The sequence below is a fragment of the Mucilaginibacter terrigena genome (assembly GCF_004168255.1).
Taxonomy (GTDB): Bacteria; Bacteroidota; Bacteroidia; order Sphingobacteriales; family Sphingobacteriaceae; genus Mucilaginibacter; species Mucilaginibacter terrigena.
In genome coordinates this window covers 288018-344895 of sequence record NZ_SEWG01000004.1, presented here as the reverse complement: position 1 = coordinate 344895, position 56878 = coordinate 288018, and the positions used below count along the sequence as shown (strand labels likewise).

General features: G+C 44.3%; 61 protein-coding genes and 1 tRNA gene (2 of these 62 only partly in view). 33 read left to right on the top strand and 29 right to left on the bottom strand.

The window, feature by feature from the left end; all coding sequences use genetic code 11:
* Window positions 1-620, top strand: the 3' end of a protein-coding gene (gene dnaE, locus EWM62_RS11720) for a DNA polymerase III subunit alpha (RefSeq protein WP_129876855.1). It extends 2971 nt beyond the left edge of the window; 620 of the gene's 3591 nt are visible here — the last part of the coding sequence; its start codon lies beyond the left edge, outside the window; the stop codon is at window positions 618-620.
* A 13-nt stretch (window positions 621-633) separates the two neighbouring features.
* On the opposite strand, the gene EWM62_RS11715 is transcribed toward dnaE, so the two are convergent.
* Window positions 634-930 (bottom strand): hypothetical protein, encoded by a 297-nt coding sequence (locus EWM62_RS11715; RefSeq protein WP_129876854.1) that lies wholly within the window; start codon window positions 928-930, stop codon window positions 634-636.
* Between the two features lie 217 nt (window positions 931-1147).
* Between EWM62_RS11715 and EWM62_RS11710 the strand changes: the two genes are divergently transcribed.
* From EWM62_RS11710 to trxA, 3 genes are all read left to right on the top strand, one after another.
* A complete protein-coding gene (locus tag EWM62_RS11710) occupies window positions 1148-1384 on the top strand; it encodes an addiction module protein (protein ID WP_129876853.1) in 237 nt (78 codons plus the stop codon).
* Window positions 1385-1386: 2 nt separating this feature from the next.
* Window positions 1387-1698 (top strand): type II toxin-antitoxin system RelE/ParE family toxin, encoded by a 312-nt coding sequence (locus EWM62_RS11705; protein WP_162499832.1) that lies wholly within the window; start codon window positions 1387-1389, stop codon window positions 1696-1698.
* Window positions 1699-1861: 163 nt separating this feature from the next.
* Window positions 1862-2182, top strand: coding sequence for a thioredoxin (gene trxA / locus EWM62_RS11700; RefSeq protein WP_129876852.1), 321 nt, complete (start codon window positions 1862-1864; stop codon window positions 2180-2182).
* Between the two features lie 103 nt (window positions 2183-2285).
* On the opposite strand, the gene EWM62_RS11695 is transcribed toward trxA, so the two are convergent.
* From EWM62_RS11695 to EWM62_RS11685, 3 genes are all read right to left on the bottom strand, one after another.
* Window positions 2286-2981 (bottom strand): head GIN domain-containing protein, encoded by a 696-nt coding sequence (locus EWM62_RS11695; RefSeq protein WP_129876851.1) that lies wholly within the window; start codon window positions 2979-2981, stop codon window positions 2286-2288.
* A 173-nt stretch (window positions 2982-3154) separates the two neighbouring features.
* Window positions 3155-4804 (bottom strand): M1 family metallopeptidase, encoded by a 1650-nt coding sequence (locus tag EWM62_RS11690; RefSeq protein ID WP_129876850.1) that lies wholly within the window; start codon window positions 4802-4804, stop codon window positions 3155-3157.
* 201 nt (window positions 4805-5005) lie between these two features.
* Window positions 5006-6871: a CocE/NonD family hydrolase gene (locus EWM62_RS11685; protein ID WP_129876849.1), complete on the bottom strand. Its 1866-nt coding sequence runs from the start codon at window positions 6869-6871 to the stop codon at window positions 5006-5008.
* A gap of 232 nt (window positions 6872-7103) precedes the next feature.
* Between EWM62_RS11685 and lpdA the strand changes: the two genes are divergently transcribed.
* The 3 genes from lpdA to EWM62_RS11670 are packed head-to-tail and all read left to right on the top strand — an operon-like array spanning window position 7104 to window position 9406.
* Complete coding sequence (gene lpdA / locus EWM62_RS11680; RefSeq protein ID WP_129876848.1) at window positions 7104-8507, top strand: dihydrolipoyl dehydrogenase; 1404 nt, start codon at window positions 7104-7106, stop codon at window positions 8505-8507.
* 39 nt (window positions 8508-8546) lie between these two features.
* Entirely contained in the window at window positions 8547-8933 is a 387-nt protein-coding gene (locus tag EWM62_RS11675; RefSeq protein ID WP_129876847.1) for a four helix bundle protein, read from the top strand.
* A 26-nt stretch (window positions 8934-8959) separates the two neighbouring features.
* Window positions 8960-9406, top strand: a complete 447-nt coding sequence (locus EWM62_RS11670) for a sterol desaturase family protein (RefSeq protein ID WP_129876846.1) — start codon at window positions 8960-8962, stop codon at window positions 9404-9406.
* Window positions 9407-9408: 2 nt separating this feature from the next.
* Here EWM62_RS11670 and EWM62_RS11665 read toward each other — a convergent pair whose 3' ends face one another.
* Together EWM62_RS11665 and EWM62_RS11660 are read right to left on the bottom strand one after the other, a co-directional pair.
* Complete coding sequence (locus EWM62_RS11665; RefSeq protein ID WP_129876845.1) at window positions 9409-9984, bottom strand: hypothetical protein; 576 nt, start codon at window positions 9982-9984, stop codon at window positions 9409-9411.
* 50 nt (window positions 9985-10034) lie between these two features.
* The gene (locus EWM62_RS11660) at window positions 10035-10934 is read right to left on the bottom strand and encodes a tetratricopeptide repeat protein (protein WP_129876844.1); all 900 of its coding nucleotides are present in this window, start codon (window positions 10932-10934) and stop codon (window positions 10035-10037) included.
* Between the two features lie 100 nt (window positions 10935-11034).
* Here EWM62_RS11660 and murB point away from each other — a divergent pair, with 100 nt between their 5' ends.
* Window positions 11035-12054, top strand: a complete 1020-nt coding sequence (gene murB / locus EWM62_RS11655; RefSeq protein WP_129876843.1) for a UDP-N-acetylmuramate dehydrogenase — start codon at window positions 11035-11037, stop codon at window positions 12052-12054.
* A 272-nt stretch (window positions 12055-12326) separates the two neighbouring features.
* Window positions 12327-12863, top strand: a complete 537-nt coding sequence (locus EWM62_RS11650) for an RNA polymerase sigma factor (RefSeq protein ID WP_129876842.1) — start codon at window positions 12327-12329, stop codon at window positions 12861-12863.
* A 213-nt stretch (window positions 12864-13076) separates the two neighbouring features.
* On the opposite strand, the gene EWM62_RS11645 is transcribed toward EWM62_RS11650, so the two are convergent.
* From EWM62_RS11645 to EWM62_RS11630, 4 genes are read right to left on the bottom strand one after another with little or no spacing between them, the layout of a single operon-like run.
* Window positions 13077-13316, bottom strand: a complete 240-nt coding sequence (locus tag EWM62_RS11645) for a cytochrome b5 domain-containing protein (protein ID WP_129876841.1) — start codon at window positions 13314-13316, stop codon at window positions 13077-13079.
* Window positions 13313-13993, bottom strand: coding sequence for a lycopene cyclase domain-containing protein (locus tag EWM62_RS11640; RefSeq protein WP_129876840.1), 681 nt, complete (start codon window positions 13991-13993; stop codon window positions 13313-13315). Before EWM62_RS11640 ends, EWM62_RS11645 begins: the two co-directional genes overlap by 4 nt.
* Window positions 13993-14562: a hypothetical protein gene (locus EWM62_RS11635; RefSeq protein WP_129876839.1), complete on the bottom strand. Its 570-nt coding sequence runs from the start codon at window positions 14560-14562 to the stop codon at window positions 13993-13995. The genes EWM62_RS11640 and EWM62_RS11635 overlap by 1 nt, the downstream gene beginning before the upstream one ends.
* 22 nt (window positions 14563-14584) lie before the next feature.
* The gene (locus EWM62_RS11630) at window positions 14585-15418 is read right to left on the bottom strand and encodes a phytoene/squalene synthase family protein (protein WP_129876838.1); all 834 of its coding nucleotides are present in this window, start codon (window positions 15416-15418) and stop codon (window positions 14585-14587) included.
* Window positions 15419-15550: 132 nt separating this feature from the next.
* Between EWM62_RS11630 and EWM62_RS11625 the strand changes: the two genes are divergently transcribed.
* On the top strand, window positions 15551-17035 hold the full coding sequence (locus EWM62_RS11625; RefSeq protein WP_129876837.1) for a phytoene desaturase family protein: 1485 nt from the start codon (window positions 15551-15553) through the stop codon (window positions 17033-17035).
* 409 nt (window positions 17036-17444) lie between these two features.
* On the opposite strand, the gene ilvA is transcribed toward EWM62_RS11625, so the two are convergent.
* From ilvA to ilvD, 12 genes are all read right to left on the bottom strand, one after another.
* The gene (ilvA, locus tag EWM62_RS11620) at window positions 17445-18695 is read right to left on the bottom strand and encodes a threonine ammonia-lyase IlvA (RefSeq protein WP_129876836.1); all 1251 of its coding nucleotides are present in this window, start codon (window positions 18693-18695) and stop codon (window positions 17445-17447) included.
* A gap of 3 nt (window positions 18696-18698) precedes the next feature.
* Window positions 18699-19865, bottom strand: coding sequence for a 2-isopropylmalate synthase (locus EWM62_RS11615; protein WP_129876835.1), 1167 nt, complete (start codon window positions 19863-19865; stop codon window positions 18699-18701).
* 136 nt (window positions 19866-20001) lie between these two features.
* Complete coding sequence (locus EWM62_RS11610) at window positions 20002-20760, bottom strand: class I SAM-dependent methyltransferase (RefSeq protein ID WP_129876834.1); 759 nt, start codon at window positions 20758-20760, stop codon at window positions 20002-20004.
* A 103-nt stretch (window positions 20761-20863) separates the two neighbouring features.
* Window positions 20864-21940: a 3-isopropylmalate dehydrogenase gene (leuB, locus tag EWM62_RS11605; RefSeq protein WP_129876833.1), complete on the bottom strand. Its 1077-nt coding sequence runs from the start codon at window positions 21938-21940 to the stop codon at window positions 20864-20866.
* Window positions 21941-21977: 37 nt separating this feature from the next.
* Complete coding sequence (locus tag EWM62_RS11600; RefSeq protein ID WP_129876832.1) at window positions 21978-22772, bottom strand: class I SAM-dependent methyltransferase; 795 nt, start codon at window positions 22770-22772, stop codon at window positions 21978-21980.
* A gap of 87 nt (window positions 22773-22859) precedes the next feature.
* The gene (gene leuD / locus EWM62_RS11595) at window positions 22860-23447 is read right to left on the bottom strand and encodes a 3-isopropylmalate dehydratase small subunit (RefSeq protein ID WP_129876831.1); all 588 of its coding nucleotides are present in this window, start codon (window positions 23445-23447) and stop codon (window positions 22860-22862) included.
* Between the two features lie 54 nt (window positions 23448-23501).
* Window positions 23502-23903: a GxxExxY protein gene (locus EWM62_RS11590; protein ID WP_129876830.1), complete on the bottom strand. Its 402-nt coding sequence runs from the start codon at window positions 23901-23903 to the stop codon at window positions 23502-23504.
* Window positions 23904-23935: 32 nt separating this feature from the next.
* Entirely contained in the window at window positions 23936-25348 is a 1413-nt protein-coding gene (gene leuC / locus EWM62_RS11585; RefSeq protein WP_129876829.1) for a 3-isopropylmalate dehydratase large subunit, read from the bottom strand.
* Window positions 25349-25435: 87 nt separating this feature from the next.
* A complete protein-coding gene (ilvC, locus tag EWM62_RS11580; protein ID WP_129876828.1) occupies window positions 25436-26494 on the bottom strand; it encodes a ketol-acid reductoisomerase in 1059 nt (352 codons plus the stop codon).
* A 156-nt stretch (window positions 26495-26650) separates the two neighbouring features.
* Window positions 26651-27256: an acetolactate synthase small subunit gene (gene ilvN, locus EWM62_RS11575; protein WP_129876827.1), complete on the bottom strand. Its 606-nt coding sequence runs from the start codon at window positions 27254-27256 to the stop codon at window positions 26651-26653.
* 20 nt (window positions 27257-27276) lie between these two features.
* On the bottom strand, window positions 27277-29028 hold the full coding sequence (gene ilvB, locus EWM62_RS11570; RefSeq protein WP_129876826.1) for a biosynthetic-type acetolactate synthase large subunit: 1752 nt from the start codon (window positions 29026-29028) through the stop codon (window positions 27277-27279).
* An 89-nt stretch (window positions 29029-29117) separates the two neighbouring features.
* Window positions 29118-30827 carry a dihydroxy-acid dehydratase gene (gene ilvD / locus EWM62_RS11565; RefSeq protein WP_129876825.1) on the bottom strand — a complete coding sequence of 570 codons (1710 nt, stop codon included), beginning with the start codon at window positions 30825-30827 and terminating at the stop codon, window positions 29118-29120.
* 383 nt (window positions 30828-31210) lie between these two features.
* On the opposite strand from ilvD, the gene EWM62_RS11560 reads away from it, so the two are divergent.
* A complete protein-coding gene (locus EWM62_RS11560) occupies window positions 31211-32137 on the top strand; it encodes a DUF6263 family protein (RefSeq protein WP_129876824.1) in 927 nt (308 codons plus the stop codon).
* 76 nt (window positions 32138-32213) lie between these two features.
* On the opposite strand, the gene atpC is transcribed toward EWM62_RS11560, so the two are convergent.
* The 4 genes from atpC to EWM62_RS11540 all read right to left on the bottom strand — a co-directional run bounded on the left by atpC (window position 32214) and on the right by EWM62_RS11540 (window position 36432).
* Window positions 32214-32468 (bottom strand): ATP synthase F1 subunit epsilon, encoded by a 255-nt coding sequence (atpC, locus tag EWM62_RS11555; protein ID WP_129876823.1) that lies wholly within the window; start codon window positions 32466-32468, stop codon window positions 32214-32216.
* Between the two features lie 95 nt (window positions 32469-32563).
* Window positions 32564-34069: a F0F1 ATP synthase subunit beta gene (atpD, locus tag EWM62_RS11550; RefSeq protein ID WP_129876822.1), complete on the bottom strand. Its 1506-nt coding sequence runs from the start codon at window positions 34067-34069 to the stop codon at window positions 32564-32566.
* A 203-nt stretch (window positions 34070-34272) separates the two neighbouring features.
* Window positions 34273-35265, bottom strand: coding sequence for an NAD(P)H-quinone oxidoreductase (locus tag EWM62_RS11545; RefSeq protein ID WP_129876821.1), 993 nt, complete (start codon window positions 35263-35265; stop codon window positions 34273-34275).
* A 63-nt stretch (window positions 35266-35328) separates the two neighbouring features.
* A complete protein-coding gene (locus EWM62_RS11540) occupies window positions 35329-36432 on the bottom strand; it encodes a TlpA disulfide reductase family protein (protein ID WP_129876820.1) in 1104 nt (367 codons plus the stop codon).
* A 144-nt stretch (window positions 36433-36576) separates the two neighbouring features.
* On the opposite strand from EWM62_RS11540, the gene EWM62_RS11535 reads away from it, so the two are divergent.
* The 4 genes from EWM62_RS11535 to obgE all read left to right on the top strand — a co-directional run bounded on the left by EWM62_RS11535 (window position 36577) and on the right by obgE (window position 38932).
* Window positions 36577-37038, top strand: a complete 462-nt coding sequence (locus EWM62_RS11535) for a redoxin domain-containing protein (RefSeq protein WP_129876819.1) — start codon at window positions 36577-36579, stop codon at window positions 37036-37038.
* A gap of 98 nt (window positions 37039-37136) precedes the next feature.
* Window positions 37137-37210: transfer RNA gene (locus EWM62_RS11530), tRNA-Arg, on the top strand.
* Between the two features lie 56 nt (window positions 37211-37266).
* Entirely contained in the window at window positions 37267-37839 is a 573-nt protein-coding gene (locus tag EWM62_RS11525; RefSeq protein WP_129876818.1) for an adenylate kinase, read from the top strand.
* Between the two features lie 94 nt (window positions 37840-37933).
* Window positions 37934-38932 carry a GTPase ObgE gene (gene obgE / locus EWM62_RS11520; RefSeq protein WP_129876817.1) on the top strand — a complete coding sequence of 333 codons (999 nt, stop codon included), beginning with the start codon at window positions 37934-37936 and terminating at the stop codon, window positions 38930-38932.
* Between the two features lie 9 nt (window positions 38933-38941).
* Here obgE and EWM62_RS11515 read toward each other — a convergent pair whose 3' ends face one another.
* On the bottom strand, window positions 38942-39718 hold the full coding sequence (locus EWM62_RS11515; RefSeq protein WP_162499831.1) for a polysaccharide biosynthesis/export family protein: 777 nt from the start codon (window positions 39716-39718) through the stop codon (window positions 38942-38944).
* 75 nt (window positions 39719-39793) lie between these two features.
* On the opposite strand from EWM62_RS11515, the gene EWM62_RS11510 reads away from it, so the two are divergent.
* The 14 genes from EWM62_RS11510 to EWM62_RS11450 all read left to right on the top strand — a co-directional run bounded on the left by EWM62_RS11510 (window position 39794) and on the right by EWM62_RS11450 (window position 50875).
* The gene (locus EWM62_RS11510) at window positions 39794-40555 is read left to right on the top strand and encodes a glycosyltransferase family 2 protein (protein ID WP_238989333.1); all 762 of its coding nucleotides are present in this window, start codon (window positions 39794-39796) and stop codon (window positions 40553-40555) included.
* A gap of 55 nt (window positions 40556-40610) precedes the next feature.
* Complete coding sequence (locus EWM62_RS11505) at window positions 40611-41714, top strand: MraY family glycosyltransferase (protein WP_129876815.1); 1104 nt, start codon at window positions 40611-40613, stop codon at window positions 41712-41714.
* Window positions 41715-41767: 53 nt separating this feature from the next.
* Entirely contained in the window at window positions 41768-42763 is a 996-nt protein-coding gene (gap, locus tag EWM62_RS11500; RefSeq protein WP_129876814.1) for a type I glyceraldehyde-3-phosphate dehydrogenase, read from the top strand.
* The gene (locus EWM62_RS11495; protein ID WP_129876813.1) at window positions 42763-43197 is read left to right on the top strand and encodes a GNAT family N-acetyltransferase; all 435 of its coding nucleotides are present in this window, start codon (window positions 42763-42765) and stop codon (window positions 43195-43197) included. The genes gap and EWM62_RS11495 overlap by 1 nt, the downstream gene beginning before the upstream one ends.
* 97 nt (window positions 43198-43294) lie before the next feature.
* Window positions 43295-44488: a phosphoglycerate kinase gene (locus EWM62_RS11490; RefSeq protein ID WP_129876812.1), complete on the top strand. Its 1194-nt coding sequence runs from the start codon at window positions 43295-43297 to the stop codon at window positions 44486-44488.
* Between the two features lie 71 nt (window positions 44489-44559).
* Window positions 44560-45024 (top strand): DUF2314 domain-containing protein, encoded by a 465-nt coding sequence (locus EWM62_RS11485; protein WP_129876811.1) that lies wholly within the window; start codon window positions 44560-44562, stop codon window positions 45022-45024.
* An 87-nt stretch (window positions 45025-45111) separates the two neighbouring features.
* Window positions 45112-46809 carry a CocE/NonD family hydrolase gene (locus tag EWM62_RS11480; protein WP_317127809.1) on the top strand — a complete coding sequence of 566 codons (1698 nt, stop codon included), beginning with the start codon at window positions 45112-45114 and terminating at the stop codon, window positions 46807-46809.
* Entirely contained in the window at window positions 46809-46967 is a 159-nt protein-coding gene (locus EWM62_RS19740) for a hypothetical protein (RefSeq protein ID WP_317127808.1), read from the top strand. The genes EWM62_RS11480 and EWM62_RS19740 overlap by 1 nt, the downstream gene beginning before the upstream one ends.
* 2 nt (window positions 46968-46969) lie before the next feature.
* On the top strand, window positions 46970-47269 hold the full coding sequence (locus EWM62_RS11475) for a colicin immunity domain-containing protein (RefSeq protein WP_129876810.1): 300 nt from the start codon (window positions 46970-46972) through the stop codon (window positions 47267-47269).
* A 125-nt stretch (window positions 47270-47394) separates the two neighbouring features.
* Window positions 47395-47811, top strand: a complete 417-nt coding sequence (locus tag EWM62_RS11470) for a VOC family protein (RefSeq protein WP_129876809.1) — start codon at window positions 47395-47397, stop codon at window positions 47809-47811.
* Between the two features lie 43 nt (window positions 47812-47854).
* Complete coding sequence (locus tag EWM62_RS11465; protein ID WP_129876808.1) at window positions 47855-48172, top strand: hypothetical protein; 318 nt, start codon at window positions 47855-47857, stop codon at window positions 48170-48172.
* 68 nt (window positions 48173-48240) lie between these two features.
* Window positions 48241-48666, top strand: a complete 426-nt coding sequence (locus tag EWM62_RS11460; RefSeq protein WP_129876807.1) for a tail fiber domain-containing protein — start codon at window positions 48241-48243, stop codon at window positions 48664-48666.
* A 99-nt stretch (window positions 48667-48765) separates the two neighbouring features.
* Entirely contained in the window at window positions 48766-49188 is a 423-nt protein-coding gene (locus EWM62_RS11455) for a hypothetical protein (RefSeq protein ID WP_129876806.1), read from the top strand.
* Between the two features lie 169 nt (window positions 49189-49357).
* Entirely contained in the window at window positions 49358-50875 is a 1518-nt protein-coding gene (locus tag EWM62_RS11450) for a glycoside hydrolase family 32 protein (protein WP_129876805.1), read from the top strand.
* Window positions 50876-50881: 6 nt separating this feature from the next.
* Here EWM62_RS11450 and EWM62_RS11445 read toward each other — a convergent pair whose 3' ends face one another.
* Window positions 50882-51982, bottom strand: coding sequence for a toxin-antitoxin system YwqK family antitoxin (locus tag EWM62_RS11445; protein ID WP_129876804.1), 1101 nt, complete (start codon window positions 51980-51982; stop codon window positions 50882-50884).
* Between the two features lie 74 nt (window positions 51983-52056).
* Entirely contained in the window at window positions 52057-52881 is an 825-nt protein-coding gene (gene purU, locus EWM62_RS11440) for a formyltetrahydrofolate deformylase (protein WP_129876803.1), read from the bottom strand.
* A gap of 160 nt (window positions 52882-53041) precedes the next feature.
* Here purU and mraZ point away from each other — a divergent pair, with 160 nt between their 5' ends.
* The 4 genes in view from mraZ to EWM62_RS11420 are tightly spaced (each overlapping or abutting the next) and all read left to right on the top strand, a layout consistent with a single transcriptional unit that may run on beyond the window.
* A complete protein-coding gene (gene mraZ / locus EWM62_RS11435; RefSeq protein WP_129876802.1) occupies window positions 53042-53506 on the top strand; it encodes a division/cell wall cluster transcriptional repressor MraZ in 465 nt (154 codons plus the stop codon).
* Entirely contained in the window at window positions 53499-54401 is a 903-nt protein-coding gene (gene rsmH, locus EWM62_RS11430; protein WP_129876801.1) for a 16S rRNA (cytosine(1402)-N(4))-methyltransferase RsmH, read from the top strand. Before mraZ ends, rsmH begins: the two co-directional genes overlap by 8 nt.
* Window positions 54398-54808, top strand: a complete 411-nt coding sequence (locus EWM62_RS11425) for an FtsL-like putative cell division protein (protein WP_129876800.1) — start codon at window positions 54398-54400, stop codon at window positions 54806-54808. Before rsmH ends, EWM62_RS11425 begins: the two co-directional genes overlap by 4 nt.
* Window positions 54805-56878, top strand: partial view of a penicillin-binding protein gene (locus EWM62_RS11420; protein ID WP_129876799.1) — the 5' portion only. The gene runs 17 nt beyond the window's last position; 2074 of the gene's 2091 nt are visible here — the first part of the coding sequence; it begins with the start codon at window positions 54805-54807; the stop codon falls past the right edge of the window. The genes EWM62_RS11425 and EWM62_RS11420 overlap by 4 nt, the downstream gene beginning before the upstream one ends.

Sequence of the window (56878 nt, the reverse complement as noted above, 5' to 3'; positions counted from 1 at the left end):
ACTGCAATACATCCATCACCGAACTTAAGAACATTCAGAAAGCCCGCTCGGGCGAGGGTGGGGAAGAGGTAATGGAAAACCTGGCCAACCTGCGTAAGCGCGGCGAGATCTGTATTGGCGGGTTAGTAGCCAACGTACAGCATAAAACCACCAAGATGGGTAAACCGTTCGGTACGTTTATTTTAGAAGATTATAACGAAAGCTACGAGTTTGCCTTTTTTGGCGAAGACTATGTAAAGTTCCGCAACATGATGGTCGACGGGTACTTCCTGCATATCAAGGGTAACATCGAAGAAAAATTCCGCCAGAAGGATAACTGGGACCTGAGGGTAACCGTGATGAGTTTGTTATCCGAAATGCGGGATAAACTCACCAAATCGTTAACCGTATGCCTGGACGTAAAAGCCCTGAACGATCAATTGCTTGATAACCTGATGCAGGTGATCAACACCAATAACGAAAAATATCCGGCCAAAAGCTGCCAGCTTAAATTTAAGATACGCGATGGCGAGGAAGCCATGTATGTAGACCTGCTGTCCAAATCGCACAAGGTTAGCCCAAGTGATGAGTTGATGGCGGATATTTATAATCTGACCAACGCACCGGCTGTGTTGTTGTAGACGGATAGATGAATTATAAACAAACATATGATCCGTTAAGCATTAGTTTGCGGCCATTTTGTTTAGATCGATAATTAATATAACTAACTGTGGCTATAATAGGCGTTGTCACAATTGTGATAAAAAACCCTAATAAAGCAATAACCTCTATCCCAGTAATACATTTAATATCAGGAGAAATACCACCTATAAAAATATAGGTGGCTACCAGTGGTAAAATAATTCCTGATAGAAAACAGGAAATATTAATGAAGATAAAGGAAAGCTTTACCTTGCCATGGATTTTTTTACTTGATAAAACTATTTGCATTAAGGGTGCCGTAAGCAGCAGCAAGAGCGGGACGACCCCATAAATGAAAGCGTGCATATTGATTAATTGGTGTTTCTTATTAATGCTTTTTCCACATAAAAGGTAACCCTCAATTAATTACATTGTATTATTTGACAAATGCGCAGGCCGTGTGCCGTGGTATTGGTAGCTTTCTATCTTAAATAATATAAGTTAAATTTGTTTTAAACGAATTGTTATGACCACCCAGGCGATTAGAGAAAGGCTACATGAATATATCCGCTTCGCGGATGATAAAAAACTGGAAGCGATATATACGATGGTAGAGGATGATATTGTAAAAGAACTTGATCTTTGGGAAAATAAAGAGTTTTTACAAGAAATGAAAAGCCGCGTTGACGATTTTGAAAGAGGAAAAACGCAAGCGATTTCTTGGGAAGAAGTTAAATCAAAGGCAAAATCTATAAAGGTTTAGTTTTGTATTTCATTCAATTTGATCCCAAAGCGGATACTGAATATCAGGAAGCTTACGCCTGGTACGAAGAACAACTACAAGGTTTAGGAGAACGGTTTGAATTTTCGGTAGAGCAAAAGTTAGTATCGGTTTTAGCTGCGCCATTGCTTTATCCCATTAAAAAATATGATATAAGAGAATGTAAAATAAATGGTTTTCCATATCTCATTATTTATAAATTCTATCCTCTAAAAAATCTTATATTAATCATATCCATTTTTCATACAAGCCGGAACCCACGTAAAAAACTTCCTAACTTAAGGAAGCGCAGTTAACACGTTATCCACATTAAAAGTAACCCTTCAAATAGCTGCAACTATAAAGCATTTGTAATTAGGGCAGATGTTGATAATATAATTGTCACATTGTCATGTGCCTACTTGTGGCAAGCTATTTGAATAGTATATATTTGTATAACATTATTTAAAAAATAAAATCATGGCTTTAGAAATAACTGATGCAAACTTTGATGAACTTGTATTAAAATCAGATAAACCTGTACTTATAGATTTTTGGGCAGAATGGTGTGGCCCGTGTAGAATGGTAGGCCCTGTAGTTGAAGAACTTGCTAAAGACTACGAAGGCAAAGCTGTTGTAGGTAAAGTAAATGTAGATAACAACCCCGGCATTTCAATGAAATACGGCATCCGTAATATCCCTGCTTTATTATACTTTAAAGGCGGCGAAATTGTTGACAAACAAATTGGCGCTGTACCAAAATCAGTACTTGCAGATAAGTTAGCTAAGCAATTAGCATAACATTATCATATATATTTAAAAAGGCTTCGGAATATCCCGAAGCCTTTTTTGTTGACTAAAAAGTCCTTTGTCTTTTGTCGTTTTGTCCTTTATCTAAAGGGCGTTACATCCTGCTTACGCTGCCACTTCCTGCTTTTGAGCTGGAAATGTTTTTGGCCGCGCCTGTATAATGCACATCGCCCGAACCAACAACAGAAGCATCTATTTTATCGTTAGCATTTACCCTGGCATCGCCCGAGCCTGCAACTTTAACACGTGTGTTGGTAGTTACTAAGTTTGAACCGGTAAAATCGCCCGAGCCAACTACGCTAACGGTTGAATTATCTGCCCGGCCTGTAAGGGTGATATCGCCCGAGCCGCCAATGCTGCTTTCCAATTCTTTAACATCAACTTTTCCGCTGATATCGCCCGATCCGGTCAGCTTTACTTTTAACGAGGGTGCTTTTAAGCCATCTTTAAAAAACACATCGCCTGAGCCTGCAAGGCTAACCGCGTTTACATTTTTAATAGCTACGTAAACGATCATTTTTTTATTGCCTGTCCAGTTCCAGTTGGAGCCTTCTTTTGTATGGATCTTTAATACACCACCTTCTACCTCGGTAATAATACGGTCGATAACATCCGAAGGGGCTTCTACCTTTACCGACTCGGTTGAGCCCTGGGTAATGTACACATCGTACGAACCGGCAACGCTCACAGCGTTAAAGCCTGTTAAGTGGCGGTCCTGGGTATCTGCTTTAGCAATGCTTGCGGCGCCTACCATCAAGCCGGCAATAAATAGTGTTTTTAGTGTTCTCATGGTTTTATTGTTTTACTATTAGACGCACCTTGTAACAGGTTAGTTGCACGAAATGGAAAATAAAAAGTACATCCTTTCCTGTCATCCCGAGCGGTAGCGAAGGATCTATCGGCTACATGCAAGTGGGCGAGTAGATGCTTCACTACGTTCAGCATGACAAAAAGAATTGATCCTTAATTCACCAGCACCCCTATATAATAATTAAAAGTATCCACCTCAATATTATCCTTAGTTGCTCCATCAATGGCAACCGGTGTATAGCGTGTTTTTGGGGTGATAAACTGGTATTGGCCGCCTTTTATGCGTACCCTTACCGGCATATTAAAGTCATGTACATCGGCTATCCATTTGCACATCAGCTTGCCGTTTATGGTCATAAAGTCAAGCGTTGGGATATTGGCATGCTTTAAATACTGATCAAATACAGGCGTAAGGTTTTTACCGCTTTGCTCGTTTATGTAGCCCACAATTTGTTCGTGGGTAACGGTTTGATGGTAAAAGGTTTTGTTAAGCCCGCGCAGTATACCCCGCCATTTTTCGTCATCGTTGATGATCGTACGGATCATATTGAGCAAATTACCACCTTTAGGGTACATATCGCCCGATCCTTCTTTGTTTACGTTATAGGGGCCAATGATAGGGCGGTCGTTCTGGATACCCAGGCGCGTGCCGTGCACATATTCCTGCCCGGCTTGTTTCCCCCAGTTATCCTCGATAAATAACGATTCGCTGTAGTTGGTAAAGCCTTCGTGGATCCACATATCGGCCAGGTCTTTACTGGTGATGTTATTGGCAAACCATTCGTGGCCGCTCTCGTGAACCACAATAAAATCCCATTTTAAGCCCCACCCGGTACCAGACAGGTCGCGGCCTAAGTACCCGTTCTGGTAATGGTTGCCATATGCCGTACCGCTTTGGTGCTCCATGCCCAGGTGATGTGTTTCTACCAGTTTATACCCGTCCTCGTAAAAAGGGTAGGGGCCAAACCAGTGTTCAAAAGCTTTCAGCATAGGTTTGGCGTTTGCGCCCCAATGTTTTTTGGCTTTCTCCAGGTTGTAGCTCAACGGCCAAAAATCCATGGTAAGCTTACCTTTTTCGCCCATGTAGGTATCGCTGTAATGTACATAGTCGCCAATGTTGGCCTCAATATTATAATTGTTAATGGGGTTGGCCACAAACCAGTCGAACCGGGTGTAACCATCCTTTAGTTTGGTAACCTTACGCAGGCGGCCGTTACTTACATCTTTAAGGCCGTTGGGTACGCTTATGCTGATGAGGGCGCTGTCAACCTCATCGGCCTGGTGGTCTTTTGTTGGCCACCAAACGCTGGCACCCATGCCCTGGCATGCAGTTGATACCCATTTATGGCCAAGGGAATCTACATTATATTCCACACCGCCATCCCAGGGGGCACGTTTGGCAATGGTTGGGTTGCCCGAGTAATAAACGGTAAACTCATCTTTGCTGCCATTTTTTATAGTTTGCGGGAAGGTTACAAACACGGCGTTAAATTCGCGGGTATAAGGGATTTCTTTACCCTTGTAAACCACTTTCTCAATTTTTAGATTAGCGAACAGATCGAACTGTAGTTTGGTAAAATCCTGCGTAGCAGTGTACTTAAAAAGCACATTACCGCTAATGAATTTGTTATCGATATCAAACTTTACATCCAGGTGGTAGTAGTTGATATCGTAACAGGTACGCAAGGGGGTAAGCATCCCCCGCAGGGTATCGGCACGGGTAAAGGTTTCTTTTTGCGCGCCAAGCTGGGCGTGAGCGGTAAGGCCGCTTAGGATAAAAAGAGCAAGGATGCGTAATTTCATTTTTATATATTTTTCAATTTTAAATATGTCATTGCGAGCGATAGCGTGGCAATCTCATCGGAAGCACGTGGGTTATGCAGGGGCGACGAGATTGCCACGTCGCTCCTGCGCACCTTCCCTGCGCTGCTCCTCGCAATGACATGGTGGTGAGAGGGATTTAATGCTAACTAATATCTAATCACCATTCTCTAATCGCTAAACTTACTTCAACACCTCCACATCTATAAAGCTATCATTAAACACGGTTTGCGTAGCTTTCTGATAATCGCTTTCGGCGGCTTTGTATGGATTCTCTACAAATTTTTGCGGGTTACGCGCATACAGCGGGAACGATGTGCTTTGTACCTGTATCATAATGCGGTGGCCTTTTTTAAAGGTGTGCAATACATCCTGCAGGCGGAAATTCACATCCGTTTTTTGGTTGGCCACCATCGGCACAGCCTTCTCAAAACCATCGCGGAAACGTGCCGGCATGATCTCGGAACGTACCATTTGCTGGTAATTGCTCAGGATGATGTTTTTGTTTGGCATGTACGCGTTGTTAGGTTCATCGGGTGGGTAAACATCAATCAGTTTTACTATCCAGTCGGCATCTGTGCCGGTGGTAGCAACCTTAAGGTTTGCCATGATCTCGCCGCCAAGGGTAACATCATCAGCCAAAACATCTGTTTGGTAAACCAGTACATCCGTACGGCGGCCGGCAAAGCGCTGGTCCTCGCTCATGTAATTGTGCGGGGTAAAGCCCATTGTGGTGGTGTTATCCTCGGTATATGGTACCGGTTTCATCGGGTCGCTTACAAAACTGGTGCTGCCTGTTGCAGCAGGCGCTGTCGAAGTTAGTTTGGCATTGTTATCCAGGTAAAACTTCATGTGTGTAGCTTCGGCAGCAGGCCATTTGGCAAATGTTTGCCATTCCTTTTTGCCGGTATTGTACATATACGCTTCGGGCAGGCCGGAATTTTTATCGCCGTTACCTTTAAGGAAATGGTTAAAGAATTTTTGCTCGATGTTTTTCTGGTAGAAGGTGGCAATGCTATCGCCAAAATAAATATTACTGTGCATGGTGTGCCCCGTCTCGCGCGACCACCGGCCATGCCCAAACGGGCCCATTACAATGGTGTTATAAGCGTTAGGGTCTTTCTTTTCGATGGTTTTGTAAATAGCCAGCGGCCCTGTCAAATCCTCGGCATCAAACCAGCCGCCTACCAGCATCACAGCGGGTTTTACTTTATTATAGTGTTTTAGCAAACCGCGTTTTTGCCAAAACTCGTCGTAATTTGGGTGGTTAATGGTTTCCTGCCAAAAAAAGTTGTCTTTGTAGTATTTGTCGGCATTTTTTAGCGGGCCAAGGTCAAGCAGGAACTGGTAGCCATCGCGGGTGTTGGTTTTAACGGATTGGCTGCCGTACCATGCTTTGCTGGTGGTATCTGTTTTTTGCACCCCAAACACCGGGAAGGTGAAAAAGTAGCTTTGTATAAACGCGCCGTTATGGTGAAAATCGTCAAAAAAGAAATCGGAAATAGGCGCCTGCGGCGACGAGGCCTTTAGTGCCGGGTGATTGCTCAGGATACCCGCGGCAGCATAAAAACCCGGGTAACTGATACCCCACTGGCCAACTTTGCCGTTGTTGCCTGTCACATTTTTTATCAGCCAGTCGATGGTATCGTAAGTGTCAGAGCCTTCGTCCACATCAGTTTTTCCTTTTTTGTTGTCGATAACCGGGGTCATGTTGGTCCAGGTGCCTTCGCTTTTGTAGCGGCCGCGCACGTCCTGGTACACAAATATGTAGCCTTCCTGCATCATGTATTTTGATGGCCCCAGGTTGCCGGGATATTTTGTTTCGCCGTAAGGCGCAATGCTGTAGCAGGTACGCTGCATCATGATAGGGTATTTGTTGGCCTTTGATGCATCCTTTGGCGTGTAGATAGAGGTAAACAGCTTTACCCCATCGCGCATGGTAATGTAAACATCTTTTTTGGTGTAATGCTCCTGTACGTATGCGCTTTGGGCAAACAGCATACTACAGCTTACAGCCATTACAATTAATAATGCAGAGAGTTTTTTCATGATGGTCAGTAGTTATTGATGGCGTAATTTACTAAGTATATTGTAAAAATGCGAAGCGTGATAATAGTGTTACAAAAGTACCCTCTAAATCTCCCCCGGAAGGGGAGACTTTAAAGCCCTCCCTTTCGGGGAGGGTTGGGAGGGGCTAATGTCAATCCCCTCACATTTTAATCAATTACCTATTTATTGGGGTGTTAATATTCCTTAACTTTGGCCACCAAAATACACTGTTATGCAATATGATGTTATCGTTATAGGTTCTGGTCCGGGTGGTTATGTGGCGGCAATACGCTGCGCCCAACTGGGTATGAAAACCGCCATTATCGAAAAATACAACACCCTTGGCGGTACCTGCCTCAACGTGGGCTGTATCCCGTCGAAAGCTTTGCTGGATTCGTCCGAACATTACCATAACGCTGCGCACACTTTCACTACCCATGGTATTAAGCTTGACAACCTGGGTATTGATTTTGGCCAGATGATAAAACGCAAGCAGGAAGTTGTTGATGCCAATACCAGCGGTATCACCTACCTGATGAAGAAAAACAAGATAGACGTACACGTAGGTGTAGGGTCGTTTAAAGATAAAAACATCATTATTGTTACTGCTGCCGATGGTAAAACTACCGAGCTAACTACCGAAAAGGTGATCATCGCCACCGGTTCAAAACCATCGAGCCTGCCTTTCCTGAAGATAGACAAGAAACGCATTATTACCTCTACCGAAGCCTTAACGCTGACTGAAATTCCTAAGCACCTGATCTTGATCGGTGGCGGGGTTATCGGTTTGGAATTGGGTTCGGTTTACGCGCGTTTGGGTGCCAAAGTATCGGTGATCGAGTTTATGGACGGCATTATCCCAACTATGGATAAGGGCCTGGGTCGCGAGCTACAGAAAGTGTTAAAGAAATTGGGCATGGAATTTTACCTGGGCCACAAGGTTACAGGCGCTACTGCCAAAGGCAAAGAGGTTACCGTTACGTTTGATAACCCTAAGGGAGAGAAACAAGAACTTAAAGGCGACTACTGTATGGTTGCCGTTGGCCGTATTGCTTATACCGATGGTTTAGGCCTGGATAAAATTGGTATCACCGTTGAAGAGCGTGGCCGCAAAATTACGGTTGACGAGCACCTGGAAACCAGCGTTAAAGGCGTTTACGCCATTGGCGACGTGATAAAAGGCGCTATGCTTGCCCACAAGGCCGAAGATGAGGGCACCTTTGTTGCCGAACTGATCGCCGGGCAAAAACCACACATCAACTATAACCTGATCCCTGGCGTTGTTTATACCTGGCCCGAAGTTGCCGCGGTTGGTTATACCGAAGAGCAATTGAAAGAAGTCGGTACTAAGTACAAGGTTGGGTCGTTCCCGTTCAAAGCCAGTGGCCGTGCCCGTGCAAGCGGCGACCTTGATGGTTTTGTAAAGGTATTGGCTGATGCTACTACCGACGAGATCCTTGGCGTACATATGATAGGCCCGCGTGCCGCGGATATGATAGCCGAAGCGGTTATCGCGATGGAGTTCCGCGCCAGTGCCGAGGACGTAACCCGCGCCAGCCACGCCCACCCAACCTACACCGAAGCCATGCGCGAAGCTTGTTTAGCAGCAACGGAAAACAGAGCGATACATATTTAGTCTTGTTGTAAGGTTGTAATGTTTTAAAGTTGAAATGTTTTGAGCAAGTTCAATAAGTTTGAAGACCTGGATATTTGGAAAATAGGCATGTCGATTGCTGTTGATGTTTATCTGCTTTGCGATTTGGAGCCGTTGAAATCCGATTGGGGCATGAAAGATCAGATCAGGCGGGCTGCCTGTTCAATGTCTGATAATATTGCTGAAGGATTTGAATATAATAATAATCCCGACTTTGTTCGTTATTTGAATTACGCTAAAGGGTCATCAGGTGAGTTTAGGAATAAATTGATTATTCTTAACCAGGCAGGTAAATTGGATAAGGTTGTATATGAAACATTGTATGCAAAAAGTGTTGAGTTTTCGTCAAAGACGAAATCCTTAATCGATTACTTAAAGAAGTTTGAAGCTGATAAGAAGAAAAAATAACCTTACAACATTCCAACTTTACAACATTGCAACAAATCGTAAACATCGCCATAGTAATAGCAACCATAGCGACCATGGAAGCCCTCTCCTGGGCTATGCATAAATACCTTTTCCATGGGCCACTATGGTTTATTCATAAAACGCACCATCAGCAGCGCCATGGCTGGTTCGAGCTGAACGACCTGTTCAGTATTGGTTTTGCGGCATTGGCCTTATGGCTGATGTGGGTGGGGCATATCACGCTGGATTACCGCTTTTGGATAGGCACCGGTATCAGCGCCTACGGCACCATCTATTTCATCTTCCACGATTGGTTTATTCATAACCGCTTTAAAGCTTTCAGGAGCAATAACCGGTACCTTTCTGCCATCCGCAGGGCACATAAAATTCACCATAAATCAACAGAGAAAAATCCGTCGGAAGAGTTTGGGTTATTGGTGGTGGGGAAGAAGTGGTTTAAAGGTAGAGGGTAATACTATCTATTAAGTAATTTTTTAGTGATGTTAGCCAATGTTAAACCATCATTTTCCTGTATGGGTCTTAATAAATAAATTAGGCATTCATTGTTTCTAATTTCCAAGTGCAAATCGTCTTGAAGTTCAAAAATCTCGATAACCCCAGCAATCAGAATTTCAACAATCCGGTTTTTATCACCTGATTGCAATAGATATTTCTTATTGAAACCTGAATGCATCGGGATCTTGATATTTTGATGAAACAAGATATTCATAACCATTTCAGCAAACGTTATGGGTTGAATTATCGTATCAGGGGTGTCATCCTTAAATATAATATAAGCAGCTAAATAATCTGAAGTTACATGGTATGGACGATAATCTATTTCGGGCTTGACAATCGCTAAACGATACGAATTTGAATAAGAAACTATAAAAGCTTGCTCGGATATTCCGGTAAATTTCCAGCAGTTTGTTAGTTTAAAATTATCGCCTTTGGGGAGCGTTGAAAAGTTATTAAAATCGAAATTTATCTTATCTAATGTAAGCTGGTGTCGCGTACATGCTTTTTTAATTGCTGATGCTGCTTTGATCATTGTTATTGGCATAACGTTTTAAACGTATCGTTTGAAAATGGTTTATGCAATTACTTTTTTAATTGATCTATCTTTTCGGCAGCTGTTTTTTTAGCCTCGTCATCGCCGTATTTAATTACAAGTTCGTAATATTTAAGGGCGTTGGGTTTATCGCCTAAAAAGCTGTACGAATAAGCAATATTATTTAGCACAATGTAATCCTTCGGGTTAAGCTTTTCGGCTTTTAAAAGCGGCTGCAACGCACCCCGGTAATCTTTGTTTACAAGATAGCTGATGGCCAGGTTGGAAAGACTTTCAACGTGGTCCGGGTGGTATTTTAACACCGTTAGCGCTATATTTTTAATATTGTCGATGTACTTATCATCGTTTTCGTTAAATAGCTGTACAACATATTCCTGTATTCCCGAAAGCATAAATTCTTTCGGATCCTCCACTGGTTTGCCTTCCGTCCATTTCCATTTTAAATTGATGGTTTCACCATAATTTATCGCTTTAATAATTTCCTCAGTAAATAGCTTATAGTTTTTGATGCGGCCAAGTATATATACTTTCCCAAACCGCATATCCAGCCTGTCGGGGTATTTGCTGATGCCGGTGTCGATATAATTAAAGCCCTTTTGCAGATAGGCGTCGTTATGATTATTGGTGCTGCCTAAGTATCCAACTACTTTTTTGTCTTTATCTTTTATTTCAAACGATTTTCCGTCGGGCTGTACCGTTGTCATGGCCACCACTTCTTTTAGGCCTTCCTTCGCGTAAAAGTTATAAGCGTAAACATAAAACTCAGGATCGTTTGGGGTGGCTTTGCGCCATTGGTTGAGCAAGCTGAGCGTCGAATCAGCATTTCCTTTGGGGAAGATCTCTTTAAACCTGCTTTTAAAATCCTGCGCCGATGCCGGAACTAATATGCAGGATAATAAAAATGCGATGAGTAATGATTTAGGTTTCATTGAGGGTGTAAATTTTGATGAATATAGTTAATTGACTTTTCAAAACTATCGCATCCCGATAAAAATTCCGAAATTCGCCCCCATCCAAAATCATCACCCCATGCTGCAAATACAGGAAAACGTATCACTTAAAAAATTCAACACTTTTGGTATTGATGCTAATGCCCGCTACTTTGCCGAAATAAGCCATGAGGATGAACTGGTTGAGCTTTTTGCCGACCCGCAATGGCTAAGTACAGATCGCCTGGTAATAGGTGGCGGCAGTAATATGCTGTTGGTTAAGGATTTTGAAGGGCTCATCATCCGCATGAATATCCGCGGGATTGAACACCGCATTAGTCACGATGATGTATTTGTAGAGGTTGGCGCCGGTGAGGTATGGAACGACCTGGTGAACTTTTGTGTGGACCGCAACTATGCGGGTATGGAAAACCTGAGCCTAATCCCCGGCTCGGTTGGTGCATCGCCCATACAAAATATTGGCGCTTACGGGGTGGAACTCAAGGATGTTTTTGCAAGCTGCCGCACGTTTGAGATAGCCACCGGTGCTTTCCGCACTTTCACAAAAGAAGATTGCAAATTTGGCTACCGCGAAAGTGTTTTTAAAACCGAGCTGGCCGGGCAGTATATCATTGTAGGGGTTAAGTTTCATTTGTCGCTTAAACCAAATATCAACTTAAAATATGGCGCGATAGAGCAGGAACTGGTTAACCGCGGCATCACCCAGCCTACTATCGAAGATGTATCGCAGGTGGTATCGCATATCCGCGTTTCTAAATTGCCCGACCCATCAACTATTGGCAACGCGGGCAGCTTTTTTAAAAATCCTGTGATAGGTGCTGTGCAGTTTGGCTTGTTGCAAGAGCAATTCCCGGATATTGTAAACTACCCCATGCCCGACGGACAAATAAAACTGGCCGCGGGCTGGCTTATTGAGCAATGCGGCTGGAAGGGTAAAACCGTTGGGAATACCGGTACCTGGAAAAACCAGGCGCTGGTATTAGTGAACCACGGCGGCGCAACGGGCGAAGAAGTGTACAGTCTTTCGTCGCAAATCATAGACAGTGTGTACACTAAATTTGGCGTTACCCTGCAGCGCGAGGTTAATATTATAAGTTAATTAACTTAATTAAGAATATAATTTCGCACACCACTCATCTACAGTAAGTTAAACAACTATTTGTTTTAAGAATTTACCAAAAGCTTATTAATTATACATTTCTGTGATATTTAACTGTAAATAGCTTGTTTACAGTTATTTGTGTTGAATTTTATCGAATGCGGTAAATTCTGTTGCCTATCTGTTGCTGAACAAGGCGCTTCTGCAATTTCATACGCTTTTCATAAACTGGTATCATGTTTGCCTATTACTCAATATAAAACATTAACAGAATGACAAAGATTGAGTTTAACACCCTTGTATTACGTCAGGCGACTTCGCTAAGGTCATACGCCTTACACTTCACCCACGACGCAGATGATGCTAACGACCTTGTTCAGGATACAATGTTGAAAGCCATAACTTACTACAACAAGTTTAAAGAAGGCACCAACTTAAAAGGATGGTTGTATACCATCATGAAAAACACCTTCATCAACAACTATCGCCGTTTTGTTAAAATGAGCACTTTTGTTACCAAAAGCGACGAGATATCTTCTCCGAACCTTGTATTCAGCTCTACTAAAAACCAGGGCGAAGCTAAGTTTGTTATGGATGATATCAAACGCGCTTTAGACAGGCTTCCATCAGATTACTATGTGCCTTTTACTATGTATTTTGAAGGCCACAAATATCATGAGATAGCAGATCATTTAACCATACCTATCGGTACTGTTAAAACCCGTATCCACGTAGCCCGTAAATTGCTTAAAAAGAATTTGAAAGCTTACGATAACGGTGTTGCAAAACCTATCTACGCCGAAAACTAAAATATAATAAACTCAACATATATACAGAAAACCTGCCTTCGGGCGGGTTTTTTTGTGGGAAAGCAAAGTGATTAGCCAATACCGTATAATAAAAAATTATCAACTTAGTGGTGACATCATTTTGTCAGTAATCAAACATTCAACTATTTGATAATCAGGTGTTCATGTTTATTTCACGTTGGTCGTGTATCGTGAACGTGAACACTTTGGCTCTTAAACCAACATTCCTATGGCAGTAAATTTTTCAAAAACGGTCTCGGTATGCGGGGCATCAGGCAGTTCGTTGGTAAGGTCCTGGCCTGCCCAGTGCTCGTAGTGTTTGCCATCGCGCCATAAGCGGCTTTCGGTAACATCGTATATGATGCCCTTGTAGGCCACCCATACCTGGGGCTTATCCTGCCCGTTGCGCAGGGCGAGTTGTGATTTGGTATATATGGGTAGTTCAGTAGTCATAGGGCAGGTTTTCTCCGGTTCTTAAAATACTCAAAAAAGCCAACATTCATCAGCAGCAAGGCCATACTGTAAAAGTGATCTTCCACAGGGATGGTACCAACCCGGATGCCCAAGTTTTGCGCGTTGTTATATACTACAACAGGTATCGAGGTAAGCAGGCCATTCACCAGATAAAAAGGTATAAGCGATACCAGGTATGCCACGTAAAATGTGCCCGGCCAGGGTGCCTTCGTAAATAATAGTAATAACAGGATGATGGCCAGCAGGGAAAAAGTAACGGCTGTGTATAGCCTGTCAAAGTTACCCGTTACCAAAAAAGCCGAAACAAGCAAAAGTAATACAGTGATGCCGCGTGATACAGCATTATTCAAATGCCATTTAACATAATGATTTAAACAGGCGTAAATAAATATGCAGGCAAAGGGTACGGTTAAAAAGAATAGGATTTCTTCCAATGGTAGCCCAAAGAATTTTAGCCCTATGATATACTTATCGTTAAAAGACCACACCCTATGAACGGTGAACAACACATCCCAAAACAAAAACAGCAAACCTGTAATGGCCATGCCGGGCCAAATGAACCGCCAGCTTTTTGCAAAGGCAACACGCTTATCAAATGATAGCACCACCGGGAAAAACACGGTAAGCAGGTTGATGATAAGGTAAGTGTATTTCACTATAACGATGCTAAATGCTGTGAAAGTTTGCTGGTCTCGGCAGGGGTGCACCGTTTTGAATCGAGCAGGAAGGTAACTATGGTTCTCACAAGCGGCTCGTCTGCCGATGCATAATGTTTTTTGTCGATTTGCCTGATGATCTCATGCCTGTCAACCACCAGATTTTTGGTATAACCCAAAAAGCCGGGCACATTATGCTCTACCGAAAACCGCATAAAACGGATCTCGATATTATGCGGATCTCGTGTAACTGCATTTTTGAAGGTCTTTTCGGCATCGTTAAGGTGTTTTATTTTAAAATATGGGTTCCAGGAGTGCTTTGCTTTCAAAGCCTGCAGGGTGCCCAGGTACCCGCTGACCAGTCCGCTGGGATTTTTTATCGAGCCTAACTTATTATAAAGCGAATCGGTTACTTTACCGCTGTTGATAGCGCTTACCAGTAATTTGCGTATCACTTGCGGGTCCGGGCCGGGTATATCATCGGGTACGGTATTGCCCCTGCTGCTGTTAAAGGGTATAAACAGCAATAATATCGCGGTTACTAGTATATATTTTGATCTTAAAAGCATCGGCATTTACGGTAGAGTTATGCTAAATTATATTCAATTTTTGATGCAGCCTGGCCTTAAAGTACAAGCCAATTTTTTGCGTATCAGACACCCTTATACGTTTTTGCATAATAGTTAAGGCGGTTGTGGCCTTAATTTTTTTAAACAGCTGCAGATAGTAAACATAAGCTACATATACACCCAGCCTGCTGCCTTTTGGCAACTGTTTTATTCCTTCAAACGCGTCATCAAAATCTTTTTTAATATCGGTTTGTATCAGCTGCTTATCCGCCTCGGTAAAATTACTAAAATCTACCTCCGGGAAATACGTACGGCCGCGGTCTTCATAGTCAGACTTGATATCCCTCAAAAAGTTTATTTTCTGGAATGCCGAACCCAGGCTTTTAGCTTTTGGCACCAGTTTATCGTAAAGCTGTACATCGTTCTCGCAAAATATCCGCAAGCACATTAAACCAACAACCTCGGCCGAGCCGTAGATGTAACTTTTATACCCTTCATCATCGTAAGCTATTTTATCCAGGTCCATTTTCATGGATGTGAGGAAGGCATTTATCAGTTCTTTTTCGATATGGTATTGATTAACCACCTGCTGAAAAGATTGCAGCACAGGGTTAATGCTGATGCCGCGGTCTATAGCTTTAAAGGTTTCTTCCTTAAACTCCTCGATCAATTTGCGCTGGTCGTGCTCATAAAAGGTATCTACAATTTCATCCGCGTAGCGCACAAACCCGTAAATAGCGTAAACCGGGTACCTGAAACGTTTATCAAAGGCTTTGATGCCCGTACTAAACGATGTACTGTATTTGGTTGTAATAAGTTTACTGCATTCAAAGCACGTTTCGTCGAACAGGTTCATCAATCAAAAGTACAAAATGAATGCTGTATTGTTTCAGGCCCGGGCTTAATCTGCCCGACAGGAAGGATTTTTTTCACTCCCTCTCTGAAGGAGAGGGCCGGGGAGAGGCTTTTTTGCTTAATTTGGCCACAGATGGACAATAAAAAAGAAGTTATCGTAATTGGGGCGGGTTTTGCAGGGCTTGCTTCGGCTTGCGTGCTGGCAAAAGAGGGCTATAAAGTAACAGTGCTTGAAAAGAACGACCAACCCGGCGGCCGTGCACGGGTATGGGAAAAAGACGGGTTTAAGTTTGATATGGGCCCAAGCTGGTATTGGATGCCCGATGTGTTCGAAAACTTTTTTGCTTTGTTTGGTAAAAAGCCGTCTGATTTTTACGACCTGAAACGCCTTGACCCCGGCTACCGAGTTTATTATGGTAAGGATGACATCTTGGACGTCCCTGCTAACATGGGCGAGTTGGAAAAGCTTTTTGACGGGATCGAACCCGGCAGCAGCGCGGGCCTGCGCAAGTTTTTAGAACAGGCCGCTTATAAATATAAAGTAGGTATGGGCGAATATGTTTTCCGCCCTTCACATTCTATAACCGAATTTATCGACTTTAACCTGATCCGTAAAAGTTTGAGCATGCAATTGCTCACCAGCATGAGCAGCCATGTGCGGCAATATTTTAAAAACCCTAAGCTGATAAAACTGCTGGAATTTCCGGTGCTGTTTTTGGGCGCTACTCCGCAGGATACACCCGCCATGTACAGCATGATGAACCATGCCGACCTTGCCCTGGGCACCTGGTACCCGATGGGTGGCATGAACGAGATAGTGAAAGCCATGGTAAGCATCGCCGAAAGCTATGGTGTAGATATAAAGCTGAACACAGAGGTAACAAAAATTGATGTTGCTGGTGGGCAAGTCAATACCATTCAAACCGACAACGGTGCTTACCAGGCCGACTTTATAATTTCCGGTGCTGATTACGAACATACCGACCAGTATCTTTTAGAAAAACCAAACCGGAATTACACTGAGAAATACTGGAATAGCCGCACCATGTCGCCATCAAGTTTGTTGTTTTATATTGGCACCAATAAAAAGGTAGCAAACATACAGCACCACAATTTATTTTTTGACGAGGATTTTGAACTGCATGCAAAAGAGATCTATAAAAAACCACAATGGCCAACAAAGCCCTTATTTTATGTGTGTTGTACCTCTAAAACCGACCCGGATGCGGCGCCGGAAGGAGGGGAGAACCTATTCTTTTTAATGCCGATTGCTCCGGGACTAAACGACGATAATGCTACGCGCGAAAAATATTTTGATGTAATGATAGACCGTTTTGAACACATAACCGGCCAAAGCATCCGTGATTCTATCGTAGTAAAGCGCAGCTATGCACTTGAGGATTTTAAAGCAGATTATCATTCTTTTAAAGGGAATGCTTATGGCCTGGCCAATACCCTTGCCCAAACCGCCTTTTTTAAACCGAGCATGCGTGCAAAGCAAATCAAAAACTTGTTATTTACCGGCCAGCTTACTGTGCCGGGGCCGGGTGTTCCGCCCGCGTTGATATCGGGGCAAATAGCGGCGTTGGAGGCGATGAAGATACTAAACGACAATTAAGCAGTCGCCCGGCTCCAGCCGGGTGACCATTATTACACAGCCTCTGGCCGAACGGATATTTTAGAAAATACTGCGGCCGGAGGCCTTGTAATAGTCATCACTCGCCAGGAGGCGAGCGATTGCGGCGGTTAATGGATCTTGTTTACACCAAATACTCAAACAAAGTCTGGTATCTGTTCAATTTTATCACTTCAAACCGGTGTTCTGCCATGCGTTCCAAAAGCGCGGGATAGTCCTCGGTATTTTTTTAGTTCGATGCCAATAAGAGCACGGCCGTTTTAATTAAGTCGTCGCTTGGCTCCAGCCGAGTGACCATTATTATGCGGCCTCCGGCCGAACGCCATGCACTGCGGCCGGAGGCCTTGTAATAGTTATCACTCTCCAGGAGGCGAGCGATTGCAGCTTTCGGTTACACCAAATACTCAAACAAAGTTTGGTCCCTATTCAGTTCTATCACTTCAAAACGGTGTTCTGCCATGCGCTCCAAAAGCGCGGGATAATCTTCGGCATTCTTTAGTTCGATGCCAACAAGTGCTGGGCCGTTCTCCTTGGAGTTTTTTTTGATGAACTCGAAACGGGTAATATCATCGCCGGGGGCAAGTACATTGTTCACGAATAATTTAAGCGCACCGGGGCGTTGCGGGAAACGCACGATAAAGTAATGTTTCAATCCCTCATACAGTAAAGATTTCTCTTTGATCTCCTGCATGCGGTCGATATCGTTATTACCACCGCTGATAACGCAAACCACCTTTTTACCTTTTATTTTATCCTTAACGGCATCAAGCGCCGTTACTGATAATGCTCCCGCAGGTTCAACCACAATGGCATCTTCGTTGTAAAGCTTAAGTATAGTAGTACAAACCTTTCCTTCGGGAACGGTAAGCATCTCATCCAATAATTCGCGGCAAATAGCAAAGGTTTTATCGCCTACACGTTTTACGGCGGCGCCGTCAACAAAGCGGTCAATATCGCCCAGCGTAATGTTTTCACCTTTGTTCATTGATGTTAACATAGAGGGTGCGCCTTCGGGTTCAACGCCTATCAGGGTAATGTTTGGCAGCTGTTGTTTTAAATAAGTGCCCATACCCGCTGCCAGGCCACCACCGCCTATGGGCATGATGGCAACGTCAAAGTTCGGCAGGTCCTGCAATATCTCCACGCCAACAGTCCCCTGGCCTTCAATGGTGCGGTAATCATCAAACGGCGGGATAAACGCAAGCCCGTGTTCCTTAGTGTAAATCAAAGCTTCGCGCAGGCAATCGTCAAATGTATCGCCGGTTAAAACCAGTTCAACATTGCCGTTGCCAAACATTTCCGTTTGTTTCACTTTTTGTTTCGGGGTAATTTCGGGCATATAAATAACGCCTTTAATGCCCTTTTTTTTACAGGAATAAGCTACGCCCTGCGCATGGTTGCCCGCGCTGGCACAAACTACGCCTTTATCAAGTTGTTCCTGGCTTAACTGCGCTATCAGGTTATACGCGCCCCTTAATTTGTACGAGCGTACTATCTGCAGGTCTTCGCGTTTTAAATAAATCTCGCATTCGTATTTTGCCGACAGGCGTTCGTTATACTCCAGGGGAGTATGTTTTACCACATCCTTAAGGCGTTGGTAAGCCGCGTCAAAATCCAAATGCACTTCCGTTGCTGTATCCATCACTTAGTTCTTTACCAGCCTGTAGGCCATTAAGCCCTGCAGGTCTTCATCATTTATATCCAGCTTAGCATCAGCAAGCGTTAAAAAGCGTTTGTAAGCATCGTAAAGCTCATCTTTATCCAGTTTGTGGCCAAGCCTTTCCAGGTGGAATTTAAGCGCGTGGCGGCCGCTGCGTGCGGTAAGCACGATGCTGGCGCTTGGGAATCCCACATCTTCCGGGCGGATAATTTCGTAATTCTCGCGGTTCTTCAAAAATCCATCCTGGTGAATGCCACTGCTATGCGCAAATGCATTGCTGCCTACTATAGCCTTATTAGGCTGTACCGGCATGCGCATCTGGCTGCTGATCATGCGGCTCATTTCGTAAAAATTCTTGCTGTTTACATTGGTATGCAAGCCAAGCGCCGAATGTGTTTTCAGGATCATCACCACTTCCTCAATAGAAGTATTACCCGCGCGTTCGCCAATGCCGTTAATAGTTCCTTCTATCTGGCGGGCACCGTTCTGTAAACCGGCTACCGAGTTGGCTGTTGCCAGTCCCAGGTCGTTATGGCAATGTACCGAGATGATGGCCTTATCAATATTCTTTACGTTTTCTTTCAGGTATTTGATCTTGCTGCCGTATTGGTCGGGCAGGCAATAGCCGTTAGTATCGGGGATATTTACCACAGTTGCACCGGCAGTAATAACCGCCTCTATCATTTGGGCTAAAAAGGTAATATCCGCGCGGCCCGCGTCTTCGGCATAAAACTCAACGTCTTCTACAGCCCTTTTAGCATACTTAACCGCTTCCACGGCGCGTTCCAATATTTCTTCGCGGGTGCTGTTGAATTTAAGCTTAATATGCGTATCAGACGAGCCGATACCAGTATGGATGCGTGGGCGTTTAGCGTATTTTAACGATTCTATCGCTACATCAATATCCGTTTTGTTGGCGCGGGTTAGCGCGCAAACTATGGGCTCTTTTACCGCTTTAGATATTTCTACAACGCTTAAAAAATCGCCTGGACTTGAAACCGGGAAACCTGCTTCAATAATATCCACGCCCAGCGCTTCGAGTTCGCGGGCTATATCTATTTTTTCAGGGGTTGTCAGCTGGCAGCCCGGTACCTGTTCGCCATCGCGAAGCGTGGTGTCAAAAACATAAACGCGGTTGGGATCGTGTAACATAATCTTTTAGATTTGAGATGTTAGATATGAGATGTGAGATTTTTGAAAATGCTCAGCACGTATCTTTCATCGGGTTATATTCTTTTTTATTTGTTTGGCTTGATGATGTAAAATCTCATATCTCACATCTCAATACTCATATCTCTTTTACTGCTATAAATCTTAATCTTTTATAATCGGCATACCATTGCCCGTTCTCGTTATAATGAGGTTCGAGCAGTGCGGTAACTTCTTTCAGCATTTCCTGCTTTTCTTCGGCAGGAACGCCCACCAGATATAATGGCGCAAACATGGTTATCCATTTTGCCACGCCCTGGTCGCCATCCTGCAGCGGGGTTTTACGGTCGAAATGCACCGCGTAGGTAACCCTGAACCCATGGGCTTCCAAACGACTGGCGTATTCGCCCAGCGATGGGAAATACCACACTTGCGTTTTTGCCTGTTTGTGGTAGCCCCGCTGCTCCAGCACCTGTTTGGTAGCGGCTATTAGTTTGCCTACATTGCCTTTGCCGCCCATTTCGGCAACAAAACGGCCGCCGGGTTTAAGACTTTTGTAAACGCTGTCCATCATGCCGTCCTGGTTTTTTACCCAGTGTAAAACGGCATTTGAGAAAACAGCATCGTACTTATCCGCTTCGTCAAACTTGCTTGCATCGGCAACTTCAAAGGCAACACCAGGATAGCTCGCTTTTGCCTGAGCTATCATATCGGGCGAGTAATCAGTGCCCTTTACTATAGCCCCCGCATTTTGGATCTGCTGGGTTAAATAGCCCGTGCCGCAGCCAATATCAAGGATATGCTCGCCTTTTTTTGCATCCAATGTCTCCAGCACATTTTCACCAAACTGGTAAACAAATGCGTGTTTCTGGTCATATAATTCAGCGTTCCATTTCATGTTTAGCCCTGGCCCCCTCTAAATCTCCCCCGGTAGGGGAGACTTTATTATTTTAAATATTCTTTTTAAGCCCTCCCTACCGGGGAGGGTTTGGTTGGGGCTCTTACAAGTATTCCAGCACTTTTTGCCCCATAGCTTTTGTGCCTAATATTTTGCTTTTATCGGTATTCGCATCGGCAATATCGCCGGTGCGGAAACCTGCTTTTAAAGTTTTGTCTATAGCGTCGGTTATCTTTTTAGCTTCCTCTTTCAGGCCGAAGCTGATCTCCAGCATTAGTGCTACTGATAGCATAGAGGCCAGCGGGTTGGCTTTGTCCTGCCCGGCAATATCATGTGCCGAACCGTGGATAGGCTCAAAGAAACCCGTACCATCACCAATTGATGCGGAGGCAAGCATTCCCATAGAACCTGCTATCTGCGAAGCCTCATCCGTAAGGATATCACCAAAAAGGTTGGCGGTTAATACCACATCAAACTTTTTAGGGTTTTTAACCAGCTGCATGGCCGCGTTATCGATGAACATGTGTTCGGTTTCTACATCAGGGTATTGTTTGGCCAGATCCTGTACTACCTCGCGCCACAGCCGGGATGATTCCAGCACATTTGCCTTATCTACCGAGCAGAGTCTTTTGCCACGTACACGGGCAGCTTCAAATGCTTTGGTGGCGATGCGTTCAACCTCATAACGGTGATAGATCATCAGATCAGACGCGGTGTTGCGGTCTTCGCTGCGTTTCTTTTCACCGAAGTAAACATCACCTGTTAACTCACGGAAGAATAAGATGTCTGTTCCTTTCAGGATCTCGGGTTTTAAGCTTGATGCATCTAATAACTCATCAAAAAGCATGATGGGGCGCAGGTTAGCATACAAACCAAGTTCCTTACGAATCTTCAGCAATCCCTGCTCTGGCCTAACCTTTGCCGATGGGTCGTTATCGTATTTGATATGGCCGATAGCGCCAAACAGTATGGCATCGCTGGCTTTTGCTTTTGCTAAAGTTTCATCGGGCAGTGGGTTACCTGTGGCCTCGATACCGGCGTGGCCCATCAGGGCCTCGTCGAACGTGAACTCGTGGCCAAAATCGGCGCCAATTTTTTCTAATACGGCTTTGCCCCAGGTGGTAACCTCGGGGCCGATGCCATCACCGGGTATTACTAATATGTGCTTTTTAACTCCCATGCCCCCATACCCCCTAAAGGGGGATTTTTTTAATGTGTTATATTTTATTTACTCCGCGTACTTCTTTTAGTTTCATCACCATCAGTTGCGCGTCGCTTTCAATCCATTTGTTATAATCTTCGATGGCCTTTAAGCGGTCATCATCTGTTATATAACCTTCCTCAACCATTTGGGTCGATTTTGCTACCGACGACCAGATCCCGATCTTCGAGAGGAAATTTGGATCCCCTTTTTTATAGTATTCATTCGCATCCAAAACCTCAACATCAGCTAAACCGGCTTCTGTAAAGTAACTGGGCAGGTCTTGGGCAATATGGTTGTTCATGCCGGCATCGCCACGCCATCTTAAAAAGGTAGCGTAGAACTGGCGCATACTTGCAGGTGGTTCCGGCTGCCATTCCAAAGCTTCGTGGTTATAATCCAGTACGGATAAAATGCCACCCGGCTTTAGCATGCTTTTTAATTTCGCCACAGCTTCCTGCGGGTTGTTCAACCATTGCAATACCCTCGCGGCTACGATCAGGTCGAACTTTTCTTTTGGTTCGTAGGTGAACAGGTCGGCGTTTAGTAGCTCCAGGTTCTTAACATCAGCATAAGTTTCTTTACCGCTTTCGATAAAGTAAGCCGTGTTATCAATCCCTGTCACATGCCCTTCAGAACCAACCATTTGAGCGATACCCTTAGAGATAGCACCGGTTCCGCAACCGATATCCAGCACGCGCCAGCCTTGCTTGAGCAGGGGCGGCAGTGTGGCATAATCAGCCTCAAGACTGCGTTCGTCAAATAACTTCGCGGTACCTTTGCCTTCCCGTTTTATATCCTTTTGGTTCATTTAGCTCCCCAACCCCCTAAAGGGGGAGTTTTTGATTGTATTATTGTTAATATCTAATAACATACCCTTTTGTTCCCCTTCAGGGGGTTAGGGAGTTTCGAATTGTAGTATTAATTCCTTTTTGCTCAGGATGTAATCGATATCGTCGTAACCATTGGTCATGCAGGCTTTTTTGTAGGGGTTAACCTCAAAGCTTTCCTGCTCGCCGGTTTTTACGATTTTGATGAACTGGTCAACCAGGTCTATCTCTACCTCGGCATGCGGATCGGCATCAACTACTTCAAAAATTCTTTTCAGAAAATCGTCGCTTACCTGTACAGGCAGCAAACCATTGTTAAGCGCGTTGCCTTTAAAAATATCGGCAAAGAAACTGCTTACCACGGCATCGAAACCGTAATCGGCAATGGCCCAGGCGGCATGCTCGCGACTACTGCCGCAACCAAAGTTTTTACCTGCCACCAGGATCTTACCGCTGTACTTCGGCTCGTTCAATACGAAATCCTGTTTCGGGTTACCGTCGTTATCAAAACGCCAGTCGCGGAACAGGTTATTGCCAAAACCCTCGCGGGTGGTGGCCTTTAAAAACCGTGCGGGAATGATCTGGTCCGTATCGATGTTCTCGATAGGCAGAGGCACCACGCTGGTTTGGATATGTTTAAAAATTTTAGTACTCATTGTCTGAACTCGAATTTTTAGAATTCAGGAATTAATCGAATAATTATTCCTGAATTAAACGTTTGTAAATTTTTTATTTAGTAACCTTTTGAATTGAAGGCTCTGACTTCCGAAATTTATTAATAAACCGGTTCTGATATTATAAGCTTCGAGATAATTTATGCCTTGAGCGAGATGGACATCCTCTAATCCTATGATCGCTTTAAGTTCAACCATTATCTCGCCCTCAATAAAAAAGTCTACTCTGCGTGTGCCAATCTGTTCTCCCTTGTAATGGATGGGCATTTCCATTTCTCTTATGAATCTTAAACCTTCTTCTGCTAACTCAATTTCTAATGCTCTTTGATAAATTACTTCCTGGAAACCATTACCCAAAGCAGAGTGAACACGCATAGCACATCCTATGATCTTGCTTGTGCAATCACCAAACTGTTCAGGTGTCCTTTTTATTTCCATTCTTTTAATTCATCAATTCTTTTAATTCGAGTTCAGACAACTTCTTCAGACAGAAATTCCCTTATATCCGTAACCACCCCGGTAATTGCACTTGCTGCCGCTGTTAGCGGGCTTGCCAGGAAAGTACGTGAGTTTGGCCCTTGCCTGCCTTCAAAGTTCCTGTTTGAGGTGGATACACAATATTTACCTGCCGGGATCTTATCCTCGTTCATACCCAGGCATGCGCTGCAGCCCGGTTCGCGAAGCGGGAAACCTGCCGCGTCAAAGATCTTATCCAAACCTTCGCGGATGGCTTGCTCCTGCACTTGCTTAGAGCCGGGTACAACCCAAACGGTAACGTTATCTGCCTTGTGTTTGCCTTTTACAAATTGGGCAACCTCGCGCAGGTCTTCGATACGGCTGTTGGTACAGCTGCCGATGAACACGTAATCGATAGGTTTGCCTAACAGTTGCTGGTCGTCATGCAGGCCCATGTAATCAAGGGCTTTTTTGTATGAGCCTTGTTCTTTTTGCTCAAACGAAGCAGTTTCGGGAACGTGCTGCGTAACGCCGATACCCATGCCGGGATTAGTTCCGTAGGTGATCATTGGTTCAATATCTTCGGCTTTAAAGCTTAGTACGCTGTCAAACTCTGCATCTTCATCAGAGTACAGTGTTTGCCAGTAAGCTACCGCCTTATCCCACTCTTCGCCTTTAGGGGCAAATTCGCGGCCTTTTACGTAGTTGATGGTGGTTTCATCAGGCGCTATCAATCCGCAACGGGCACCCATTTCAATGCTCATGTTACAGATGGTCATGCGGCCTTCCATGCTTAACGCGCGAATGGTATCGCCGGCATATTCAACCGCATAACCTGTACCGCCTGCGGCTGAGATCTGCGATATGATATACAGGATGATATCCTTAGCGCCAACGCCTTTTTGAAGGTTTCCGTTCACTTCAATTTTCATCCTCTTTGGGCGGGATTGCAGTAAACATTGGGTGGCCATCACCTGCTCTACCTGCGATGTACCTATACCAAACGCAATGGCACCAAAGGCGCCGTGTGTTGAAGTATGGCTATCGCCGCAAACATAAGTGCCGCCCGGGCGGGTGATGCCCAGCTCGGGGCCTATAACGTGGACAATACCCTGGAATGGATGCCCCAAACCGTAAAGTTCGATGCCGAACTCCGCGCAGTTTTTGGTGAGCATATCAACCTGGTATCGGGAAAGTTCTTCTTTAATGGGTAAGTGCTGGTCCCAGGTGGGGACGTTGTGGTCGGCCGTGGCAACGGTTTGTTGTGGCCTGAAAACCGGTAACCCTCTTGCGCGCAAACCATCAAATGCCTGCGGGCTGGTTACCTCGTGAATAAAATGTGTATCGATGTACAAAATATCGGGGAAACCCTCGTTGCTACTGACGACGTGTGCATCCCAAATCTTGTCGAATAATGTTTGTCCCATTGTAATATTCTATTAGTAAAAGTAGCAGTGGCCGTTGCAGTAGCAGTTAAATTACTGCCACTTAAAACTGCCACTGCCACTATTATATTATGCTTCTACAGCCTGGTTTTCGGGGCGTAAACTGCGTACAGTTTTGCCTGCCTGCCATAATTCGCTGTCGCGTAATTCTTTTAATTCCGCGTCTAACTTTTCGCGGTAATCGGTTTTGCTGTTGCTGTCGATAGATTTTTGTGATTCTACACCGGTTGCAACGCTTTTGTAAAGGTCTTCAAATACCGGTTTAGTGGCATCACGGAATTTCTTCCACCAGTCTAAAGCGCCACGCTGCGCGGTAGTTGAACAATTAGCGTACATCCAGTCCATACCATTTTCTGCAACTAATGGCATTAACGATTGGGTAAGCTCTTCAACAGTTTCGTTGAAGGACTCTGAAGGTGAGTGGCCGTTAGCGCGCAATACTTCGTACTGTGCCGCGAAGATACCCTGGATACATCCCATTAGCGTACCACGCTCGCCTGTTAGATCGCTGTAAACTTCTTTACGGAAATCTGTTTCGAACAGGTAACCGCTACCAACAGCAATACCTAAAGCAATAACGCGCTCAAAAGCTTTACCTGTAGCATCCTGGAAGATAGCGTAGCTTGAGTTTAAGCCACGGCCCTGCAGGAACATACGGCGCAATGATGTGCCCGAACCTTTAGGTGCAACCAAAAATACATCCACATCAGCAGGAGGGACGATGCCGGTTTGCTCGTTAAAAGTAATGCCAAAACCATGAGAGAAGTAAAGTGCTTTACCCGGGGTTAGATGTTTTTTAACAGTTGGCCATAAAGCTATCTGCGCTGCATCGCTTAATAAATAACAAATAACAGTTCCTCTTTCAAGGGCTTCTTCAATTTCAAAAAGGGTTTCGCCGGGTACAAAGCCGTCGTTTACTGCTTTATCCCATGTTTTTGTGCCTTTGCGCTGGCCAACAATTACGTTAATACCATTGTCTTTTTGGTTGAGCGCCTGGCCCGGACCCTGAACGCCATAGCCAATTACTGCTACAACTTCGTCTTTTAATACGTCCTGAGCTTTTGCTAAAGGGAACTCTTCGCGGGTTACTACGTTTTCTTCACTACCGCCGAAATTTAGTTTTGCCATTGTTTTACTTTTTGTGATTACACCGATGCTTTGTTGATTGCACCGGTTATTTTTTATTGTGATTTATAATTTACTTTTTGGCCCCCTCTAAATCTCCCCCGGTAGGGGAGACTTTTAATTGCCCTCCCTTCCGGGGAGGGTCGGGAGGGGCTGATCCTACATCGTGAACACCTTTTGCCCCTTGTTTAAATATTCATTTTCGATAACATCCTCACCCGGTTCAAGCCTTTCAAACTCGCGGAGTTTGCTGTTGAAGCCTTCACTATTTTTGATGATGGCTACGCGTGCGCTGCGTACAAATTCTATCAGGCCGTAAGGCTGCAAAATGCTGATCAGGTTATCGGTTTCTTCGCGATGGCCGGTTGTTTCAAACACGGTGTAGTCCTTACGCAGAACCACAACACGGGCGCCGTTCTCGCGCAGCAAACGCTCTACACTTACACGCTCGGCAATAACATCGGTAGATACCTTGTATAAGGCCAGTTCCTGCCAGATCACATCGGCGTTGGTATGGTAATATACTTTAAGCACTTCCACCTGTTTTTCAATCTGGCGCGTAAGCTTACGCACTACTTCTTCCGATTCTGTTATCACGATGTTGAAACGGTGGATGCTCTCGATCTCAGAAGGAGAGGTGTTCAAACTATCGATGTTTATTTTACGACGCGTAAATATGATGGCAATACGGTTTAGTAAACCGATCTGGTTTTCGGTATAAACCGTTATGTTATATTCCTGCTTGTCGTTATCTTGAGTTTCCATGTTGTTTTTGTTTGGGGGTATTACTTTAACCTGATCTCGCTAACACTGCATCCCTGCGGTACCATTGGGAATACATTGTTCTCTTTGGTCACCATTACTTCTAACAGGAACGATCCCGGGGTGCTCAGCATTTCATTCAGTGCCGATGGAAGGTCCTTGCGGTCGTCTATCACCCTGCCGGGGATGCGGTAAGCTGCGGCCAGTGCTACAAAATCGGGGCTTTCAATATCCACGAACGAGTAACGGCGGGCGTTAAACAGTTCCTGCCATTGCCTTACCATACCCAGGAAACGGTTGTTGAGGATGATGATCTTCACATCAATACCGCTTTGCATAATGGTACCCAACTCCTGGCAGGTCATCTGGAAACCGCCATCGCCAATAATGGCAACCACGGTACGGTCCTGCGCGCCAAACTTAGCGCCGATGGCTGCCGGCAGGGCAAAGCCCATGGTACCTAAGCCACCGCTGGTAACGTTACTGCGGGTATTGTTAAATTGCGCGTAACGGCAGGCCACCATCTGGTGCTGGCCAACGTCGGTTACGATAACAGCTTCGCCTTTGGTGATCTCGTTCAATTGTTTGATCACCTCGCCCATGGTCATTTCTACAGTGGTAGGATTCAGTTCTTTATGAATAACCTGCTCAACTTCCTGGCGGGTGTAGTCTTTAAACTTATTGTGCCACTCGGTATGGGCTTTTTTATCTACCAAAGCAGTAAGCATTGGCAAGGTCTCTTTACAATCGCCCCAAACGGGTACGGTTGATTTTACGTTTTTATCGATCTCGGCAGGGTCAATATCCAAATGAACAACCTTAGCCTGTTTAGCATATTTATCCAGGCGGCCGGTTACGCGGTCGTCAAAGCGCATGCCTATGGCTATAAGCACATCGCACTCGTTTGTTAAAACGTTAGGGCCGTAGTTGCCGTGCATGCCCAGCATACCCACGTTAAGTGGGTGATCTGTCGGGATAGCGCCCGCACCAAGAACTGTCCATGCCGCCGGGATGCCGCTTTTTTCTACAAAGGCTTTAAACTCCTGCTCGGCGCTGCCTAATATTACGCCCTGTCCCCATAAGATGAAAGGCTTTTTGGCGGAGTTAATGAGTTCTGCTGCCTCTTGAATATACTGCGGGCGAACGATTGGTTTTGGCCTGTAACTACGGATGTGATCGCATTGTGTATATCCTGCAAAATCAAACTTCTGGATCTGCGCGTTTTTGGTGATATCTATCAAAACCGGGCCGGGTCTGCCGCTTTTGGCAATGTAAAATGCTTTGGCAATAACCTCGGGGATCTCGGTAGCGTCTGTCACCTGGTAGTTCCATTTGGTAACCGGGGTGGTAATGTTAATTACGTCTGTCTCCTGGAAGGCGTCGGTACCCAAAAGGTGCGCGAAAACCTGCCCGGTAATACAAACCAATGGCGTGCTGTCTATCTGCGCATCGGCCAGGCCGGTAACCAAATTGGTAGCGCCGGGGCCGCTGGTGGCAAACACAACGCCAACTTTGCCCGATGTACGCGCATAACCCTGACCGGCATGGATGCCGCCCTGCTCGTGGCGTACAAGGATATGGTTCAGTTTATCATTGTAATGATATAAGGCATCATAAATAGGCATAATAGCACCGCCGGGGTAACCAAAAATGGTTTCCACACCTTCCACGATCAAAGCTTCTAATAATGCTTCCGACCCTGTAAGTTCTGTTGTTGGTGTTTTAACCGCTTCTGCAGTTTCACCGATTTCCTGTGTGATTGTTTGTGTTTCCATTTGCCCCCCAACCCCCTAAAGGGAGTGTTTTAGTTAATTTCTTTGTTATATATTAAGCTCCTTTGTTCCCCCTTCAGGGGGTTAGGGGGCTACATTTCATCTGTTAAGCAACCTTCGGCAGCATTGCTTACGGTTTTGGCGTAGCGGTATAAAAGGCCTTTGCTCACTTTTAAAGCCGGTTGTTTCCAGGCAGCTTTACGGGCGGCAAACTCTTCGTCGCTTATCATTACGTTAATGGTGCGGTTTATGGCATCGATGAATATCCTGTCCTCATCCTTTACAAAGGCAATGCCCCCGCCGTCATAAGCTTCTGGTGTAATATGACCGACGACAAATCCGTGCGTACCGCCGCTAAACCTGCCATCGGTAATTAACGCTACCGAGCTACCCAAGCCTGCGCCAAATATAGCAGAGGTGGGTTTCAGCATTTCGGGCATGCCCGGTGCGCCTTTAGGGCCAACGTTGCGGATAACCACTACATCGCCTTTTTTAACAAAGCCGCTTTGGATGCCGTGTATCAGTTCAAACTCACCATCAAAAACACGGGCAGGGCCTTCAAAGCTGGTACCCTCTTTGCCGGTGATCTTGGCAACGCTACCGCCTTCGGCAAGGTTTCCGTATAATATCTGTAAGTGCCCGGTTGCCTTAATTGGGTTTTCTGCCGGGAATATTATTTTCTGACTTTCAAAATCAAGTTCAGGCACATCAGCTAAATTCTCTGCTATGGTTTTGCCTGTAACGGTTAAACAACTGCCATCAAGCCAGCCTTGTGCCAGGCAATATTTCATCACAGCAGGCACGCCGCCTATGTTGTGCAGGTCTTCCATCATGTATTTACCGCTCGGCTTCATATCGGCCAGTACCGGGATGCGGTTACTTACGGTTTGGAAATCATCCTGTGTAACCTTTACCCCAACACTTTTTGCCATGGCTATCAAGTGCAATACCGCGTTGGTAGAGCCGCCCAAAACCATTATCACCACTATCGCGTTCTCGAAAGCCGCGCGGGTCATGATATCTGATGGTTTGATGTCTTTCTCTAATAATATTTTGATGGCTTTACCGGCTGCAAGGCACTCTGCTTTTTTATCTTCGCTTAACGCGGGGTTTGATGAGGAATAGGGCAAACTCATCCCCAACGCTTCGATAGCGGCAGCCATAGTATTAGCCGTATAGATACCACCGCAGGCACCCGCGCTTGGGCAGGCATTTTTTATCACACCTATAAAATCTTCGGGAGTGATTTGACCTGCTATTTTTTTACCAAGGGCTTCAAAAGCCGAAACAATGTTAAGATCTTCGCCTTTCCAGTGGCCGGGTTTAATAGTACCACCGTATACCATTATAGACGGGCGGTTTAAACGGCCCATTGCCATAATAGAGCCGGGCATGTTTTTATCGCAACCGGGCAGGGTAATTAAACCATCGTAGTACTGGGCGCCGGTAACCGCTTCTATCGAGTCGGCAATGATATCGCGGCTCACTAATGAATAGCGCATGCCTTCGGTGCCGTTGCTCATGCCATCGCTTACGCCAATGGTATGGAAGATAAGGCCCACCATATCTTCATCCCAGATGCCCTGTTTAACCAGTTTGGCCAGGTCGTTAAGGTGCATATTGCAAGTGTTGCCGTCGTATCCCATACTGGCTACGCCAACCTGCGCTTTTTGCATATCATCATCAGTAAGGCCAATACCGTAAAGCATGGCCTTAGCCGCAGGCTGGGTTTCGTCCTGGGTGAAGGTTTTACTGTACTTATTTATCTCTACAGCGGATATATTATCTGATGATGAACTCATTTTTATAAAGCGTTTTTGATCGTTATGCCTGCAAAAAGTTGCCCGCGCGATTTAAGTTGTATTGTGTATTTGTAAGGTAGATATAGCCATAAGGAATAGCAATAGGTGCAAGCAAAAACTTTAAAAAAGTATTTTATATTGATTTTGTTTAATTATCAATATAATAATCTGATTATTTATGTAAATATAGAATATAATTTTTAACAACTTATACCAAAGTTTAAAACGGTATTTAGTATGTTTTTTATGCATGCATAGCAAATGACGAAAATTCGGCGTGAAATTGGGTGGGTGGCTGTAAAATTTGATAACATCCGCGTTATATAACATCATTTGCTATCCCTAAAAACTATCAGCATATTTACTCTCATTTAAAAGCATACATGAAAAAAATCTTTACCTTATTACTACTACTAATAACCGTTAGCGGTTACGCACAAAAAGCCAAGCTCGAACTGAAACTTCAAAAAGATAGTACCTATTATTTAACAGTGAATGTAAAAATGGATATCGATCAACTTATTCAAGGGACTCATCAAATTGTAAAAACAACTATTACCGGTAAAATGGCACACAAAGTTGTGGCCGTGCAGGATACTATTTATGACATGGATGTAGTTTATAAAAGCATTGCCATGAATATGGAGATAGGTGGAAAAGCAATGAGTTTTGACAGCGAAAGCGGCGACACCACCAATATTTTCACGAAAGTGATGAAAAACCTGATAGGCAAATCTTTTACCATAGTGATGAGTAAACGGGGACAAGTGATTGCGGTAAAAAATACTGAGCGTATATTCGAAAACCTGTTTAAGGGGTTCCCGCAAATGGATGAGCAGAAAAAAGCTCAATTGCTCACACAGTTTCAGCAATCCTTCGGCGCTAAAACAATAAAGGGTAACTTACAGGAATCGTTTGTTATCTTTCCGAAAACAGCCATTGCTGTTAAAGGCACCTGGACAAACCAAACGAATTTGGAAGCCGCGGCTATTTCTGCTAAAACTAAAACCATCTTTACCTTAGATAATATTACCAATAATAGCTACGAAATAAGCGGGAATGCCATTATATCACCCGATAAGGCGCCGGCATATAAAAAAGCGAATAATTTTTTTATGCGCTTATTAAATGTTGTCGGTACTAATACCACTAAAATAAAAGTTGATAAACAAACAGGCTGGATAACCCAATCAATTATTACCAAACATATAAAAGGGGATGTTGAGCTTAAGCAAACTTTAGAAGGGCCAATTATGATAACTTACCCTATGGTAATTGCTGCCAATATGGAAACCACAGGTAAAAATTAACGAATAGAATTTCAAAGAACACAAAAAAAGTCCGGCCAATACTGACCGGACTTTTCATTTATCAGTATAAAAAGTTCTACTTGTGTGTAATACCTTCGGCCAATACGGTAACCTTATTATCTAAGGCTTCTACCACACCACCCTGGATAAAAAATATTTCTTCTTTAGCGCCTGCGGTACCACGTATGGTTAACTTGCCATCGTTTAAAGTTGAAATGATAGGGGCGTGGTTATTCAGGATCTCAAAAAATCCTAACGTACCGGGTAGGGTAACCGAGGAGGCCTCGCCTTCGAAAACTTTTTTATCGGGAGTAAGAATTTCTAATGTCATTTGTTTGGTATCAAGTATTTAGTATCAAGTATCAAGTAATATTTAGAGTATCAAGCGGTAAGAAAGTCTTATTACTTGATACTTTATACTTGCTACTAATTATTAGCTTCAGCCAACAGTTTTTTACCTTTTTCAATAGCATCTTCAATGCTGCCTACAAGGTTAAATGCTGCTTCGGGGTACTCATCAACTTCACCATCCATGATCATGTTGAAACCTTTGATGGTGTCTTTAATGTCAACCAATACACCTTTTAAACCGGTGAACTGCTCGGCAACAAAGAACGGCTGCGAAAGGAAACGCTGAACACGGCGTGCGCGTGATACAACCAATTTATCTTCTTCAGAAAGCTCGTCCATACCTAAGATGGCGATGATATCCTGAAGCTCTTTGTAACGCTGTAAAGTTTCCTTAACGCGTTGAGCGGTATTGTAGTGCTCATCGCCTAAGATAGCCGCGCTAAGGATACGCGAGGTAGAATCCAACGGATCCACCGCAGGGTAAATACCAAGCTCGGCAATTTTACGTGAAAGTACGGTTGTAGCATCTAAGTGGGCAAATGTTGTTGCCGGTGCAGGGTCAGTTAAATCATCCGCAGGTACATAAACGGCCTGTACAGATGTAATTGATCCGCGTTTTGTTGAAGTGATACGCTCTTGCATGGTACCCATCTCGGTAGCCAGTGTTGGCTGGTAACCTACCGCTGATGGCATACGGCCCAATAGCGCCGATACCTCAGAACCTGCTTGTGTAAAGCGGAAGATGTTATCAATAAAGAATAAGATATCACGGCCTTTACCTTCTTCGTCACCATCGCGGAAGTATTCTGCAAGGGTTAAACCAGAAAGGGCCACACGTGCACGTGCACCCGGAGGCTCGTTCATTTGTCCGAAAACGAATGTTGCTTTTGATTCTTTCAAAGCCTCAGGATCGATCTTTGTAAGGTCCCAGCCGCCAGCTTCCATCGAATGCATAAACGCATCACCATATTTTATAATGCCCGATTCAAGCATCTCGCGCAGCAAGTCGTTTCCTTCACGGGTACGCTCACCTACACCTGCAAATACTGATAAACCAGCATAAGCCTTCGCGATGTTATTGATCAGTTCCTGGATTAATACTGTTTTACCAACACCGGCACCACCAAACAAACCAATTTTACCACCTTTTACATAAGGCTCTAAAAGGTCGATAACTTTGATACCTGTAAACAGGGCCTCAGTTTCGGTTGATAGATCCTCGAAACGCGGAGGGGTAGCGTGGATAGGGCGACCAGCGGTTTTGTCAAGATCAGGAATACCATCAATCGCATCGCCAACTACGTTAAATACACGGCCTTTAATAGCTTCACCAACCGGCATTTTAATAGCAGCTTCGGTATCTAAAACCTTCATGCCGCGCAGCAAACCGTCGGTCGAGTCCATGGCGATCGCGCGCACACGGTCTTCACCTAAATGTTGCTGAACTTCTAAAATGATTTTTTGTCCGTTGTCTTTTGTGATCTCAAGCGCATCATAAATTTTAGGAAGATGTGCGTCATCAGCGAAACTTACGTCAACTACCGGACCGATGATCCTTGATATTTTTCCAATGTTTGGCATATATAACCTGGTGTTTTAAATAATTTATAATGAAACAGATGCATTCTATACAAAACGGTACTATTTCAGAGGCGCAAAGTTAAGGTTTATTGCCAAATATTTAAATACTTATATCAACTTTTTTTGGAAAGGTTATAACTGCCCAAAATAGCGATGCATACAGTATCATTTTAGTGATTTTAATAACTTACAGAAGATAAAAGCTAACTGTCCACGGCAAACTGCAGGATGATTTTACCCATATGCCCGCTGCTTTCCATCAGCTGGTGCGCCTTTGAAGCCTCGGCAGCAGCGAAAATTTTGTAGATAACAGGTTTTATTTTGCCCGATGCCAGCAGGGGCCAAATATGTTTTTCAAGGTTTTTGGCGATAACGCTTTTAAATTCTGCATCCCTTCCCCGAAGCGTAGAACCTGTTATGCTGATGCGCTTGCGCATTACGGCCGATAGGTCGACCTCTGCATTTTTACCCTTCATTGTATTGATGAGCACCAGCCGCCCTTCGGTAGCAAGGCTTTTTATGTTTAGGACGGTGTAGTCGCCTCCTATCATATCCAATATTACATCTATGCCTTTGCCGCCGGTAAGTTTATCTATCGCCTCGCTAAAATCTTCATGATTATAATTAATTGCTTTTGTTGCACCTAATTCTTCGCAAAACCTACATTTTTCCTCGCTGCCTGCGGTAACATAAACGGTACTGCCCAAAGCGGTCGCCATTTGGATAGCCGCCACACCTATACCGCTGCTGCCCCCATGTACCAGCAAGGTTTCGCCCGGCTGAAACCGGCCCCGGTCAAATACATTGCTCCAAACGGTAAAAAAAGTTTCGGGAAGGGAAGCCGCTTCTGCAAAGGACAAGTTGCCGGGTATGGGCAGGCATTGCCCTTCGGGTGCCGGGCAATATTCGGCATAGCCTCCGCCAATTACCAGGGCGCAAACTTTATCGTTAACTTTCCAGCGGGTTACATTAGCGCCCACTTCGGTAACAATGCCTGCTATTTCAAGTCCGGGGATATCCTGCGGCGCGCCGGCCGGCGGCGGATAATTTCCTTTACGCTGTGCTATATCGGGCCGGTTTATGCCTGCCGCCATCACTTTTATAAGCACTTCGTTAGCGGTATAAGCAGGTATAGGCCTGTCGGTCAGTTGTAAAACTTCTGGCCCGCCGGGTTTGGTGGTGATGATGGCTTTCATATAAATATTACAATATGCTTAACCAAATGTTCTAAAAGCCGGGATACAATTACGTTAAATACCTTATTTCCTCAACACCTCAGCAAGCTTTTTTTTCATGTCGTTAAAGCTGCCCTCGTTATCAAGTTTCTTTTCCCATTTTGGATGCTCGCCCATATACCGGCCAATTATTTTGCCTTGTTTATCAATCAAAATTGCGATACAGGGGGGCATGCTGTTTATGTTGTATTTACTATGAAATTCAGGGTCCCAGGATAATAATATATTGTGCCATTTACCCATACCATTTTTGACAATAGCTTCCCTAAAATCCTTTGTTATAAAATCCTGGGAAAGGGCTATAAATTCTAATCCTTTAGAGTGATAGCTTTTATACATCGTATTTAAATACCTGACCTCGTTACTGCGATATAGCGCCCAACTCGCCCAAAAATAAAGCACCACATACTTTTTGTTCCTGAAAGATCTGAGATCTACCTGCTTTTTATTTATATCGGTCTTAACAAATAATGGTGCCATGCTTCCCGCGGCAGAAGCCTTGTGTTTTAAAATATGATCGAGGAAGGCTTTCCCGGCATAACTATTTTTTACCGGTGTGGTAAATGCATTGTAAAACATTTCTGCTGAGTCGAGCGGCAGCTCATGCGAATAATCGGCAGCGAGATATGGGCTTAAATAGGAGGCAGGATGGGTTGCAATAAAATTATAGTCGAGTTGTTTATTTTGTTCTATCCATTTGCCGTAATCCTTAAATAAACTATCAGGTTTTGGCATATTCGCCCTAAGCCTGTACCAATCGTCCTGCATCACAGATCCGCTTACTTTAGTATGCTCGGTATCATCTTTCACTAAAGATACCGTCATACTGCCGGGACTTAAAAATATGGAATTGAAACCAAGATCACTGTGCGGCCCATTGTCGAAAAAAAACTCTGCGTAAACCGGGCTTGCAATAAAACCTCTGAATAAAAACGATCCATTTTTGACGAAAGTTTTAAGCCTTACTTTTTTACCGTTATTTACATTATACCTTAACCATATTTGGTGTATCTTACGATTGGCGATAGCGCCTTTTAATATAAAATTATTTACAGTTTTTGGCGGCCGGGCGTATAAGATGAGGTTGCACAACAAGACGGGAAAGAGCAACCATAATTTACGTTTCATTTGATAAGTTTAGTACCATAAATCTAAGGTTATTTCAAGTATGTATATTAAACAAATAGTTTTTTTAATTGATATTATGACCTTTTAATTATCTTGATTACGGATAAATTATCATTCATTTGCATCAGAAAAATCAAAAACAGCATGTCAGTACAAACCGGCCAGGCGGCACCACAGTTTACCTTAACCTCGTCAGATCTTAAAGATGTTTCCTTAGTCGATTTTAAAGGCAAAAAAATTGTTGTTCACTTTTTTCCGCTGGCATTTACCGGTGTATGCACCACACAGCTTTGCACCATGCGCGATAGCTTTGGCTATTACGACGGGCTTAACGCACAGATCCTGGGCATCTCTGTCGATTCGCCTTTTACGCTGGCTAAGTTTAAAGAAGAGAACAGCTACCAGTTTCCGTTACTGTCAGATTTTAATAAAGATGTATCTTCAGCATACGGCGCTTTATATGCCGAGTTTGCTTTTGGCATGAAAGGCGTATCTAAACGTGCAGCGTTTGTGATAGATGAGGATCAAAACATAATATATGCCGAGGTGTTAGACAATGCGGGCGATTTGCCGGATTTTGACGCGATTGCCCAAAAAGTAAAGTAATTGATAAAAAAGTTTGCAATGGATGCAGAAAATCCTATTTTTGCAGTCCGTTAAAAACGGGACAGTTATCAGTTAGTGACAGCTGTTTTATACAAAACGCATTTGTAGCTCAATTGGATAGAGCATCTCACTACGGATGAGAAGGTTTGGGGTTCGAATCCCTACAAGTGCACACAAACTGGGCCTTTCTGTAAAAAACGGAAAGGCTTTTAACTTTAATCGCAAGGGATGCTTAACTTAGTTCTGTTTGGTCCGCCCGGTGCCGGGAAGGGTACCCAATCACAAAATCTTATCGAAAAATTTGGCTTAATTCACCTTTCAACAGGCGATTTGCTGCGTGGCGAAATTACCCAGGGTACCGAATTAGGTATCGAAGCAAAAAAGCTGATGGATGAGGGCGTTTTGGTGCCTGATAGCGTAGTCATAGGGATGATCAGCAATAAGCTCGATGCCAATAAGGATGCAAAAGGTTTTATTTTTGACGGTTTCCCGCGTACGGTAGCACAAGCCGAGGCTCTGGATAATTTGCTGGAATCAAAAGAATCTGCCATATCAGGTATGATAGCTCTTGAGGTTACCGATGCCGAATTAGAGCAACGCTTACTAAAACGTGGTGAAACATCGGGCAGGCCTGATGATGCTAACCCCGAAGTGATACGCAAGCGTATTAAAGAATATAATGATAAAACCGCGCCGGTTGCGGGGTTTTATAAAAACCAAAATAAGTTTACAAGCATTAATGGTATAGGCGCGGTAGAAGAGATCTTCGATTCCATCAATACCGTTATAGCTTCTTATTAATTTCGGATTTCGGATGTTCGATTTCGGATCTATTCCGATTATTTGATATTTAAGGATCCGAAATTAAAAATCCGAAATCCGAAATACTTCTACTATGTCTCAAGGCTCAAATTTTGTTGATTACGTAAAAATATGCTGCCGTTCGGGACATGGTGGTGCCGGTTCATCACACCTACACCGTGATATTTTAACTTCAAAAGGTGGCCCAGATGGCGGCGATGGCGGCCGTGGCGGGCATGTTATTGTAAAAGGTAACGCCCAGTTATGGACACTGCTTCACCTCAAATTTCGTAAACACGTAATAGCCGGCGACGGCGACTCGGGCGGTAGTTCGCTGCGTTCGGGAAAAACCGGCCGCGACGAGATCCTGGAAGTACCGCTGGGTACCATAGCCAAAAATGCCGAAACCGGCGAAGTGCTGTTTGAGATAAGCACCGACGGCGAAACCAAAATATTAGCAAAAGGCGGAAGGGGAGGCCAGGGCAACTGGCATTTTAAAACCGCTACCCAGCAAACCCCGCGCTACTCGCAACCCGGCGAAGAGGGCGAGGAAGACTGGAACATTCTTGAATTAAAATTACTGGCCGATGTTGGTTTGGTTGGTTTCCCAAATGCAGGTAAATCAACTTTATTATCGGTGGTATCTGCTGCCAAGCCGGAAATAGCCGATTACGCCTTTACAACGCTTGTGCCCAATTTGGGTATTGTGGCTTACCGCAACAACAAATCGTTTGTTATGGCCGATATACCGGGTATTATAGAAGGTGCATCGCAGGGCAAAGGATTGGGGATACGCTTTTTGCGCCATATCGAGCGTAACTCGGTGTTACTGTTTATGGTGCCTGCCGATACCAACCGTACTATTAAAGAAGAATATAATATCCTGTTGAAGGAACTGAACGAGTACAACCCCGAACTGATGCACAAGCCACGTGTGCTGGCCATTACCAAAGCCGATATGCTTGACCAGGAACTGCAGCAGGAGATGGAAAAAGAAGTACCGGCAGATATACCTTATGTATTCATCTCATCGGTAGCTCAAAAAAATATCGTTGAGCTTAAAGACCTGCTTTGGAAAGAAATTAACAAATAACAGGTTAGCTTACCGCCTGCCAAGGGTAAATATAAGCAGCGCTGTGTTTAATAACAACAGGGTAGGCTGTATCCAGGTGTTAAAATTTTGCAGGTTATCTGTACGTATCGCGCGTTTGTTTTGCGCAATGTATATAATGTCGCCGTTTTGCAGGATAGAGCGTGGGTCTGATAACGAATTTAAATTACTCAGGTCAATCTCGGTTACATGCTGAACCTTCCCCTTCCCACGTATAATTTTGATATTTTTTTCATTAGCCGCCGGGGTTAAGCCCCCTGCCTGGCCAATAATTTCTACAAGGGTTGTATTATCTTTTACAATAGGGAAGTTACCGGGCGCTTTTACTTCGCCTAACAGGGTTACTTTTAGGTTTACAACCTTTAATTCAATTATGGGGTCTTTTAAAAGGCTTTTGCGATACAGGTCTTCTATTAATTTTGTAGCCTGGGTGCGTGTTAAACCGGCAACCTGTACATGCCCTATGGCCGGCAGCGCTACAGTACCATCTTCTTCCACCTGGAAGGTTTGCCCTTGCGAGGCCGCGTTATTGCTACTGCCCGATGTTGCAGATACCGGCATTTCATCAACAATGTAACGCAGGCTTTGAAGGTTGCGTATTTGCAAAATATCCTGCGGCTGTATCTGGTAGCTTACGGTTGTCGCTGTTTGCGATATGGTATCAACAGTTGCCGCCCTTTTTTCGAAAAGCACCTGGTTTTGCTTATACGAGCACGAACAGCCTAACATAATTATACCGGCAAAACAAATAAAGTATAAAGCACGCATATATATCATTACCGCTTAATGTTACTGATAAATTAGGCAGCGATTTCAAAATTACATAATTTGCACCTAAATAAAATGTATTTTTCCAAAGTGCATGACCTTAAAATATCTGTAATTACTGTTTGCTATAATGCCCAAAGCACTATTGAACAATCTATACTATCTGTAATAAGCCAGGATTACGATAATATCGAATATATTATTATTGACGGCGCCTCGTCAGACAATACAGTGCCTATCATCAAAAAGCATGAAAAGGATGTCCAAAGATTTATTTCGGAGCCTGATAAGGGGATCTACGACGCCATGAATAAAGGCATAGCCTTAGCACAAGGCGATGTGATAGGCATACTTAATGCCGACGATTTTTTTGCCGGCAACCATGTGTTGAATGATATTGCCAATGCCTTTGCAAATAATCATGCAGAAATAGTTTACGGCGACCTTGATTACATAAAACCGGGTGGCAGTATTATTCGTAAATGGCGTACAGGCCAATATAAAAAAGGGATGTTTAACCGGGGCTGGATGCCGCCACACCCTACCTTTTATTGCAAAAAAACGTTGTTTGAAAAATTTGGCAATTACAGCCTTGAGTTTGGCACCGCAGCCGATTATGAACTGATGCTGCGTTTTATGCATTTAAAACAAGCGAGTGTTTACTATTTGCAAAAGGTGCTGGTAAAGATGAGTGTAGGCGGGGTTAGCAACAAAAATATTATTAACCGTATTAATGCTTTATTATTCGACCTGAAGGCTATGTACCATAATAAGATTATATTTCCACCTATTGCGCTGTTATTCAAGCCTTTACGAAAATTAAGGCAATTTTTTTAATTTAGAATAAAATGATATATTTGTAACATATAACTGTCCCTAACAATTATATTTAATGCCCGAATTTTTAAACTCGTATTATTTTATATACTATTTATTAATAGTAACGTTTTCAGTTTTGATTACGCTGCTTTCTATCCCCTCTATTTTACACGTTGCACGCACCCGGCATTTATACGATGATGTTGGCCACTTTCGCAAACAGCATGACCACGGCATACCACGTTTAGGTGGCGTAGCCATTTTTGTAAGTTTTACTATTACCCTCTTATTATTCAGCATAGTTGATAAAACCATACCGGTTAGTTACCTGCTTACTGCCAGTATAGTACTATTTATAATGGGCCTGAAGGACGACCTTTCGGGCGTGCACTCAAGTACCAAGTTTTTAATACAGTTTATAGTAGCAACCATCCTGGTTATTTTAGGCGATATCCGCTTTACCAGCATGTACGGCATCATGGGTATTTACGATATCTCGTATATCACAAGCGCTATACTGTCTATCCTGTTCATCATCCTTATTATCAATGCTTTTAATTTGATAGATGGTATCGATGGGCTGGCAGGCACAACCTGTATAATTGTAAACGGTACCTTCTCTGTTCTGTTCATGTCTATAAAACATTACGAGCTTGCAGCAGTATCGTTAAGTATTGTAGGCGCAGTATTTGGCTTTTTGCGCTTTAATTTAACCCCGGCAAAAATATTTATGGGCGATGCGGGCTCCCTGCTTATCGGCCTTATATCGGCAATAATGGCGGTTCGGTTTATCGAGTTTAATAAATTCACAGCCCATAACACACCTGCAATTATTTCGGCCCCGGCCATAACATTTGCCATATTAATGGGGCCTATATTTGATACACTGCGGGTGTTTGTGCTGCGTATAGTTAACGGCAAATCGCCTTTCACGGCCGATCGTAACCATATTCATCACCGTATACTGCGCCTGGGTTATACCCACCTGCAAACCACGCTTATTTTGGGCGGTGTAAATATCCTGATAATTATAATGGCGTTTACGTTTGCGCACCTGGGTAATTTCGCATTGATCATCCTGATCTTGTCGATATCTATATTATTTAACTGGGCAATAACGTTTTTCCTCCGCACAAAAGAAAGAGAAAAGTTATCTCTGCGTAACCTCTTTGTATAACTGTTAGCCACCTGCTTAATTTTACTAATTTTGCATCCTTAATTTAACATAAAATGAGGATCGCTATAAACGGTTTTGGCCGTATAGGCCGTATATTCCTAAGAACCATTCTTACAAAGCCCGGTGTTGAGGTTGTGGCCATTAACGACCAGACCGACACCGCCACGCTTGCACATCTTTTTAAGTACGACTCTGTTCACCGGGGGTTTAAGGGTACAGTTACCGCCGATGAAGAAAACCTGTATATAAACGGCAACGCTATAAAAGTATACCAGCAGGCCAACCCTGCGCTGTTGCCCTGGAAACAACTTGGTGTTGACCTGGTGATAGAATCAACCGGGAAATTCATTAGCAGGGAAGGAGCATCTAAGCACCTTACAGCAGGGGCTAAACAGGTTATTATATCAGCGCCTCCGGGCGATAAAAGCATCCCAACAGTTGTATTGGCAGTAAACGATGGCGAGGCCGACCTGCGATCGCCCATATTGTCAAATGCATCGTGTACCACTAATAATGTGGCGGCCATGGTAAAGATACTGGACGACAACTGGGGCATAAAGGACGGCTATATCACCACGGTGCACTCCATGACCGGCGACCAGAACCTGCACGACGCGCCCCACAAAGACCTGCGCAGGGCCAGGGCGGCTTCGGCATCCATTATCCCAACAACAACGGGCGCTGCAAAGGCCATCACCAATATATTCCCACACCTTGAAGGCCGTTTAGGTGGCGCAGGTATCCGTGTGCCGGTATTGAATGGCTCGCTAACCGATTTTACCTGCAGCCTTAACAAATTACCATCCGTGGCCCAAATAAACGCTGCTTTTAAAGCCGCGGCCAATGGCCCCATGAAAAACGTGCTGGAGTATACCGAAGACCCAATTGTGTCTACAGATATTTTGGACAATCCCCATAGCTGCATATTTGATGCGCAGCTTACATCAATAGTTGGCGGGTTGGTAAAAGTTGTGGGGTGGTACGATAACGAGATGGGCTACAGCAGTCGCCTGGCCGATTTGGTTGTTGAAATAAGCCGGCTTAAATAATGATAAAGTTTATTACCGCAGATGATGTGCTGCCTATCCGCAACCAGGTTTTGCGCGAGGGTAAGCTAACGCTTGATGAATGCCGTTTCCCGAATGATGATGCTGATGAGGCGTTTCACCTTGGTTATTATAAAGATGAAGAATTGGCCTGTATCGCATCGTTCCACCCAAAAGGTTATGAGGGATACGAGGGGAAAGCCTACCAGCTGCGTGGCATGGCCACTACAGAACAATACCGGGGCAAAGGTTACGGTAACATGCTGGTAAACTTTGCCATAACCTACCTGCGGGGGCAAGGGGTAAACTATGTTTGGTGCAATGCCCGCAAAAAGGCGGTACCTTTTTATTTAGGCGTGGGTTTCGAGATCATTTCGCCTGAGTTTGAAGTACCTGGTATTGGCCCGCATCATGTAATGTATGTTAAAATAAGATGAAGTTTTAAGCGAAGGCAAACACCTTTTTAACTTTTACGTTGGGTTTTAGGATAAATTTAGGCAAATTGCCGCCGTTCGTAAATTATATACATCAAATATGAAGACAATAGATCAGATCAGTTTTAACGGTAAAAGAGCACTTATCCGTGTAGATTTTAATGTGCCTTTGGATAAGGACTATAACATTACCGATGATAACCGTATGACCGCGGCCCTGCCTACTATTAAAAAAATTCTTAAAGATGGCGGTGCCGTTATCCTCATGTCGCATTTAGGCCGCCCTAAAAACGGCCCTACCGAAGAGTTTAGCTTAAAGCATATAGTACCGCACCTGGCCGACCTGCTTGGACAGCACGTAGATTTTGCTGACGATTGTATAGGTGAAGAAGCTATCCAGAAATCAAAAGATCTTGAAAAAGGCGAAGTGCTTTTATTAGAAAATCTTCGTTTTTATAAAGAAGAAGAAAAAGGCGATAAGGACTTTGCCGAAAAGCTATCAAAATTGGGCGACGTTTATGTAAACGATGCTTTTGGTACCGCTCATCGCGCGCACGCCTCAACAGCCGTTATCGCGCAGTTTTTCCCCGACGCCAAATTTTTTGGCTACCTGATGGCTGCAGAATTAAACAATGCCGAAAAAATACTGAACGATGCTGCCAAACCTTTCACGGCAATTATGGGTGGTTCAAAGGTATCTGATAAGATAGAACTGATAGAGAAGCTGCTGGATAAAGTGGATAACCTGATCATTGGAGGTGGTATGGCATATACCTTTGCCAAGGCCGATGGCGGTACCATCGGTACATCGTTGGTTGAAGCTGATAAGCTTGACCTGGCGCTTAGCCTGGTTAAAAAAGCGAAGGAAAAAGGCGTTAACCTGCTTTTACCTGTTGATAACGTTATTGCCGATAAATTTGGAAATGATGCCAATACCAATGTTGCCAAAACCGGCCAGATCCCCGATAACTGGATGGGTTTGGATATCGGCCCCGAAACCGTTGAATTGTTCAGTAAAGTGGTTGAAGAATCGAAAACCATTCTTTGGAACGGCCCGATGGGTGTTTTTGAGATGGAGAAATTTTTGGTAGGTACCAAAGCCATAGCCGAGGCGGTTGCCAAAGCAACTGATAACGGTGCATTCTCGTTAATTGGTGGCGGCGATTCTGCAGCAGCAGTAGCAAAATTTGATATGACCAAAGATGTTAGCTACGTATCAACAGGTGGCGGCGCTTTACTGGAATATATGGAAGGTAAAGAACTGCCCGGCGTTAAAGCCATCAACGAAGATTAATTCGATAATAAATTAAGCTAAGGCAATCATACAAATGGTTGCCTTTTTTATTTAAGTAATATCTTTCTGCTATGAAAAATTATTTGAAGCTACCGGTAATGTTGCTTGTGCTGTTCAGTGCCTGCAAGGATGCAAAAAAGCGTAAGGATAAAGCCGAAGGCGTTGCCGTAGTTAAGCTGAAAACGCATGATCAACAGTTGCTTGCCCTGAAGGATACCGCGCAGGCAAAACTGCATATATTTTTGGATAGCCTGAAGCCACACGCGCTGGATAGCAATTATCGCTTTTTGGTGAAGTCGGACTTTGAAGAGGGCAGCAGCCACGAGCACATGTGGAGCGTGGTATACAAATATGCAGGCGGCAAATTCACCGGTATCTTTGCAGACTCGGCAGTGTATCTAAAAAACATCAAAATGGGAGACCACGTATTGATCAACCAAAAGGATGTGGAAGACTGGGCCATTTACGATTATAAGCGGAATACTGATATGGGTAATTTTTCTGACAAATACCTGCGCAGCAAGCAAGGTAAATAACTTTAGGTAACGATTTTGTGTAAGGCGCTGATTTATCAGCGCCTTTTTTGTTTTATTCCTTACTTTTAATGCATCAACCCATTACAAATGAAAAGAACTTTCCTTTTTGCTTTCAGCTTTCTGCTTTTAGCCATAAGCGCCTGCGCGCAAAACGACGCGGCATATATCAAAGAGAATTATACCAAGTTTGAATACCAGATACCCATGCGCGATGGCAAAAAGCTGTTCACATCGGTTTACGTACCAAAAGATCAAACCAAAAAATACCCCATCATGATGGACCGCACCTGTTACAGCGTTAGTCCGTATGGGGTAGATAAATATAAAGGCAGCCTTGGTCCCTCGAGCCAGTTTGTGCACGATGGGTACATATTTGTTTACCAGGATGTGCGCGGCCGCTGGATGAGTGAGGGAATCTACGAAGAAATGACTCCCGAACTGGACGTGCACAAAACCAACAATGATGTTGATGAAGGTACCGATACTTACGATACCATTGACTGGCTGCTAAAAAACCTGCCTAATAATAATGGTAAGGTAGGTGTGTGGGGCATTTCCTATCCCGGTTTTTATACCACAACCGCTTTGCTAAGCCGCCACCCGGCGCTGGTTGCCGCATCGCCGCAGGCCCCAATTGCCGACTTGTATCGCGACGACGCTTTCCATAACGGCGCGTTTATGCTGGTGGCCAATTTTGGATTTTACCCCGGTTTTACCAATAGGCAGGACGATAAACCTACCCAACGCCGTGCTAAAGGCTTTAACCCAGGCACCGAAGATGGCTACAAATTCTTTTTGGATATGGGCAGCATGCGCAACTCCAACGTTAAATACTATAAGGATACCATCCGCCTGTGGAACGAGATGATGGACCACCCCGATTACGACCAGCATTGGAAAGACCGCAACGTGCTTACCCACCTGCACGACATTAAAACCGCTACATTGGTTACCGGCGGCTGGTACGATGCAGAAGACCTTTATGGCGCTATTAACACCTATAAAGTATTGGCCAAAAACAACCCTACCACACCCGTTTACTTTGCCATGGGCCCCTGGGTGCATGGCGGCTGGGCACGCGGCAATGGCGACCATTTGGGCGATGTTGGTTTCGGCGGGCCGACGGGTCCATTTTACAGGGAGAAGATCGAGTTTGCGTTTTTTAGCCATTACCTGAAAGGCACACCGCTTGACCTGCCAAAGGTTAATACCTTTCAAACCGGTGTGAACGAGTGGAAAACCTACAAATCCTGGCCACCTGCCGAGGCTCAGGAGAAAAACCTATACCTGCTGCCGGGTGGTAAATTGTCGTTCACCGCGCCAACAGCCGCTAAAGATGATTTTAAGGAATTCGTATCCGACCCGATGAACCCGGTGCCGTTTATTGATGGTATCGACTTTGATATGAAACGTGAGTACATGACAGCCGACCAGCGTTTCGCCGAAAAACGCCCGGATGTATTAACCTACAAAACCGATGTGCTTGATAAGGATATCACCATTGCCGGTAACATTTGGGCCAACCTGAAGGTAAGCACCACCGGCACCGATGCCGACTGGGTTGTAAAAGTGCTGGATGTTTACCCCGATACCGCCACAGCAACCAAATTTACCGGTAAGGATGTGCAAATGGCGGGCTATGAGCAAATGGTACGCAGCGAAGCCATACGCGGTAAATTCCGCAACAGTTTTAGCAAGCCCGAGCCGTTTGTGCCCGGCAAGGTAACGCCGGTAAACTTCGAGCTGCAGGATGTACTGCACACCTTTAAAAAGGCCACCGCATAATGGTACAGATTCAGAGCACCTGGTTCCCGCTGATTGACAGGAACACCCAGCAGTTCCAGGATATTATGAAGGCAAAGGATACCGACTTTAAAAAGGCAACGCACAAGGTGTATAGTTCAAAACTGCATCCGAGTTATTTGAAAGTGAGGGTGTTGTAAGGATGAAACTTCTTGATCGGATTCACTTGCAAAAGTATATTTATTTAATGGATCAATTTTTAAATGACACGATTGGCGCTGAATTATTCGATACTATCTTTATCCAGCTTAGAAGAGAAGATAACTATTGGATGTCTGGTTCATTTGATTATTTAACACAAAAGATATTAGACACCTATTTCTTAGATATTGATGAGTATACCCCTGTACATTTATTCGAAAAAAATGATTCATATAATATAGATGAAGAAGAGCTAAAAAGACGTACACGAGAAGTTTATAAAAAACTTACTGACGGTTAGAACGACAAAAAGGATACAAGTACGGTGTATGATCACGGTTGTTTCGGATCGAAAAAAAACACAATAGCCGAAAGTGTGAAACTTTGGCTTGAAATACATGTTAAGCTGAAAGTTAACTTTAAACCATGAAAGCCCACATCAATATCACCGCCATACAACACGTTGGTATCCCGGTAACCAATATCGGCGATTCACAAACGTTTTATGAACGCCTTGGCTTTGATCGCGTTATGCTCGCCGGGTTTATGCATAATGGCTTCCCCGGTACGTGTGTAATGATGCGCCGTGGCGAAATAACGCTTGAGCTTTACCAATTGCCCGAACCCGAACTGGAAGAGATCGGCAAACGGGGGAATGGCCATATCGATCATATAGCTTTTAATGTTACAGATATTGAAGAAACTTTTGCAGCCCTGAAACAAGCGGGGTTTAACATTATTGAACCCGAACCTGTTACGCTGCAGTTTTGGGCCCATGGATGCAGGTATTTTAACATTACCGGCCCCGACGGCGAACGGCTGGAATTTAACCAGATCCTGTAAAAACTTTTCAATTAATTACTATGTTTGCATAGTAATTACTCTTATGCGGTTTACCTGGTTAAAGTATTTATGTGTTTGTTTGTGTGTATTTGCCCTGCTGGAAAGTACAGGCATCTCCGCGCTGTATTTGATAGCCAAACACCACATAAGCCAAACAGATATACCGGCCGCGAATGACGAGGAAGGCACTGCCGAGCGCAGCGAAACCAAGGAAAGTAACCCTAAAGATTTTTGGGCTGTTAACCCTGTAATTTTACCGCCGGTTTATGTGAGCTTTGAATCGGTCATTTATCCCCCGGAAAAGCAAGCCGCCCATTTAGCGTGGATGCCCCCTGTGCCCACTCCCCCTCCCAACAGTTAGTTTAATACCCCGTCTTATCGTTGCCGCCTTTAAGTGTGGCTATCATTTACATTAAACTATTTTATATCATGAAAATTCATATTCCATTCATATTATTTTTAATTATCGTACTATCTGCATTTACCGCATCGGCACAAACACTTAGCGATGCGCAGATCAAAACAAACCCTGCACCGGTGAGCAATTCGCTCAGTTATATTAACAAATTACAGCCTGTTACCTATCAATACAATCGTGACGGGTATAAGCAACTTAATTTACCATCAGGGATGCAGTTTGGCTTTATTGCTAACGATGCCAGGCTGGTGGTGCCATCGGCTGTGCGTACACAAAACAACTGGTACAACGCAGGCAAAGGCGGACAACGCGCGTTAACCACTACCGAAGTAGATCTTGAAAAACTGGTGCCGCTGCTGGTTGGCGCAGTTAAGGAGCAGCAAGCCCAGATAGAGCAGCTAAGGGCCGAGATAGAGCAACTAAAAAAGAGCAAATAACTATATAAAATAAAGCAGCGCCAATGGTGCTGCTTTATTTTTTTCTTATAAGTAGCGAATAGGGCATCCGGCACGTAATAGATATAAAACCAACCAATTATGTATAAAAAATTACTTTTAGTGTTAATGTTGGCCGGAGGCCTGTCAGCTTGTAAAAACACAGAAAACGATTCGGCCTGCGGCACACAAATGTGTACGGCCAGCTTTGCATACATAGGTGTTATGATCAAAGATAGCAACGGCGATACGGTGAAGTTAAGCGCGCTTACGGTAGTTAATTTGCGTACAAATAAATCTGTAACACCTCCTGAATATCCCGGTGCGGTTGATTTTATGGAAGGTTCTGTCCTGATAGCATCAGATAATAACCGGGCCGATTTTTCTACCAAAGGTGATGAGGTAGAAATTACCGCTACCAGTGAGGCCACGGGGCAGGTAAAAAAGTTCACCATGAAGATCTCGGGCGGTTGTAACTGCCACATCGAAAAAATATCCGGTCCGGAAACGGTCACGTTCGATTAGGCTTTCCTCCGGCCGTACCGGCATGGCTGTAGTTGCCGTGTAACTAAGGTATCCGGCCCGGTAAGATCAAATTTGATTGATATTTTTATACTAAGGTTGTAATAGTTAAGTTTACAAATAGTACTTAATATTGCTATCTACTGTAAGGCTACATCAAATCAAATTCCACATGGTAAAAAAAGGGTTACTCTTAGGTTGCTTTATTTTAGCGGCCGTGTCGTTATCAGCGCAGCGCACCGCAACTATACCATACAACGAACCATACCGCCCGCAGGCGCACTTTTCGCCTAAAGAAAAATGGATGAACGACCCTAACGGGATGGTGTACTATAAAGGCACCTACCACCTGTTTTTTCAGCATTACCCGGCTGCAACAGTTTGGGGGCCAATGCACTGGGGGCATGCTGTAAGTAAAGACCTGGTGCACTGGAAGCAACTGCCCATTGCTTTATATCCCGATAAGCTTGGCTATATCTTTAGCGGCAGTGTAGTTGTTGATGAACGTAACACCTCGGGGTTTGGTACAAAAGATAAGCCGGCGATGATAGCCATATTTACACATCACGACCCTAAAGGCGAAAAAGCCGGTTCTGCTAAATTTCAAAATCAAAGTATTGCTTACAGCCTGGATGAAGGCCTTACCTGGACAAAATATAAAGGCAACCCCGTACTAAAAAACCCCGGTATCAAGGATTTTCGCGACCCTAAAGTGTTTTGGTATAGCCCCGGCAGTAAATGGATAATGAGCCTGGCCACAAAAGACAGGATAACCTTTTATTCTTCGCCCGATTTAAAAACCTGGAAAAAAGAAAGTGAGTTTGGCCAGGTACTTGGCGCGCATGGCGGTGTTTGGGAATGCCCCGACCTTTTCCCGCTGAAAATTAACGGTAAAGAATACTGGGTGTTGCTGGTAAGCATAAACCCCGGCGGGCCAAATAAAGGCTCGGCCACGCAATACTTTGTGGGCCATTTTGATGGCGGCAAATTTACACCTATAGGCAGCCAAACCAAGTGGATAGATTTTGGGCCCGACAATTATGCCGGGGTGACATTTGGCAACACCGGCAACCGAAAGGTGTTTATGGGCTGGATGAGTAACTGGCTGTACGCCAACCAGGTGCCAACCCTAAAATGGCGCAATGCGATGACCATACCGCGCGAGCTCTCCTTAAAGCTAACCGCCGGCGATATTTGGCTAACTTCTTACCCGGTTGAAGAGCTGGAGAAAATTGTGGCTAAAACTATAAAGGTAGATGCCGGGCTTTTAGCTAAAGACAATAATGTCTTTTCGGTAATTAAGCAAACGCCGGCTCAATACTTACTAAAGTTTAATACCCTGGCTATAAAAGATTACGCGGTTATTTTATCTAACACCGCAGGCGAAAGGCTGATTGTTGGGTTTGATGCCAAAAACAGCCGGTATTATATCGATCGTACAAAAGCGGGGCTAAGCACGTTTAGCAAGCAGTTTGCCGGTAAAAGCTATGCACCCAGGCTATCGTTATCGCCCACCTCAAATTTTGAGTTGTTGGTAGATGCCTCATCCGTAGAACTATTTGCCGATGGCGGATTAAGCAGCATGACAGGGGTATACTTTCCAAAAAAACCATACACACGCTTAAGTATTGTAAACAACGGTATGGAGATAGAGAAGCTGCAGATCCAGCCGTTAAAGTCTATTTGGTAGGTGCTTCTATTGTTGAATAGGTGCAAATCCGTACCTAAAGCTGTATATCCCGTTGTGAAATGTGTAGGTAATTTTAAAGCCCTGTTTCACAGGTTTGCCATCTACGGTTGCGGGTTGTAAATTGGGTAGCCCGCGTAAACTGGTTATTAACCCGCGTGCCACATTTGCATTAAACGGGTTGCGGTTTTGCAGTTTACCAATAACGCCTATTTCGCTTATCTCACCCTCTAAAGTAAGCTGGCTATCAAATGTATTGATGTCGATATTCTTCAGGTAATCGCTGGACAGATCGGCAATATGCTGGCTAAAAGATTCCGCACCGGCAGTATAGTGCGCATTAACAAATGCCTTTTGTTTTGGCCCATTACAAGCTACAGCCGATATCTGAAATTTTTCGGCTATGGTAAATGGAAAGATCGAAGGCGAGATCAACACTAACCTGGGCGCATCCCTGTATTCATCATAAGAAGTATTGCCTTTCTGGAAATCACCATTTTTGTAAACCTCCGAAGTAAAGTCGCTGTCATCTGATGCTTTTTTTGATTTCCATTTACCCTCGGGCTTGCCGTTAAGCAATTTTCCTTTCCAGTACATAAACCCCATATCTGCCCGGTAATTTCCCGTTCCGTTAATTACGGTTTGTGTTCCCTTTGCATCCCATTCATTAATTATTTTAATATCATTACCATTGGCCTCAAAGGTTATTTTAGGTTTCCCGGTATCATAATAAACATCCCATCTACCATCAAAAGCGCCATCTTTAAAGTTTCCCTTTGCTTGTAGTACCCCATTTAAATAATTAATAATAAACGGCCCATTCTTAAGCCCATCTGCTGTGTAAGCGCCCTGTGTAATTATTTGATTGGCGTTGGCCCGGCTTACATCTTTAAATTGCCCGGTGTAAACTTTATTCTGTACATCAATATGTGCATACCGGTAAATTTGGGCGCAGCTGTCTTCAATTATATAAAATTCTTCGTTAAAACTAAGGCGCGTACTATCGCCTTTAATAAATTCCAAACGGATGTTTCTTTGAACAGGTACTTCCTGTGCGGATGCGATGTAACAGCAAAAGGCTGTGAAAAAGGAAATTAGCGATGATCTCATTGTGATGGTTTGGTACAGGTAAATTACAAATTTTAATTGATTAAAACCATCTGTTTGGATATTGTTACATGCAGCTATTCCAGCACCACCGTTTTATTTTTATAAACAAACACCCGGTCGTCAAAAACCAGCTTAAGGGCCCTGGCTAAAACAGCGGTCTCTATTTCCTTACCGGCCTTCACCATATCGGGTACCGTAAGCGAGTGGTCGGCAGGGATAATTTGCTGCGCGATGATAGGGCCTTCGTCCAGTTCGTCGGTTACATAATGGGCGGTAGCGCCAATCAGTTTCACCCCGCGTTCGTAAGCCTGGCGGTAGGGGCTGGCGCCTGCGAACGCCGGTAAAAACGAGTGGTGGATGTTGATGATCTGCATAGGGAAACGGCTCACAAAATCGTGCGAGAGGATGCGCATAAACTTGGCTAAAACCAGGTGATCAAACTCGTATTTTTCGGTTATATTAACAATGTTTTGTTCAAATGCCGCTTTATCACCCGTTGCCTCCACAAGGTAAAAGGGGACATCAAAACGCAGGCAAATATCCTGTAGCGTTTGGTGGTTTCCAATAACACATTGTACACTGGCACCCAGTGTTTTAAAATAGTTACGCACCAAAATATCTGCCAGGCAATGGTACTCTTTAGTTACCAGTACAATTATTTTTTTTTCGGGCAGGGGGTTTATTTTAATGATGGCGCCGGCTGGTAAAATTTCGCGCAGGTTTTCTTCAAGTCCCTCAACATCACCGGTTTTATTCACTTCAAGGCGCATAAAAAACAGGTTGGCGGTATTATCTACATGCTCGTGCATGCTGGTAATATTAAATTGCTGCTGCGCCAGCAGGCCGGATATAGCTGCAACCAGGCCCACGCGGTCGGTGCATTGTATAACAATTATCATGTTTTTAGCTGTGTAAATACAGTTTCAAAGCTATAATTATTCGGAACATAACATAGCCGCAAAGGCACCAAAAATGTTGAAAACTTTTTGGTGGTAAAAAGTGGTAAAAAGTGGTAAAAGTAATATACTTTTACGTTACAAATGTTGTTGACCTATTAGAATGTCCTATTTAACCGGAGAATTTAACTGTAAACTGGATGCCAAAGGGCGGATGATGATCCCTGCGGACCTTAAGAAACAGCTTCCTGAAGCTGACACTGAAGGTCTTGTGATCAATCGTGGCCTTGAGAACTATCTTGTTATTTACACTAAACGCGAATGGGACATAAAGCTTGGTGAACTGAACAAACTTAACGAATACGACAGAAAAAGCATCAGGTTTGTAAGATATTTTATGGGCGGTGCATCGGATTTGAAGCCCGATACCGCCGGAAGGGTAAACCTGCCAAAGCATTTACTGGATTACGCGGGAATTACCGGCGAGGTTGTGCTTACCTGCTTGCTAAATAAAATTGAGGTTTGGGACAAAAAAGCCCACCTTGAAATGATAAGCAACGAGCCCGAAAATTTTGCCGAACTGGCAGAAGAAGTTATGGGCAATAAAGGGAGGGGGCGCGATGAGTAATTACCATACCCCCGTTATGCTTGCCGAGTGCATTGAGGCTTTAAATATTAAACCCAACGGCACTTACGTAGATGTAACCTTTGGTGGCGGCGGCCACTCGCGCGAGATAATCAAACACCTGGGCGTGGATGGTCAGCTGCTTGCTTTTGACCAGGATGCCGATGCGCAGCAAAACGCCATAGATGACGAGCGCTTTATCTTCATCGATCAAAATTTCAGGTACCTTAAAAATTTCACCCGCCTGCACGATGCCATCCCGGTTGATGGCATCCTGGCCGACCTGGGCGTATCATCATACCAGTTTGACCAGGCCGAGCGTGGTTTCTCTATCCGCTTTGATGCCGAACTGGATATGCGCATGAACCAGGCATCAGACCTTAGCGCTAAAGAGGTGGTAAATACTTACAGCGAGGCCGACCTGCACCGCATTTTTGGCATGTACGGCGAGGTGCAAAACGCAAAATCGCTGGCCAAAACCATTGTAACTGCCAGGCTTAACGGCCCTATAGTTACCGTCGCCGATCTGAAGAACGCCATAAGCAACATCACACCGCGGGGTAAAGAAAATAAATACCTGGCGCAGGTTTTCCAGGCGCTGCGGATAGAGGTTAACCAGGAACTGGAAGCTTTAAAAGATTTTTTGATCCAATCGGCCGAGGTGCTGGCTACCGGCGGCAGGCTGGTGGTTATGTCGTACCACTCGCTTGAGGACAGGCTGGTAAAAAACTTCATCGCCAAAGGCAAATTTAGCGGCGAGGTTGAAAAAGACCTGTATGGAAACAACAACCGCCCGTTTGACGCGGTTAGCCGGGGCGCTATAATAGCCAGCGACGAAGAGATATTAAATAATAACAGGGCGCGTAGCGCCAAATTAAGGATAGCTGTAAAAAAATGACCAATCGTTTACGTACAGAAATTCAGGAAGAAGAATTAGAAGAGCAAAAGCTTATTGTGGAAGAAAAGCCTGTGAAGGAACTTCCGGATAACTTTTTAACCCAATTCTTAAAAAACGGGGTCATCACAACTGATGATGCTACCCGCGCTTTGCCATTTATATTATATGTGGCGTTTTTGGGCATGTTATATATAGGTAACAGGCACCTGTCTGAAAACAACATACGCGATATTGATAAAATAACCAAAGAGGTTAAAGAGCTAAGCTGGGAATACAAAAGCACCAAAGCCGACCTGGCCTTTAAAAGCACACTTACAGAGGTTGCCAAACGCGCCGATACCCTGGGCATAAGGGAGCCGGCGGCACCGCCACAAAAAATAACGGTAAAGGAGGACGTACAGGAATGAGTATCAGAACTAATATACTGTTAAGGGTATACCTTGCCTTTGGGTTGATATTGCTTTTTGCCGCGGCAGTGGTGTTTCAGCTTTGCCGTGTGCAGTTTGTGCAGGGTAAAAAGTGGCAGGCCATGTCAAATGTAAAATCTACCCGTTACAAAAACATTGAAGCGGCCAGGGGTAATATATTTTCGGTTGATGGCAGCCTGCTGGCTACATCTGTGCCCGAGTACGAGCTGCGTATGGATATGCTTTCGCCGGGTATCGAGAGCGATAAGGTTTTTAACCTGAAGATAGATTCGCTGGCGATGAAATTGTCGGGCTTTTTTGGTGATAAATCGGCCCGCGAGTATTCCAGGATCCTGCGCGACGCGCGTAAGGATAGCTCGCGTTACCAGTTGGTAAGGCGCAAGGTTACCTACCGCGAGTTGAAAGAGATCCGCAAGTTTCCGATTTTTAACCTGGGCAAATACAAAGGCGGGTTAATAATAGTGCAGCAAAACAAGCGCATAAGGCCTTTTCGTTTTTTAGCGGCGCGCACAATTGGTTATAAAAACGAGAATGTGAAAAATGGCGTTGGCCTTGAAGGCGCGTACGCCAATTATATAAACGGCGAAAGCGGTAAACGTTTAGAGCGCCGTATGGCAGGCGGTGTATGGATGCCGGTTAATGACGAGAACGAGATAGCGCCAAAAGATGGCGCCGATATCATATCAACCATTGATGTAAACATGCAGGACCTTGCGCAAAGCGCATTGGAAAAGCAATTGATAAAAAGCAAGGCCGACCACGGCGCGGTGATAGTGATGGAAGTTGCCACCGGCGAAATAAGGGCTGTTGCAAATTTTTCTAAAGTTGCCGAAGGGGAATACAAAGAGCAGTTTAATTACGCCATTGCAGGTAACCAGGACCCCGGCTCTACATTTAAGCTGGCATCGTACATGGCCCTGCTGGAAGATAAACTGGTTGATACCAATACCATGATAGGTACAGGCTATTACCAGATCCCCGGGAAGCTGATAACAGACTCGCACCCCAAAATTGAAGTTGTAACAGTAAAAAAGGCTTTCGAAGAATCGTCTAACGCGGCTATTGCCAAACTTATTAATACGCATTATGGTAACGATCAGTCGAAGTTTACAGATCACCTTTACGCCTGGCATTTAAACGAAAAAATGCGGTTACAGATCCCCGGCGAAGCGCAGCCCGTGGTTAAGAACCCTAAAAACCGAAGCTGGAACAAGAACATGACCCTGCCGCAAATGGCTTATGGTTACGAAATGCAGCTAACGCCTTTAAAAATGCTTTCGTTTTATAACGCTGTAGCAAACAATGGTAAATATATAGCCCCGATTTTTGTAAGGGAGATACGCAGGTTGGGCAACCCTATCGAGCAGTTTAGGGCCCGTGTAATAAACGATAAGATCTGTTCGGACGAGACGCTGAGCAAAATTAAAAGCATGCTGGAAGGCGTGGTAACAGAAGGCAGCGGTAAACAAATAGTATATAACCCGCAATACAAAATAGCAGGTAAAACTGGTACCGCCCAGGTTGCCGATGGTAACAGGGGTTATAAAGTAAAAAGCCAGTACCAGGCATCGTTTGTAGGTTATTTCCCTGCCGATAAGCCTAAGTACTCGATGATCGTAGTTATCAATGATCCTAAAGGGGCTTACTATGGCGCTTTGGTTTCGGGCCCTGTTTTCAGGGAGATCGCCGATCGCATTTATGCCGGCGATATGGAAGTGAACCAAACACCCGCGCATTTAATTGGCAATACCACACTGCCTAAGTTTAAACAGGGCAACATAAAAGCGCTTAAAAAGGTGTACAATAAACTGGGTATAAAACCATTATACGCATCGGCTACGCTAAACGGTGTTGATACCAGCAGTGGTATTGCTTTTGAGGATAATAAATATAAAACCGGCACCGTGCCAAATGTTACGGGCATGGGCCTAAGCGATGCACTGTACGCCTTAGGTAACGCGGGCTATAAGGTTGCGGTTAGGGGCAGCGGCTCGGTTAGCACACAATCTGTAACAGGCGGGAGTGTAATTCCAAAAGGGTCAAAAATAA

What these genes read in the sequence shown, in the direction of transcription:
- purU (WP_129876803.1), bottom strand. Translation starts at nt 52,881, where the DNA reads ATGATAATTGTTATACAATGCACCGACCGCGTGGGCCTGGTTGCAGCT.
- EWM62_RS11485 (WP_129876811.1), top strand. Translation starts at nt 44,560, where the DNA reads ATGAAAAATTATTTGAAGCTACCGGTAATGTTGCTTGTGCTGTTCAGT.
- EWM62_RS11495 (WP_129876813.1), top strand. Translation starts at nt 42,763, where the DNA reads ATGATAAAGTTTATTACCGCAGATGATGTGCTGCCTATCCGCAACCAG.
- EWM62_RS11480 (WP_317127809.1), top strand. Translation starts at nt 45,112, where the DNA reads ATGAAAAGAACTTTCCTTTTTGCTTTCAGCTTTCTGCTTTTAGCCATA.
- EWM62_RS11625 (WP_129876837.1), top strand. Translation starts at nt 15,551, where the DNA reads ATGGACAATAAAAAAGAAGTTATCGTAATTGGGGCGGGTTTTGCAGGG.
- leuB (WP_129876833.1), bottom strand. Translation starts at nt 21,940, where the DNA reads ATGGGAGTTAAAAAGCACATATTAGTAATACCCGGTGATGGCATCGGC.
- lpdA (WP_129876848.1), top strand. Translation starts at nt 7,104, where the DNA reads ATGCAATATGATGTTATCGTTATAGGTTCTGGTCCGGGTGGTTATGTG.
- EWM62_RS11455 (WP_129876806.1), top strand. Translation starts at nt 48,766, where the DNA reads ATGTATAAAAAATTACTTTTAGTGTTAATGTTGGCCGGAGGCCTGTCA.
- ilvN (WP_129876827.1), bottom strand. Translation starts at nt 27,256, where the DNA reads ATGGAAACTCAAGATAACGACAAGCAGGAATATAACATAACGGTTTAT.
- ilvD (WP_129876825.1), bottom strand. Translation starts at nt 30,827, where the DNA reads ATGAGTTCATCATCAGATAATATATCCGCTGTAGAGATAAATAAGTAC.
- EWM62_RS11600 (WP_129876832.1), bottom strand. Translation starts at nt 22,772, where the DNA reads ATGAACCAAAAGGATATAAAACGGGAAGGCAAAGGTACCGCGAAGTTA.
- EWM62_RS11475 (WP_129876810.1), top strand. Translation starts at nt 46,970, where the DNA reads ATGAAACTTCTTGATCGGATTCACTTGCAAAAGTATATTTATTTAATG.
- EWM62_RS11525 (WP_129876818.1), top strand. Translation starts at nt 37,267, where the DNA reads ATGCTTAACTTAGTTCTGTTTGGTCCGCCCGGTGCCGGGAAGGGTACC.
- leuD (WP_129876831.1), bottom strand. Translation starts at nt 23,447, where the DNA reads ATGAGTACTAAAATTTTTAAACATATCCAAACCAGCGTGGTGCCTCTG.
- EWM62_RS11445 (WP_129876804.1), bottom strand. Translation starts at nt 51,982, where the DNA reads ATGAGATCATCGCTAATTTCCTTTTTCACAGCCTTTTGCTGTTACATC.
- EWM62_RS11425 (WP_129876800.1), top strand. Translation starts at nt 54,398, where the DNA reads ATGACCAATCGTTTACGTACAGAAATTCAGGAAGAAGAATTAGAAGAG.
- obgE (WP_129876817.1), top strand. Translation starts at nt 37,934, where the DNA reads ATGTCTCAAGGCTCAAATTTTGTTGATTACGTAAAAATATGCTGCCGT.
- EWM62_RS11505 (WP_129876815.1), top strand. Translation starts at nt 40,611, where the DNA reads ATGCCCGAATTTTTAAACTCGTATTATTTTATATACTATTTATTAATA.
- EWM62_RS11610 (WP_129876834.1), bottom strand. Translation starts at nt 20,760, where the DNA reads ATGAAATGGAACGCTGAATTATATGACCAGAAACACGCATTTGTTTAC.
- EWM62_RS11695 (WP_129876851.1), bottom strand. Translation starts at nt 2,981, where the DNA reads ATGAGAACACTAAAAACACTATTTATTGCCGGCTTGATGGTAGGCGCC.
- murB (WP_129876843.1), top strand. Translation starts at nt 11,035, where the DNA reads ATGCTGCAAATACAGGAAAACGTATCACTTAAAAAATTCAACACTTTT.
- EWM62_RS11650 (WP_129876842.1), top strand. Translation starts at nt 12,327, where the DNA reads ATGACAAAGATTGAGTTTAACACCCTTGTATTACGTCAGGCGACTTCG.
- EWM62_RS11465 (WP_129876808.1), top strand. Translation starts at nt 47,855, where the DNA reads ATGCGGTTTACCTGGTTAAAGTATTTATGTGTTTGTTTGTGTGTATTT.
- EWM62_RS11635 (WP_129876839.1), bottom strand. Translation starts at nt 14,562, where the DNA reads ATGCTTTTAAGATCAAAATATATACTAGTAACCGCGATATTATTGCTG.
- EWM62_RS11590 (WP_129876830.1), bottom strand. Translation starts at nt 23,903, where the DNA reads ATGGAAATAAAAAGGACACCTGAACAGTTTGGTGATTGCACAAGCAAG.
- mraZ (WP_129876802.1), top strand. Translation starts at nt 53,042, where the DNA reads ATGTCCTATTTAACCGGAGAATTTAACTGTAAACTGGATGCCAAAGGG.
- EWM62_RS11540 (WP_129876820.1), bottom strand. Translation starts at nt 36,432, where the DNA reads ATGAAACGTAAATTATGGTTGCTCTTTCCCGTCTTGTTGTGCAACCTC.
- gap (WP_129876814.1), top strand. Translation starts at nt 41,768, where the DNA reads ATGAGGATCGCTATAAACGGTTTTGGCCGTATAGGCCGTATATTCCTA.
- EWM62_RS11490 (WP_129876812.1), top strand. Translation starts at nt 43,295, where the DNA reads ATGAAGACAATAGATCAGATCAGTTTTAACGGTAAAAGAGCACTTATC.
- EWM62_RS11545 (WP_129876821.1), bottom strand. Translation starts at nt 35,265, where the DNA reads ATGAAAGCCATCATCACCACCAAACCCGGCGGGCCAGAAGTTTTACAA.
- atpC (WP_129876823.1), bottom strand. Translation starts at nt 32,468, where the DNA reads ATGACATTAGAAATTCTTACTCCCGATAAAAAAGTTTTCGAAGGCGAG.
- EWM62_RS11515 (WP_162499831.1), bottom strand. Translation starts at nt 39,718, where the DNA reads ATGCGTGCTTTATACTTTATTTGTTTTGCCGGTATAATTATGTTAGGC.
- EWM62_RS11470 (WP_129876809.1), top strand. Translation starts at nt 47,395, where the DNA reads ATGAAAGCCCACATCAATATCACCGCCATACAACACGTTGGTATCCCG.
- EWM62_RS11660 (WP_129876844.1), bottom strand. Translation starts at nt 10,934, where the DNA reads ATGAAACCTAAATCATTACTCATCGCATTTTTATTATCCTGCATATTA.
- EWM62_RS11665 (WP_129876845.1), bottom strand. Translation starts at nt 9,984, where the DNA reads ATGATCAAAGCAGCATCAGCAATTAAAAAAGCATGTACGCGACACCAG.
- EWM62_RS11510 (WP_238989333.1), top strand. Translation starts at nt 39,794, where the DNA reads ATGTATTTTTCCAAAGTGCATGACCTTAAAATATCTGTAATTACTGTT.
- EWM62_RS11690 (WP_129876850.1), bottom strand. Translation starts at nt 4,804, where the DNA reads ATGAAATTACGCATCCTTGCTCTTTTTATCCTAAGCGGCCTTACCGCT.
- EWM62_RS11645 (WP_129876841.1), bottom strand. Translation starts at nt 13,316, where the DNA reads ATGACTACTGAACTACCCATATATACCAAATCACAACTCGCCCTGCGC.
- EWM62_RS11685 (WP_129876849.1), bottom strand. Translation starts at nt 6,871, where the DNA reads ATGAAAAAACTCTCTGCATTATTAATTGTAATGGCTGTAAGCTGTAGT.
- EWM62_RS19740 (WP_317127808.1), top strand. Translation starts at nt 46,809, where the DNA reads ATGGTACAGATTCAGAGCACCTGGTTCCCGCTGATTGACAGGAACACC.
- EWM62_RS11715 (WP_129876854.1), bottom strand. Translation starts at nt 930, where the DNA reads ATGCAAATAGTTTTATCAAGTAAAAAAATCCATGGCAAGGTAAAGCTT.
- ilvA (WP_129876836.1), bottom strand. Translation starts at nt 18,695, where the DNA reads ATGGATACAGCAACGGAAGTGCATTTGGATTTTGACGCGGCTTACCAA.
- ilvC (WP_129876828.1), bottom strand. Translation starts at nt 26,494, where the DNA reads ATGGCAAAACTAAATTTCGGCGGTAGTGAAGAAAACGTAGTAACCCGC.
- ilvB (WP_129876826.1), bottom strand. Translation starts at nt 29,028, where the DNA reads ATGGAAACACAAACAATCACACAGGAAATCGGTGAAACTGCAGAAGCG.
- rsmH (WP_129876801.1), top strand. Translation starts at nt 53,499, where the DNA reads ATGAGTAATTACCATACCCCCGTTATGCTTGCCGAGTGCATTGAGGCT.
- trxA (WP_129876852.1), top strand. Translation starts at nt 1,862, where the DNA reads ATGGCTTTAGAAATAACTGATGCAAACTTTGATGAACTTGTATTAAAA.
- EWM62_RS11710 (WP_129876853.1), top strand. Translation starts at nt 1,148, where the DNA reads ATGACCACCCAGGCGATTAGAGAAAGGCTACATGAATATATCCGCTTC.
- EWM62_RS11460 (WP_129876807.1), top strand. Translation starts at nt 48,241, where the DNA reads ATGAAAATTCATATTCCATTCATATTATTTTTAATTATCGTACTATCT.
- EWM62_RS11630 (WP_129876838.1), bottom strand. Translation starts at nt 15,418, where the DNA reads ATGAACCTGTTCGACGAAACGTGCTTTGAATGCAGTAAACTTATTACA.
- leuC (WP_129876829.1), bottom strand. Translation starts at nt 25,348, where the DNA reads ATGGGACAAACATTATTCGACAAGATTTGGGATGCACACGTCGTCAGT.
- atpD (WP_129876822.1), bottom strand. Translation starts at nt 34,069, where the DNA reads ATGCCAAACATTGGAAAAATATCAAGGATCATCGGTCCGGTAGTTGAC.
- EWM62_RS11450 (WP_129876805.1), top strand. Translation starts at nt 49,358, where the DNA reads ATGGTAAAAAAAGGGTTACTCTTAGGTTGCTTTATTTTAGCGGCCGTG.
- EWM62_RS11535 (WP_129876819.1), top strand. Translation starts at nt 36,577, where the DNA reads ATGTCAGTACAAACCGGCCAGGCGGCACCACAGTTTACCTTAACCTCG.
- EWM62_RS11560 (WP_129876824.1), top strand. Translation starts at nt 31,211, where the DNA reads ATGAAAAAAATCTTTACCTTATTACTACTACTAATAACCGTTAGCGGT.
- EWM62_RS11615 (WP_129876835.1), bottom strand. Translation starts at nt 19,865, where the DNA reads ATGTTACACGATCCCAACCGCGTTTATGTTTTTGACACCACGCTTCGC.